Here is a 55,338-nt window from a genome sequence, read left to right as displayed (position 1 = left end):
TGACGCCGAGGCGTGCGGCGAGGGCGCGCAGGGCGGTTTCCTGGCCGCCCGCGCCTACCAGCAGCAGATGGGCGCCGGGGAGGTGGGGGAGGGCGCGGAGCAGGACGTCGAAGCGCTTGCCCGGGACCAGCCGGCCGACTCCGCCGATCACGTACGCCTCGGGGGGCAGGCCGAGCAGGGCGCGGGTGCGGGTGCGGTCGAGGGCGTCGAAGCGGAAGCGGGCCGCGTCGATGCCGTTGGGGACGACGTGGATGCGGCGGGCGGGCACGCCCCATTCGCGCAGGCGGCGGGCGATGGTGGCGGAGACGGCGACCGTGGAGGTGCCCAGCCGCTCGGCGGCCAGGTAGAGCGCGCGCACGCCGGGTCCCAGCGGGCGGCCCTCGATGGAGGCGGCGCCCAGCGAGTGCTCGGTGGCCACGACCGCCCGTACGCCCGCGAGGCGCGCGGCGACCCGTCCGTAGAGGCAGGCGCGGTACAGGTGGGTGTGGACCACGTCGTAACGGCCCCGGTGGATCAGGCGGGTGAGGCGGGGCAGCGCGCTGAGGTCGCGGTTGCCGGTCATGCCGAGGTGGTGGACGCGGACGCCGTCGGCGGTCAGGCCCTCGGCGACCGCGCCGGGGTTGGTGAGCGTCACCACGTCGCAGTCGGCGGGCAACTGGCCCACCAGCAGGCGCAGTTGCTGCTCGGCGCCGCCCACGCCGAGGCCGGTGATGACGTGCAGGACCTTCACGGGGCCTCCGGGTGCGGGGCGGACGGGTTCTGCGGATGCGGTACGGAGGGGGGCTGCGGGCGGGACGCGGAGGGCTCCGCCGGGTGCGGCGCGGCGGTCTTCCCCCGCCGCGCCCCGGGCGGCGGGTGCCCCTCCGGGCGGGGCAGCAGCGGGGAGCGGTCCTCGGCCACGAAACCCGCGCCCGGGCCGTCGCCGGGCGGACGGCGGCGCCAGCGGTGCAGCCGGCGTTTGAGGCGCAGCCGGGGGCCGGTGTCGCTCTCGCCGATGTGGAGGCGGGGGAGGGCGAAGCGGCCGGTCAGCGGGCCGGGGTCGATGGCGCAGGCGTAGCTGTAGCCCGCCGCGCAGACGGCGTCGGCGGCGCGGCGGTCGACCGTTCCGTACGGGTAGCAGAAGCCCAGCACGTCGCGGCCGGTGATCGAGCGCAGCAGCGCGCGGCTCTCCTCGGTCTCGCGGCGCAGGGTGGTGTCGTCGGCGGTGGTGAGGTCGGTGTGGACCAGGCCGTGCGAGCCGATCTCCATGCCCCAGGTGAGGGCGCGCCGGATGCCGCTCTCGTCCAGGAGGGGGCGGCGCGGGCCGAGCGGGTCCCAGTCGTTGGTCCCGCCGAGCAGGCCGGGCAGGGCGAACAGGGTGGCGGTGCAGTCGTAGCGGCGCAGCAGCGGCAGCGCCTCCTCGACGAAGTCGGCGTACCCGTCGTCGAAGGTGAGCCCGACGAGCCGGCTGCCGCCGCCCGCGGCGCGGGCCCGCAGCAGCCGGGCCATGCCGACGCCGAGCAGCCCCCGGGCGCGCAGCCAGCGCAACTGCCGTTCCAGGCGGCGGGGCGTGACGGTGATGTTGTACGGGTCGTCGGTGCGGGCGTCGGCGCGGGGGCCGACCGAGTGGTACATCGCGACCCACAGGGCGGGGGTGTCAGCGGGCATTCCTCAGCCTTCGGGTGAGGGGGCGGGACAGCAGACGGAGCAGGGCCAGCGGGGCGAAGCCGCGCACCCGGGCGGCGCGGGCCAGCAGGAGGAAGCAGAGGAGGGCGGCGAGCGAACCGGCGGTGATGGCGGCGGCCGGGCCGGTGAAGCGGGCCGCGCACCACCAGCAGGCGCCGGTGGCCCCGGCTCCGGCGGCGGCCAGTTTGAGGAGCTCGCCGCCGACGCGGCGCCGGGGCAGGCCCACCGAGCGGCGGCCGGTCCCGGCGAACAGGGCCAGCGCGCCGACCGCGATGCCGAGCGCGTTGGCGGCGGCGATGCCGCGCGCCCCCCACGCGGGCGCGGCCCAGGCACCGGCGGCGGCGGTGACGACCAGGCAGGCCAGCATGGTGGCGGCCGGATACCAGGTGGGGCGGGCGGCGGAGAAGTAGGAGCGGACGAGGACGCCCACCATGGTCTGGGCGAGCAGCCCCAGCGCGTACACCCGCATCACGGCGGCGGTGGCGGCCGTGTCGGCCGGGCCGAACGCGCCGCGCTGGAAGAGCAGTTCGACGATCTGGGGGGCGCAGCCGATGACCACGGCGGTGCCGAGCAGGACGATCGCGCCCGCCACCAGGAGGTCGCCCTCGACGCGGCGCCGGGCCCGCTCGGTCTCGCCCGCCGCGAGCGCCCGGGCGACGACGGGGAAGGTGACGGTGCAGAGCATCAGGGAGAGCACCATCGGCATCTGCGCCACCTTCTGGGCGTAGTTGAGGTGCGAGATGGCGCCGGCGGGCAGGGGGGCGGCGAGGTGGCGTTCGATGAGGGTCTGGAACTGGCGGGCCAGCGCGAACACGATGACGGGGGCGACCATGGCGAGGCGCAGCGCGCCGGTGCGCTCCTTGGGCGCGCGCTCGCCGGTCGCGCTCCTCGCGGCCCGGGGGGTGCGCCACCTGGTGCCCGGCCGGGCGGTGCGGCGCATGCCCCGCCACAGCGGGGGGACCTGCGCGGCGACCATGAGGCAGCCCCCGGCCGCGACCCCGGCCGCCGCCGCCCGTACGCCCCAGCGGGCGCCGAAGGCGAGCAGCACGGCGATGATGCCGGTGTTGTAGGCGACGTAGATGGTGGCGGGGGCGAGGAAGCGGCCGTGGCCGCGCAGGGCCGCGCTGCAGTATCCGGCGAGCCCGAAGGTGAGGGCGCAGGTCGCGGTGAGCCGGGTGCAGTCGACGGCGAGGCCGGGCCGGGGCAGTCCGGGGGCGAGCAGGCCGACCAGGGCGGGCGCGGCGACGACGAGCAGGGCGGCCAGCGCGGTCAGCGCCAGCGCCAGCCGGGGCAGGGTGGCGGCGACCAGGGCGCGGACCGGGTCGGCGGCCGGGGTGCGGCGGTCGGGTCCGCCCTGGTGCACGAGGGCGGCGGGGCCCGAGCGGCGTACGGCGGCCAGGCTGAAGGCGGGGACGAGGACCAGCGCGAGTCCGTCCTCGATGAGCAGGGTCGCGGCGACCTCCGGCACCGTCCACGCCACCAGGAACGCGTCGGTGTCGGTGTCCGCGCCGAAGACGTGCGCGAACGTCTGGTCGCGGACCAGCCCGAGCACCGCGCCCGCCACGGTGAGCGCGGCGGTCACGGCGGCGGCGCGGGCCAGGAACCCGTGGGAGGGGGCGGCGGTCCGCCGGTCGCGGTCGGGGCCGCGGCGCCCGGTGGGCGCGGCGCCGGGGCCCGGCAGGGTGCGGGAGGCGTCGCTCATCGCCGGGCCGCCTCCCGTACGCGGGGGGAGCCGGGCGGGAGTTGGACCCGGGCGGGGCCGTCCGGGTCGCCGGGGCCGTCCGGTCCACCAGGGTCGTCCGGGCCACCGGGCCCGCCCCGGCCGTCGCCCGCGTCCGGCTCGCCCGTGGCCCCGGCGGCGTCCGTCCCGGCCGTGTCCGCGCGGCCCAGGGCCCAGCGGGCGGCCAGGCCCAGGGCGAGGGCGGTCAGGATGGTGGAGGGGCCGCCGATGTCGCCGTAGAAGAAGTCGACCAGGAGCCACAGCAGCAGCCCGGTGGCGGCCAGCCCGCAGTCGGTGTCGCTGACGGCGTTCGCGCCAGCGCCAGCGCCAGCGCCAGCGGCAGTGTCGGCGGCAGTGTCGGCGGCAGCGTCGGCGTCGGGCCGGGCGCGCTCGCGGTGCAGTCGCCGCAGGGCGAGCGCCAGCAGCGCCGCCCAGCCGCCCACCAGGGTGCAGACCCCGACCAGGCCCTGCTCGCTGAGGACCAGCAGGTACATGTTGTGCGGGGAGAGCAGCGGCTGGCGGCGGAAGGCGGCGCCCGCGCCCGCCGTGTCGCTGCCGGAGGAGAGCGCGAGCGGGGCGTGGCTGTCGCGGTGGGCGGGGAAGCCCTTGAGGCCGACGCCGGTGACGGGCGACTCGCGCCACATCCCGGCCGCCGCGCTCCACAGCGTGTACCGGTCGGTGACCGACTGGTCGGGGGCGTCGGTGACCTTGGTGATGCTGGACAGGCGCTCCTGGAGCATCGCGGTCCCCGCTCCGGCGCCGCCCACCAGGACGACGGTGAGCGCGAGCAGGGCGGCCAGGACGCGCAGGGCGCGCCGCACCCCGGCCAGGAACAGCAGCGCCGTACAGGTGAGGGCGGTGGCGATCCAGGCGCCCCGGCTGAAGGAGAGGGCCAGCGGTACGAGGAGCAGGGCCGCGCAGGCGAGCGCCGCCGCGCGCTGTCCGCGCCGGGCGCGCGCACCGGGCGCGAGCGCCAACGCGACGGCGGCCACCAGTCCGTGGGCGACGACGGTCGCCATGCCCATGATGTCGGAGGCGCCGAACGTGCCGACCGCGCGGATGTCCTCGCCCATGTAGGAGGCGCCGGTGGCGGTCAGGTACTGGTGGACGCCGACCCCGCCCTCGACCAGCGCGAGCGCCACCAGCGCGCCGAGCACGGCGGTGAAGTCCCGCCGGTCGCGCACCAGGAGCAGGACGGCCAGGGGCACCAGGACGAAGATCTGGAGGTAGCGGGCGAGCCCCGGCAGCGCCTGGGACGGGTCGCCCGCGCCCGCCGCCGCCACGGCGAGCCCGCCCGCCGCGAGCGCGAACAGCCCGGCCGCCCGGGGCGTGAGGGGGCGGACGCCGGAGCGCAGGGCGGTGGCGAACGCCCACAGCACCAGGACGCCGGAGGCGGCGTCGGCGAGGGTGCCGGTGCCGCCGCCGTCGGCCGCCGCCCCGCCCGGCGGCGGCGCCGCGAGCAGCACCAGGACCGCGAAGAGCGGCAGCAGGTGCGCGTGGCCGCGGACGCGCGGATGCACGGGGTGGGGGAGTAAGGCGGGGGCGGCGGGGGCCCAGGACGCGGTGGGCACGCTCTCACGCATCGTCAGCTCCCCGTCGGACGCACCAGGGACGCCGCCGTGCGCAGCAGTACGCACACGTCCTGCCAGGGCGACCAGTGGTCGATGTAGTAGTTGTCGTAGCGGGCCCGGTCCTCGATGGAGGTGTCCCCGCGCAGCCCCTCCACCTGGGCGAGCCCGGTGATGCCGACGGGCATCCGGTGCCGGGCGCCGTAGCCGGGGTGGCTCTGGCCGAACTGGGCGACGAAGTAGGGGCGTTCGGGGCGCGGCCCGACCAGGCTCATGTCGCCGCGCACCACGTTCCACAGGTTCAGCAGCTCGTCCAGCGAGGTCAGCCGCATGATCCGGCCGGTGCGGCTCATCCGCTCGTCGTCGGCGACGCTCCAGCGGGTGGCGGCCTCGTGGGCGTCGGCGGGGCGCAGCGTACGGAACTTGCAGAGCGTGAAGGGGCGCCCGTCGCGGCCCACGCGCTCCTGGCGGAAGACCACGCCGGGCCCGTCGCTGCGGCGCAGCAGTGCCGCGCACACCAGCAGGACCGGCGCGGCCACCAGCAGCGCGGGCAGGGTCACGCACAGGTCGAGCAGCCGTTTGACGGTGAACCCGGGCCGGGCCAGGCCCGCCGCGTGCGCCCGGCGCACCGGGAACGCGGCGAGCTCCGCGCCCGGCCCGCCCGAGGCGGCGCCCGGGGCGCGGGTGTCCACGTACCAGAGGGCGCAGCCCCAGCCCTCCAGCTGGCCGAGGAGCACGGAGTGGTCGGCGCCCGCGTCGGCGTCGGTGAACAGGACGTCCCGGACGCCGTTCTGGACGAGCGCGCGCTGCACCTCCTCGATGGTGCGCAGCACCGGCACCCCGGCGGAGTCGGGGGCGGCGGTGCCGATGGGGGTCACCACGCCCACCGGCCGCACCCCGCCCTGCGGGCGGCGGCCGAGCGCGGCGGTGAGCTTGAGGGCCGCCGGGGCCGGGCCGACCACCAGCGCGGAGCGCGGCGCGCGCGCCGCCCTGCGCTTTCGTACGCCGTACGCCAGGGCGCGCGCCGCCAGCATCACGCCCGCCGTGGCGGCGCAGCACCCGGCGAGCTCCCCCGGTTCCAGGGCCAGTTCGGGGCCGACGGCCGCGACGGCGGCGGCCATCACGGCCCAGGCGAACACGGCCCGGAACAGCAGCGCGGGCGCCTCGTCCAGGGCGCGGTGCGCCACGGTGATCCCGCCCGGCCGGTACAGGCCCGCGTGCGCGTTGAGCAGCAGGACGCACAGGACGAGCGCGGCCGTGCCCGCCGGGGCGAGCGGGGCGGCGCCCACCACGCCCCCGAGCAGCGTCGCGCCCGCGTCCGCCGCCATCAGCAGGACGTCGGTACGGGCCCGGGGCGGGCGCCGGGCGGGCAGCAGGAGCGGGGCGGGCGCCTCGCGCGGTGTCTCCACCACCGAGACGGCGCCCGGCGCGCCCCCGCCGCCCCGGCGCGGACCGGCCGGGGCGGGAACGCCCCCCGCCGGGGAGGGAACGGTGTTGTCCGCAGTCACTGGTAGCTGGGTTCCCTGCGTTCGGAGCGCCGTGCGCCGGACAGTTCGCGGTACAGGTCCGCGATCGTCTCCGCCGTCCGCCGCACATCGTGGGTGGTGGTCACGTGCTGGTGGCCCTGGTCGCCCAGGGTTTCGCGCAGCGGCTCGTTGAGGAGCAGAGCACCCACGGCCCGGACCAGCGCCTGCGGACTGTCCGGCGGGACGAGACAGAACAGGGCGTGCCCGGGCGGCAGGCTCTCCGCCGAGCCGCCCACATCTGTAACGACGACGGGTTTCTGACAGGCCATCGCCTCAAGGGGTGCCAGGGCCATCCCCTCCCACCGCGAGGGCAGGACGACCACGTCGGCGGCCCGGTACCAGGCGGCGGTGTCGGTCACCGCCCCGGCGAAGACCACCCCCTCGGGCGCCGCCGCCCGCAGGGCCGCCTCCTCGGGCCCGTCGCCCACCAGGACCAGGCGCGCCCCGGGCAGCTCGGCGGTCACCTCGGGCCAGGCCCGCAGCAGGACGTCCTGGCCCTTCTGGCGGCACAGCCGGCCCACGCACACCACCAGCTGGGCCTGGGGCGGCAGTTGGGCGAGCGCGGGCAGGGCCGCGCGCGGGTCCTCGCCGGGCAGCGGCGGGCGGTGGCGCTCCAGGTCGACCCCGTTGGGGACCACCGACCAGCGCGCGGCGATCCCCGCGCGCTCCCCCGTGCGCCGCTCGCCCTCGCTGACGCAGACCACCCGCGCGGTCCAGCGCACCGCCGCCCGCTCCCACAGCCGAGAGGCGACGGCGACCGGGCCGGTCACCGCCTCGAACGACCAGGCGTGCGGCTGGAAGACGGTCGGCACCCGCCCGCGCACCGCCAGCCGCGCGGCCACCCCGGCCTTGGCGCTGTGCGCGTGGACCACGTCGGGCCGCAGCCGGGCGACGATCCGCGCGGCCCGCCGGACCTCGCCGAACAGGGCGGGGCCGGGGGCGCGGGTCGCCTCCCAGCCGTGGACGTCGGCGCCCAGCCCGGCCGCCTCGGCCGCCAGGCGCCCGTCCGCCGGGCACGCCACCGACACCCGCAGCCCGTCCCGCACCTGATCGCGCACCAGATCGGCCACGACCCGCGCCACTCCGCCCTCCACCGGCTGGACCAGATGCAGGACGTGCAGCGCCGGAGCGGGCCCCGAATGCCGTACCGCATCGGATTCCCGTACGGATTCGCATTCCCGTACGGGCCCGTATTCCTGTTCGGGATCGGATTCCTGTTCGGGTCCGGCGTCGGGGAATTGCGGCTGCACGAGGTAACTCCGCCCATGTGAAGGTATTCGTATAAGCGGCCCGCTGAACGGGTGTCATTCCCGCGCCCTGTGTCACGGAATTCCGCATTGCTGGGCCGGATGGCCGAAGCCCCCGGCGTACAGCTGTTTCGGGTGGTCAACGGATGGGAAGCAACTGTAGCCGTATTTGAGAGCCGGTTTCGTCAGGAATGGGTATTCGGAGTGTCCCATCGGGTGATCATCCGTATCCATTCGTAAACCCCGTCGTTGATGAAGTGCCTCATCGTCGCCTTGAAAGGAAAAAGTGATGAAGCGAATTGCACAGTCCCTGGCAGTGGCGGGCACGAGCGTCGCCGTCGCCGTGCTCGGCGCCGGTGTCGCCGCGGCCGGCGGCCACGGCGGAGCGCACGCCGACGGAAAGGCCGTGGGCTCCCCCGGCGTCCTGTCCGGCAACCTGCTCCAGGTGCCGGTCCACGTGCCGGTCAACGTCTGCGGCAACACCGTGAACCTGGTCGGTGTGCTCAACCCCGCCTTCGGCAACCACTGCACGAACAGCTGACTTCACCCAGTCGGGCCACAACTCCGGGCCATGACCTGCGTTGATCGATAGGTCGGGCGACCACGCCCGGCGAACAGCCCCACATCAAGAGGAGCGCTTCTTCATGTCGCGTACCGCTAAGGCCCTCGCTCTCTCCGCTGCCGCCGCCGCGGCCGTCGCCGGCGGCGCCGGCGTCGCCGCCGCCGACAGCCACGCGTCGGGTGCGGCGACCAACTCCCCGGGCGTCCTGTCCGGCAACTTCGCCCAGGTGCCGATCCACGTGCCGGTGAACGTCTGCGGCAACACCGTGAACGTGATCGCCCTGCTGAACCCGGCGTTCGGCAACACCTGCGTCAACAACTGACGTCCGATCACGTCAGCGCACGGCCCAGCCGTACCCGGACCGCCCTTCCCCTCGGGGGAGGGCGGTTCCGCGTTGCCGCGGCCGTGCCCGCGCGGCCCCGCCGCTGGGCCGTACGGGGGACGCGGACCCCGATCGGACGTACGGCCCGTCAGGGCCCCGCCATCTGTTGTCCCAGCTCAGGAAGGTGAGGACGGGTCAGATGATCACGCGGTGTGATCATCCGGTTGCAGGCGTGTCGGTCCCCGCCGAAGGTGAGGGTCATCTGCTCCCTCACCGAAGGAGACCCCGTTCCATGCGTGGTCGTGTCTCTTCCCGCCTCACCGCAACCGCCGTCTCCGCCGCCATGGTCGCCGGCATCGTCGGAGCCGCCGGCTCCGCGACCGCCGCCGAGCAGCCGAACCTGCGGACCGCCGCGATCAGCGCCGAGGCCCCGCTGCCCCCCGTCCCCGGTCTCGATACCGCCATGGCTCCGCTCAGCAAGATCGGCGATCTCGCCGGGGTGATCGGCCCGATCAACGACCTAGTCGCCGCGGTGGGCAAGGGCGGCCTGACCCCCGAGGCGCTGACCAAGCTGGTGGACGCGGTGAAGGCCGCGATCGCCAAGCTCACGGCCGCGGCGGCCCCGGCCACTCCGGCCACTCCCGCCACTCCGGCGACCCCGCCCGCGAGCCTGCCGCTGCCCCTCCCCCTGCCCGTGCCCGCGCTGCCGCTCCCCGCGCTGCCGGTGGCGAAGGCCGCCACGAACGGCGCCCCGGCGGCGAAGGCGGCGGATCCCGTGGCCGACGCACTCGCGACCGTACAGAAGGCCGTCGACCAGCTGGTGAAGGACCTGACGGCCACTCCGCCCAACGTCGGCGCCGTGGTGGGTGACGTCACCTCGATCGCCACCGCGCTGCTGGGTGCGCTGCTCAGCGCGGTGACGGGGGCCCTGGGCCTCCCGGTCCCGGCCCTGCCCAAGCTCCCCCTCCCGGCCCTGCCCGTCCCGCCCCTGCCCGTCCCGCTCCCGCTCCCCGTCTCCTGACCACCTGGCACCACCACGCAGCAGCGCCGGCCCCCGGGTCGGCGCCTCTGCGTTGCCGTCGGCCGGCCGCCCGCGCGGTCCGGGCCGCCCACCTGCCCGTACGAGTAGCCGGATCGTACGAGCACGATTCTCGTACGATCCGGCTACTCGTACGAGTATCGGCGCGGCCCGCTTCATTCGAGTGGCCCGGCAACAATTTCCCGGTTCCGGGTTTCCCTGGGGCGCGGAAGTCGTTAGCCAGGACGAAGCAGCGTGAAACCTGGAATTTCGCAGACAGCGACAGAAGTCGCCCCGGGAAGGAATGATGATGAAGCCGATGAAGGTTGCCGCGGTCGTTGCCGGTTCCCTGGCCGTCGTGGGGGCCGCGGCCCCGGCGTTCGCGGCGAGCGGCTTCGACACCGCGGGCATGGCCCCCACCAGCCTCAACGGCGGTGTGGAGGCCCTCACGACCCGTGCGCTCGCCGACCCGACGCCGACGGTCGTCCAGACGGACGCCCTGAACCCGAACAAGCCGGACTCGCTCTTCCACACGGCCCAGGAGGCCGTCGGTGGAATGAACCACACCAACGGGATTTCCCCGGGGAAGCTTCTCGGCGGTCTTCCGATCGGAAAGTGATGAGGGCGTCGGCCCGGAATTTCCATTCGGTCCGACGGGAATGTTTCCGGATTCCGTGAATTCGAGGCGGGAATTGCGGAAATGCGGGGACACGGCCGGGCGGTGTGCGGGACCGCCCGGCCGCGGTCGTATCCGGACGCGGCTCGGCGGCCGGGTGCGGCGGCGGCCGTAGGGGCCGCGGCCCGGCCGCCGCCCGCGCGCGGCGCGTCCGCAGCCCGGCCCCGTTCGCCCGTCCCCCGATTCGATTCGCCCTAACGAGTGGCCATGGGTCCGGGTCCGTCCGCGATGTCGCTAGAGTCCCGGCATGACCACAGCTTCCAGCGCCGTACACCCGTCCAGGAACGCCCGGTTGGGCACGCTCGCCCTGCTCGCGTGGAGCGGCCCGAACCCCGCGGAGGACCGTGACACGGCCTTCCTCCTGGCGTACTCGCTGGGTGACGGCGAGGGCGGCCCGGAGGCCGCCGAGGGTGCCGCGCACGAGCTGCTCGACGCGATCGGGATGGCCGCCGGGGCCGTCGGCGACATCGAGCACGGCGCCACCCTTCCGGTGACGCTGCTGCTGGAGGGCGGCCAGGCGGTCCTGACCCTGCCCGGCCTCAACGTGCACTGCTCGACGCCGCCGGAGTGGATGGCGGCGGCGCAGGAGTCGGGCGAGGTGAACTTCATCTTCGCCACCCGCGCCTGGCCGGAGGCGGTGCCGGGCAAGCCCCTGACGGAGGAGCAGCTGCGGGCCTTCGTCGGCGACGAGGAGAACCTCATGACCGCGGGCCACTGCATCATCCCGGCCCGCCGTCTGCGCAAGTAGGACCCGGGCCCGGCGGGCGTCCGGGCGCACCAGAACGGCGTGTGACGCAGACGGAGGAGTCTGCGGCACACGCCGTTTCATGCCCGGACCGGCCGAGGAGTGGGACTCAGAGAACGTCCAGCCCCAGCACCAGGCCGAGCAGGCCGTGGTGGTGGAAGTGGTGGTGGTCCCGGTCGTCGCGGTCGTGACGGCCGTATTCCTTGTGGTCCTTGCACTTTTCGCCGTACCCGCACGGGTGGGCCGCCGATGCCGGGGTACGGGCCGTCTGGGGCGCTGCCTGGGCGGCGCCGGCGACCGGGAGGATCGCCACGGCGGACAGGGCGGCGGCGACAGCTATGTGACGAAGTGTCATTTTCGGAATCTCCTGAGATGTGGAACCTGACACTCAGGACGCTAATCCGACAAATCGCCCTTGTCGCGCTGAGCGAGCGCACGGCTACTGCATGTGAGTGTCGTGGACTGGTGACCCGTCAGGTTCTGCCTCGTCAGGGGACGGATCGTCAGCCGACGGGGCGTCAGGCGGCGGGGCCGTCGTCCGCGAAGGAGGGCGGGTCCCCGGAGCGCGGGGCGTCCGGGGCGGGCCGCTGGAGCGGGACCGTGGCCGGGCAGGGCGAGGACCCGGAAGTCTGGTGGCCTCCGGGACCTCGGCAGGCGTTCATTCTCCTCTGCCCTACCCCGACCAACGACAGCCCGCAGCCGACGTCACGGCCGTCCGGTCAACCTGCCCGGAACGGATTACGGGTCCTGTCGTTGTGCCGAATGCCCCTTATGCCCGGCCACTTTCGACGTGCGACCACTCCGGGCACGGCCGGGGCAGAACGGAGACACGCGTGATCACCGAAGACCCGGTGCCGCTGTGGCACCGCCTCGGGCTGCGCCGCCCCGGCGCCGGACCCGGCCACTGGAGCGCGCCCGCCACCCGGCGGGGCGTGCTGCGCGGCCTGTTCACCCTCACCGTCGTCACCTTCACCGGCGGCACCCTCGCCCGGATCACCGCCGCCCCCCGCGCCCAGGCCGGGCCGGCGGACCCCGCGGGCCCCTGGAGCGACCCCACCGGCGAGCTGGCCGTGGCCGCCGCGCCGGGGCTGCCCGCCGCCTTCGACGAGACCTACCGTGGCCGCCGCATCCAGGGCCGCACCGTCCCCGACGGGCCGCACACCCAGGGCGCCACCGCGCAGGGGCTCCCCCCGGCCCTGGGCCTGCCCGGCGCGCCGCCGCACCAGGCGCACCAGGCGCACCCGGCCCCGGCCACCGCGTCCCCGTCGGCCGCCCCCGCCCGCTTCGAGGCCCTCATCGACGGCCGCCAGCTGCATCTGATGCGCCGCGCCGACGGCACGTACGTCAGCTCCGTCGACCACTACACCTCGTACGCGACGCCCCTGGAAGCCGTCCGGGCGGCCGTCGACGAGCTGGGTCCGGCGCGGCTCTCCGCCACCCCGGCGCACGGGCGATGACCGCCCGCCGCACCCCCACGACCGTCCCGTCGGCCCCCACCCACCCCGACCGGCCCCGCACCCCACAGGCCAGGTGAGACAACCCGCATGGTGTACGTCCGCAAGAACCAGAAGAACCTCACGAAGGCCGAGAAGCGGGCCTTCGTCGACGCCGTCCTGGAGCTCAAACGCCGGGGCAAGTACGACCAGTTCGTCCGCACCCACATCGAGTACTTCGTGGGCGACGGGGACGAGGGGCTGCGCGTCGCCCACATGGCGCCCTCGTTCCTGCCCTGGCACCGCCGGTTCCTGCTCGACTTCGAGCGCGAGCTGCGGGCCGTCAACCCCCGGGTGACCGTCCCGTACTGGGACTGGACCCGGGACACCTCGCCCACCTCCTCGCTGTGGGCCGAGGACTTCATGGGCGGCAACGGCCGCCGCGAGGACCTCCAGGTGATGACCGGCCCGTTCGCCCACCGCAACGGCAAGTGGAACATCGCGACCGGCGTCACCGAGGACCCCTTCCTCACCCGTGACCTCGGCAACGACCTGGGCCGCCGCGCCGAGCACCTCGACCTGCCGCCGCGCGACGACCTCAACCGGGCGCTGGCCGACCCGGTGTACGACGTGGCGCCGTGGAACTCCACCAGCGAGACGGGGTTCCGCAACAAGATGGAGGGGTGGGTGGACGGCACGGGCTCCGACAAACTGCGCACCCACAACCGCGTACACCGCTGGATCGGCGGCACGATGGTGGGCGCGGGGGCGGTCAACGACCCGGTGTTCTGGCTGCACCACGCCTTCGTCGACCTCATCTGGTCGCGCTGGCAGACCCGCCACCCCAAGTCCGGCTACCGGCCCGCCGAACAGCCCCCGGCCGGTGACGAGCAGCACGGCCGGGTGGCCGCGCTGCGCGACCGGATGCCGCCGTGGAACATCACACCGGCGGCGATGCTGGATCATCGGAAGATCTATACGTATGCGGACTGACGGGTTGTCAGGAGCGGTGTGAGGAGCGGTGTGAGGGGCGGTGCGAGGGGTGGTGTGCGACGCGGTGCGGGGCCGTCCGCCCCGGCACCCGCACTCACCGGCGCCGGTGTCCGGCCGCCCGCACCATCCGGCCGCTGACATGCGCAGGGCCCCCCGGGAAGACCCGGGAGGCCCTGCGCACGCGACGTGTCGGTGGGTGGGGCTCAGCGCCCGTAGCCGCCCTCGTGGCCGCTGTTGTTGATGCACTCGTTGCCGAAGGTCGGGTTGAGTGCACCGACGAGGTTGGCGGTGACGCCGCACACGTTCACCGGCACGTGGACCGGGATCTGCAGCAGGTTGCCGGAGGCCACACCGGGGGAGTCCTTGGCGACACCATGCGCCCCAGCGTCGGCCGTGGCCATGCCGGCACCGCTCAGGGCCACCGCACCCGTTCCGGCCAGGACGGCGACGGTCTTAGCGATACGAGACATCAAGTTCTCCTTTTGTTCCAACGCTTACTGGGCCCACACCGGCCTTTCCGGCCGCCGCTGAGCCGCGGTTGCCATGGCTAAACGCGCCCGGCGTGAAGAAGTAACGAGGTTTACTGCGTCTGCTGGTGCCGGGCCGCGCGCCGGCTCAGCGCCAGCGCCGCTCCGCCGGTCAGCAGCAGGGTTCCGCTGGCCGCGCCGAGGATGAGCGGCAGGCTGTCGCTGCCGGTGTGCGCCAGCTCCGGGGGCGTGCCCGGGTGGTGCGGCGGCTTGTTGTCGTGCGGCGGGGTGGTGCCGGGGTGCGTCGGCACGGGCGGGGTGTGCGGGTGGTGCGGCTTGTGCGGGGGCTTGTGGGGCGGCTTGTGGTGCGTGGGGGTGGGCTTGGGCTTCGGGTGGTGCGGGTGGGGGTGGTGGCCCGGGTGGTGGTGGGAGGGGTGCGGGTGCGGGGTCTCGCCGCCGTAGGTGCCGCCGTGGTGCTGCCCGTAACCGCCGCCCCCGCCGGGGTGTTCGTGGCGGCCGTACCCGTCGTCGTCGTGGTCGCCGTGCGGACCCGCCTGGGCGCCGTTGTCCGCGCCCGTGCGGGCGCCGCCGGGCCGGGTGGTGGTCTGCGGCTGCGTACGGGCGTCCTGGCCGTCCGTGGCCCGTTTCCCGGCGTCCTGGCCGGCGCCGGGGGCGAAGGGCGCGGCGGCGGCGCCCGGTGGCGTGGCGGAGCGCTCGGCGCCGGGACCGGTGTCGGCCGCGGCGGCGGCGCCGTAGGCCGTACCGAGGGTGGTGACGAGCCCGGCCACCAGGGCGGCCCGGGCGACGGAGCCGGAGATGTTGTGCATGCCGAACAGACCCTTCGACGGAATGGCAGGAGGGGATGACCAGATGCTGATAGGAATACTCCGGGAATCCCGCGAAGGTCCGTATCCGTGTGCGTGTCCGTGCGGCGCGGCGGGCACGGCAACCCGTACAGCGCAAGTCGGATGATCTGTACGGGCGCGCGAATGCGCCCGTCCGGCGCAATGGCCGGACGGGTCCGCCGGAAATCCCGTCAGGAACCCCGGTCGGGAATCCCGGTCAGGAATCCCGTCCGGAATAGGGAATTCGGATGTACGGGGCGGATGTACGGGTCGGATCCACCGGTCAGACGGCCGACCGGCGGGGTGTGTCGTAGGCGACGCGCTGTGCCCGTACGCGATTGTCGAAGTTGGAGTGGCCCAGCTCGGGCATCCCCACCGCGCGCAGGGCCAGCGGGCGGCTCAGCAGCTCGCGCAGCAGGGCCTTGATCTCCACGCGGGCGAGATGGGCGCCCAGGCAGTAGTGCGGCCCGCCGCCCCCGTACCCCAGGTGCGGATTGGGCCGCCGGGTGATGTCGAAGGAGTCCGGGTCCGTGAAGACGCTCTCGTCGCGGTTGGCGGACGCGTACAGCAGCATGACGCGGTCACCGCCCACCAGCGCCTGCCCGCCCAGCACATGGGGACGGGTCACGTTCCGGCGGAACTGGATGATCGGGGTGGAGAACCGCACGATCTCGTCCACGGCCCCGTCCGCGTACCGCTCGAAGTCCGAGACCAGCAGTTCGCGCTGGTCGGGGTGGTCGGTGAGGAGCGCGAGGGCGTGCGCGATGGCGTTCCGGGTGGTCTCGACCCCGGCGACCATGAGGAGCGAGAAGAACGAGCCGAGTTCGCGGGTGGTCAGGCCCTGCCCGTCCACGTCCGCGCCGACCAGCGCCGAGATGAGGTCCCCGGTGGGGTGCCTGCGCCGCTCGCGGCCGAGCGCGGCCACCGTCAGCTGCATCCGGCCGAGCGCGCGCAGCCCGCGCCCCGGTACGCGTACGCGTGAGCGGAGCGTGCGGCTGACCCCGGCGTTCTCCGAGGCCCGGTCGACCTGGCGGGCGATGTGGAGCCGCCCCTGCTCGGGCACGCCCAGCATGTCGCAGATGACCTCGAAGGCCATGCGCGAGGCGACGGCCGAGACGAACTCGTCGGCGCGGGAGGCGATCAGGTCGTCGACGATACGGCCCGCCAGCTCGCGGATCCCGGCCTCCGCGTCGGCCAGCACGCGCGGGGTGAACGCGCGCGAGACGATCCGGCGCAGCTGGGCGTGGCGCGGCCCGTCGAGGTTGACCATCGAGTCCCCGAACACCGCGCGCACCCACCTCGGCGGCTCGGGCGAGGTCACTCCCGGCGCGCTGGCGAACACCTCCGGCAGCCGGCTGGCCTCGACGACGTCGGCGTGCCGCACCAGCGCGTAGAACCCGCGCTCGCGGCGGTGCCGCCCCGCCTCCCGCTCGACGAAGTAGGCGGGCCCCTCGGCCTGCCGCAACTGCGCGAAGGCGGCGAGGCGCTGGTCGCGGGGGAGCGTCCAGAAGGCGGGATCGGCGAGATGGGGGCGCATGGCGACCGCCTTTGCGGGACGTGCGGGCGTACGGGACGCGACGGTGTCGGGGGAAAGGGCCCGGCCCCGGGGAGGGATCCCCGGGGCCGGACGGAAGGGCGGAGCGGGCGGACGCGACCGGAGGCGGATCCGGCTCAGCCCCGTTGGTCCGGCCGCGTCAACTGACGAGCTCGCGCCCGGCCTTGGCGGCGTCGTTGCCGGCCTGGACGGCGTCGCCGACGGCCTTCACCCGCTTGTTCAGATGGTTCCCGACGATTCCCTCGGCCACGGGCTTGGCCTGCTCGCCCGCCGCGCTGGCCGTCTGCGCGGCGCTGCTGAGGGTCCGTCCGATGTCAAGCGCCTGGGCCGCCGGAGCCATGGCGGCCACCAGCGCCGACCCCACCACCGCGGTACTGAGAACACGACATACATTCATGCCCGTATCAACGCGGGATGGGAGCAGAAGGCACGCGCGGGGGAACGACCGCAGCGGAGACAGCGAGGGACGCCGCCGCGGCGGGCGCAGCGACCGTAGCGACTGAAGCGACCGGCCTTCCGATATACGTATCGCCGCACCCGCACCCGCACCCGCACGCACACCCCACCCTCACCCGCGGCGGCCCCGGCGGCACCCCTCCCGCAACTTCCCGAACTTTTTTTCGCACGCGTGTCACGTTCGCGGGCGCCCGCGTTTCAAGGGAGCAGAGTCGCAGGGCGCGGCCGAAGGAAACGAGCTCGGGAGTGGTAGTCATGACCGCACGCATTCTGGTCACCGGTGGTACGGGCACGCTCGGCAAGCACGTCGTTCCGCTGCTGCGCGGGGCGGGTCACCCGGTGCGCGTGCTCAGCCGGCACGCCGCGCCCGCCGCCGAGGGTGTGGAGTACGTGGCCTGCGACCTGCTCGACGGCGCCGGCCTGGACGACGCGATGGACGGCGTCGAGACCGTGCTGCACCTGGCCGGTGGCCCCAAGGGCGACGACATCGGCACCCGCAAGCTCGCGGCCGCCGCCGCCCGCGCCGGGGTCAAGCACCTCGTCTACATCTCGGTGATCGGCGCCGACACCGTCCCGCTCGGCTACTTCCGGGCCAAGCTCGGCGCCGAGCAGGCGATCGCGGAGTCGGGGGTGCCGTGGACGACGCTGCGGGCCGCCCAGTTCCACGACCTGGTCCTGACGATGGCGGAGAAGATGGCCAAGCTGCCGGTGGTCCCCGCGCCGGGGATGCGGATGCAGCCGGTGGACTCGCGCGAAGTGGCCGCCCGGCTCGTCGAGTTGGTGCACGGCGACCCCTCGGGCCTGGTCGCGGACCTCACCGGGCCCGAGGTGTACGAGATGCGGGAGCTGCTGCGCACGTACCTCGCCGCGCGCGGCAAGCGCCGTCCGATGCTGCCGGTGCGCATCCCCGGCAAGGCCGGGCGGGCCTACCGCGACGACGTCAACCTCACCCTGCACGGGGCGCTGGTCGGCCGGCGCACCTGGGAGGGCTTCCTCGCCGAGCGGGTCGCGTAGTGCCCGCCCGGGTCCGCCGCCCGCCGGGCCCCTACTGCGCCGAGAGCCGTCCGCTCAGCCACTGCAGGGCGGGCGGGATCTCGCGCCGCCAGGTGTTGAAGTTGTGCCCGCCGGTCTCCAGCGTGATCGACGAGACGCGGGCGGGCGCCTTCACCTTCGAGATGAACTCCCGGGTCGCCCGGTAGTTGGTCTCGCCGTGCCGGGAGGTGGTGACCAGGAAGGACGAGTCGCCCTGCGGCAGGTGGTCCAGGGCCCACAGCAGGTCGGCCCGCCTGGCCTCGCGCTTGTTCCCGTGGAAGAGGTCGCCGGAGTCCCGGTCCACCTCGGGCCGGTAGTCGGCCGACAGCCCGACCCCGGCGGCGTAGACCCCGGGGTGCTCCAGGGGGATCTTCAGGGCGCAGTAGCCGCCGGTGGAGTCACCCATGAAGCCCCAGTTGCGGGCCTTGGTGCCGACGCGGAACGTGCCTGCGATCGCCTTCGGCAGATCGGCGGCGAAGAACGTCTCGGTCTGCGGGCCCTTGGGGATGTCGACGCACTGGGTGTTGCGCGGCGGGGCGACGGTGGGACGCATCATCACCAGCACCATCGGCTGCGACTTGTTCTGCTTGACCTGCGTCCAGGCGGTGCGGGGGTAGCGCAGCCCCTTGATGAGGTTCTCGGCGGTGCCGGGGAAACCGGTGAGCACCACGGCGACGGGGAACTTCTTCCTCTCGTACGCCTTCTGGAAGTACTCCGGCGGCAGGTACACGTACGCCGGGCTGACGATGTGCGAGCGCTCGCCCTGCACCATGACCTTCTGGATCTGGCCGCCCACGTGCGGGGTTCCGGCGCCGGGCACGTCGACCTGGAGGGTGTCGACGAGCTTGATGCCCGGACTGCCCGCCGAGCTGCCGACCACCCCGACGCCCTTCTGGGTGCCGAAGAGGTCGGCCCAGGAACCGTAGAAGAGGAACGTCTTGTTGGCGGCGAGCCCCACCGCGGAGAACAGCAGCACCTGCACGGCGCAGAGCATCCCCGCCCGCCCGACGACCGGCGCCCAGCCGCGCCGGGCCAGGCGCGGCCAGATCCACACCGTCACGGCGAACAGCGCGACCGTGCAGAACACGGCCAGCACCAGGACCGTCGTACTCGTCAACCCCATGGAACCCGCAAACCCTCTGCCCGATGTCGTCCCGCACCCGGCGTTCCGCGCCCGGCCCGGTGGCACCGCGGTGGGGTGCGCACGGAGGTAGAGCGGGATCGGGTGCGATGCGTTCCCTCCGGGAGGTGGAGGGTTGGCAAAGGTCCCGCGCGAGTCCGGTCGGGCCGCCGCCCGGCCGCCGCCGGATTCCCGCGGGTTCGCTCGGTGGCGGGCGTCCCATTCGGGGCGGACGCGCCACGCGGTCACTCGGCGGAAGGGCCTTTCGCGACGGTCCGGGTGTACGAGGAAAGTGCCTCGCGCAACACCGACGCGAACTCGTCCGCCCACTTCGCGTAACCGACGTGCCCGCCGGGGAACTCCACAAGGGGCAGGCCCAGTCGGCCGGCCAGGGCGACGGCCGGGCGGTGGACCGCGTGGGTGCGCGAGTCGCGCCCGCCGCCGATCGTCAGGCGGTCCACGACGGGGGCCAGGGCGGGCAGGTCGGGGCGGAACCGGGTGGAGGGGCGGAGCATGTGGGCGAGGAAGAACGCGGTGTTGTCGTGCGCCTCGGGCAGCAGCGGCGTCGCCCGCCCGCCGAACAGCGCGCTGAACCGCCCCATGGCCGCGGCCACCCCGTCCCGTACGTACGCGGTGTGCACGGTGTCCACGAACGCGCGGTGCTCGGCCGCGTCCGCCAGCAGCGTGAACGCGGGCGGCTCGTGCACCACCAGCGCGCCGATCCGCTCCGGGTGGCGCGCGGCGAGTTCGAGGGCCGCGAGCCCGCCCGAGCAGCTGCCGAAGACCCGCACCGGCCCGCCGTCGGGCGCCAGGTGCCCGAGCAGCCGGTACGCGTCGTCGGCGTGCACCTCGACGCGCTGGTCGACCGGGGGGCCGGTGAGCGTGCTGCGGGAGTTGCCGCGCGGGTCGCAGGTGACCACGCGGTGGTCGGCGGCGAGCGCGTCCGCGAGGCCGGTGAAGACGGCGGCGTCGGAGTTGCCCCCCGCGAGCATGAGCAACAACGGCCCCGCGCCCCGCACTTCGTAGTACAGCGTGGCCCCGGGGACGGCGAGCGAGCCGGTTTCGGGGCGCGGCCCGGGCGCCTCGCCCCCGGCCACCCCGTCTGCGGATTCGGTCTCCCGTGGATCCCTCACAGCCCCCGACGGTACCGGCAGGTGCCGTCGGCGTCATCCGTTGCCGGAACTGCCGCCTCCTCTTCTTCGGAGTGACCGTCATGCCCCAGGCCAGCGCCCGCCCCGCCCCCCGGCTCCTCCTCAACGCCCAGCCCTTCGGGTTCGGGCCGCCCGCCGCCACCGCCATCCTCGCCGCCGAGCTCGCCCGGCTGGGCTGCGCGCTCGGATACATCGGCGGCGGCCACACCCTCGACCTCCAGGGCTCGCCCCCGTACGGCGCCGTCCACGACACCACCGGTCTGACGGACGATCAGTTCCTCGCGCGGCTGCGCCGCCTCGCGCCCCGCTACGACCTGTTCGTCACCGCGATGGACTTCCCGGCGGCGGCCCTCGCCCGGCGCGCGGGGCTGGACGTCGCCGTCTACGACGCGCTCACCTGGTTCTGGCCCGCCGTCCCCGACGTGGTGCGCGAGAGCGTCCTCTACATCGCGCAGGACTTCTTCGGCGTACGGGAGCGCATCGCGGCCGACCCCGTGCTGCGCGGCCGGGCGCTGGTGGTGCCGCCCATCGTCCCGCCGCGCCGCACCTGGCGCCCCGGCGGCCACGTCCTGGTGAACCTGGGCGGGCTGCACAACCCGTACTGGGACACGGCGGACGCGGTGGCGTACGCGCGGCTGATGATCGACGCCGTACGCGCCGCGCAGCCCACCGCCCCCGCCCGCCCGGTGGTCGTCGCCGCCAGCGCGCGGGTGGCGGCGGCGCTCGACGACCCGGCGGTCACCACGTACGGGCACGCGGACGTGCTCGACCTGCTGGGCGGCGCCGCGTACGCCTGCATGACGCCCGGCCTCGGCAACATCTACGACGCCGCCGCCACCGGCGTACCCACCCTGTGGCTGCCCGCCGTCAACGAGACCCACCCCCTCCAGCTGCGCCGGCTCGCCGCGCACGGCCACTGCGACGCCCGGCTGGACTGGCCCGACCTCGGGCTGCCCGTCGACTACACCCGGCCCAGCCCCGCCGTGCTGGCGGCGGTCGCGGGCGCGGTGCGCCGCACGGCAGCCACCCCCCGGCTGCGCGCGGCGCTGGTGGCCGGGCTCGCCGCGGCGGCCGGGGCGCTGGGACCCGCACCCGGTCGCGCCCGCACCCTCACCGACCGCTTCGGCGACGGCGGTACGGGCCGGGCGGCGGCGGCCCTGCTGCGCTGCGGGGAACTTGTGGCAGGGCTGTGACGCGGGGTGTGACGCCCGCCACGGCCCCGGCGCGGCGTCCTTGATGGGGTGGCGGCCATGCGCACCCGTACCGCTCCCGCCCTCCTCCTGTCCGCCCTCCTCACCGGCGGCCCGCTGCTCACGGCGTGCGGGACGCAGAGCGCGGACGGCGCCGGGGCGGGGGCGGGCGGGCGTACCGGCTCCGTCCCCGGCGACCCGGCCGACCTCGCCAAGGACGGGGTGCGCGTCACCGCCCTGTCCGGCTGGTCCAAGGGCACCCCGCCCGAGATCTCCGCCGCGTACGAACTCACCAGCCGTGAAAGGGAACCCTTCACCTACACCTTCACTCTGGACGTGCTCTCCGCCGCCGGAGAGGGCGTCGCGCACGCCGAGCACACGGTCGCCGCGGTGGCTCCGGGCCGCACGGTGACCGGGACCGTACGCATGAGCGCGCAGCGGGCGGGCGTGGCCGACGCCGCCCCCGGCCGCGTCCGGATCACCAAGGTCCGGCGCGTGCCCACCGCCGAGGCCCCCGCCGCGCAGGGCCCCTGCCCGTCCTCCGGGGTACGGGTCACCTCCGACGACGGCGACGCGGCGATGGGCCTGCGGGTGCTCGGCCTGCGCCTGGAGAACTGCGGCACCCGGCCGTACGAGGTGAACGGCTACCCCGCACTCGAACTCCTCGACGCGGACGGCCGCCGCGCCAAGGGCGTCGAGGTCCGGCACGGCGGCGCCGGGATCGCCCTGGTCACCGGCTTCGACGCGGCGCCGCGCCCGTTCACGCTCCAGCCAGGCGAGACGGCGTCGGCCGGACTGATGTGGCGCAACACGACGACGTCCGGGGACGCGGTGAACCTCCCGTACGTCCGCGTCACCGCCCGCCCCGGCGCGGCCCCCGTACGGCTGACGCCGGAACTGGACCTGGGCACGACGGGCCGGGCGGGCGTGAGCGCGTGGCAGAAGGACACGAAGGGCTCGAAGGGTTCGACGGGGGCGAAGGGTTCGAACGACGCGAAGGACCGGCGGGGCCCGGGGGACGGGCCCGGCGCCGGCACCGGGCGTCCGGGAGGTGCGTGAGCGCGGGGCAACCCGCTCACGCCGACGCCGACTTCGCACCCCGGGTGAGCGAGACCCCGGCCGGAACGCGGGGCAGCGCACGGGCCGTGGGCGCGCCCCGCGCCGGTCCCTGCGCCGGGTCCCGCGCCTCCTCGGCCCCGCCGCCGGCCGGGCGAGGGGGCGGGCGCCGTCCGCTGTCGGCCTGCTCCGTCAGCAGCAGGACCAGCAGCAGCCCCGCCGACCGCTCGCTCAGCGCGCCGGCCGCGTCCAGCAGCCGGTGGCGCTGCCCGGCCGGCAGCGACAGGGCCACGCTCGCCGCGCGCCCCGGGATGCCGAGCGAGAAGGCGGCGCACACCTCGTGGTGGGAGTATTCGAGCAGGTCGAACTGGGCGGCCAGCGGCCCGTGCCCGTCCAGGGCCTGGAACAGAGCCCGCGGGTTGGTGATGGTGCGTGAGGTCAGCCGGATCGGCCGGTGGCGGGCGAGGTGGTCCATGCGCCCGGCGAAGTCGAGCTGCGCCAGCAGGCTCTTGCCGACCGCGCTGGCGTGCGCCGCGTCGCGGAAGTCCACCCACTCCCGTACGGCCGGGGCCTGCGGCCCGTGCGCCGACTGGAAGACGGTGACGTCGCCGTCGGTGTACCCGCTGACGTAGACGGCGGCCCCCAGGTCGTCGCGGAGCCCGGCCAGGGTCTGCTGGAGCAGCCGGGCGCGCTGCTGCGGGTCGCCGGTCAGGCCCATCAGCGGCCCGGGGAAGTGCGCCCCGGCGACGGTGGAGACGAAGTGCTGGCCGCGCAGCCAGTGCAGCAGCCAGGTCACGGCGGGCAGCGGCAGCCCGCTGCGCCGGGCGAGGGCGCGGGTGCTGGTGCCGCCCGCCTCGTCCACCAGATACAGGATGTCCAGGGCCTTCACGGCGGCCTTCCACTGCTCGGGGGTGTCGGTGCGGGCGAGGGTGCCGCGCGCCATGTCGGTGAGGACCGCGGGCCGCAGCGCGTTGGCCGACCAGGTGTCGCGTTCGCCGGTGGGGGAGGGCCGGGCGGCGGCGGTGAGGAGCGGGAGCCCGGGGGGGAGCAGCAGGCGGTCGGAGCGGCTGCCGGTTCCGGGGGCGGGGGGGTGACCGCTGTCCTGGCCGGGGGGTGGGACGGGGCCAACGCGGGGGGCGGGGGCTGCGTTTTGGACGGGGACCGGGTCCGGGCTCGGGACCGGGCCGACGCGGGGGCCGGGGGCTGAGCCGGGGCTCGGGACTGGGCCGGGGCCGGTGCCTGAGTCGGGGCCGGGGCCGGGGCCTGGGGTCGGGAGTGCGCCGGAGCCGCTCCCGTGGCCGGGGCTCTGGCCGACGCCCCGGCCAGGAGGTCGCTCAACACCCTTGTCGGTCAACGGAGTTCGGCCCGCACCCTCCGGGCGGGGGCGAGGGGCCGGTACCGGTACGAGCCCCGGCGCCAGACCCGGCAGCCGAGGGGTCCGGGCGGCGGGCCGCCCGAGCGACATCCCCGCCCGCACCTCGTCGATGAACTGCGGGTCCTCGATGCGGCGCGCATCCGGGGCACCGCCCGCCGGGGTACGCCCCGCCGAGGCCGCGAGCAGCGCCCGCGCGTCACCGTGCCCGTGCCGGGCGGCCTCGGCGACGAGGAACCGCACGTCCTCGACGACCCGTACCCGTACGTCCGCGACGAGATGAAGCCGTACGTCGTCGGGGACGAGGGCGGAGGGGGGGACGGGGGCGGGGGCGTACGGGCGCCACCGTACGGCGTCGTCGGTGAAGGGGAGGCGCAATCGCACCTCGTCGTCATCGGTGGCGGCGGCGGCCGTGGCGCGGGGCGGGCGGAGCCGTGTGCACCCGTCCCCGTCACCGCCCCCCACCCGCGCGGTCAGCGCCGCAAGCCGGAACAGGGCGCCGGGGTGACCGGCCGCGGCGGCCGAGCCCAGCCAGTCGGCCGCCTGCCGCAACTCCCCCCGTACCAGGGCCTTCGAGCCCAGCCGGTAGCGGGAGTTGGCGTGTGCGCGCTGCGCGCGGGTCAGCTCGTACGCCTCGCTCAGGGGACCGAAGTCCCCCCCGGGCCGGTCCCAGAAGTCGGGCGGTCCGGCGAGGTGGGCCAGCAGGTCCGCGAGCCCGGCCGGGACCACGGGCTCCGGGCGCCCCGCCCCGCCGCCGCGGTGCTCGTCGTACCTGCTCACATCGCTCACCTTTCCTTCTTCCCGTGCTGCTGCTTCTTTCGGTGCGCGTCCCGTATGTGCCCGGCGAGGCTGCGCCTGAGATCCGCGACCGCCTTGTTCCGCAGGTTGTGCAGGCGGTCCGGGGCTATTCCGAGCCGGTCCGCGATCTGGGCGTCGCTCAGCCCCTGGCTCTGCAGGTCCACGACCTGCCGCCGCTGGCTCTCCGGCAGTTCGCCGATCGCCGGGATCACCAGGTCCCGCAGGACCCGCAGGTCCTCGTACGCCGCAGTCCGCTGCTCCGGCACGCCCGCCGGAACGTCGCCCAGCGCGGACAGCTGCAGCCCGCGGCGCCGTTCGCGGAACCGGTCGAGGGCGAGATGGACGGCCGTACGCCGCAGATACGCCATCACATTGGTCTCCGGCACCAGTTCCCCGGCCTCGGCCTTGCGGCCCACCCGCAGGAACGCCTCCTGGGCGATGTCCTGGCAGGCGGCGAGGGAGAGGTGGCGGAACCGGCGGCGCAGGGCGGCGGGTTCGGCGTCGATGTAGCCGGGGTAGCAGCGCAGCAGCCGCTGCCCCAGATCCCCGCCGAACTCTCCGGCGTCCGCACCGAACTCTCCGGCCTCGGTGCCGAACTCTCCGGCGTCCGCGCCGAAGGCGGCGGTGTCCCGGTCGAAGGCGGCGGACTCCCGGTCGAACCCGGCGGATTTCCCGCCGTATTCCGCGCCCTCGCCGCCGAACTCCGGGGCTTCGGAGTCCAGCCCCACCGCGTCTTCGGACAGCTCATCGCCTACCACGGCCCCGGCCCCACCGGATCGACGCGGTCGACGGCGTCCACGGCGTCGAGCGTGTGCACGGCGTCGAGGGTGGTGTGCAGGGCGTCCACGGCACTCAAGGCACCCGGGGCGTCCGCCCGGAGGAAGAGTGCTCCGCTGCCGAACAGGTACCCGATCCCGTGCCCGCTTTCGTACCCCCTGCGGTTCCCGTACGGGCAGCACCTCCCGGGGCAGCCCCAGGGGCCGGGAGGTTTGCCCCGGGCAGGGCCGCGCTCCCGGCACAGGCGCGCCAGAGCCCCCAGCGCGTGCACCGCGCTCACGGCGGCCGGGAGGTACCCGGTCCACTCCAAGGACGGCGTCATGTAAGCGTCTCTCCATCTGTAGGACGGCCGCGATACGCGCTGTCGTCCCCCTGACGTCCCGCGAGCCCCACTTCTCCCTCTGTGAGCCCCACGTTCACTCGGGAGAGTGAATGGTGGGGCGTCGACGTACTCAGCGGCCCCTGAGTAGGCGCGCGCTGCCGGTGGCCGGGGCGGTGGGGTTGGCTCGACGGCATGAGCACCGACACCGTCACGCCGCCCGGGACCACCGGGCAGCCGCCCGCCCGCAACCTCCGCCGCGCCCTCCTCGTGGGACTCCCCACGCTCGGGCTCATCCTGGTGACGGTGTTCCTGGCGCGGGCGTGCGAAGCGATGACGGGCGGCCGGGTGTACTCCGAGGCGGAGTACCGCGCACACGCCGACCGGACGAAGCGGACAGGCGCGGACACGGTGGAACGGCTGCGGCCCGCCGCGTACCTGCGGGGCACGCTGCCGGGCACGAGGACGGCGAGCGCGGCGAACGAGGAGACGAGCACCTCCTGCGTCGACGACTTCGGCTTCGACAAGGACGGAGTCACCCGCGACGAGCCCGGCTACAGCTGGCGCCTGCGGTTCGCGTCCCGCGCCGACTACCTCGCGGCCCTCGACCGGCTGCGCGCCGACTGGAAGGAGGAGGGCCTGACGGTGAAGGAGATCCCCGCCGAGAACCGCCCCGGCCACGCCCCGGGCCTGCCCGGCATCAGCACGACCGACCACGACGTCGAACTCGCCCTGCGGCAGGCGTGGTACGGCGACGAACCGAGGGTGTACGCGAGTGGGAAGTGCATGCGGTACCGGTAGGGGTGAGCCCGCCGGCCGGCCGGTCGCGCCGGGGGACGGTGTCGCTCTCCGGGCTCGTTCCGCAGGCCGTTCCGCAGGCCGTTCCGCGGGTCGCGCGCCGGGTCGCACTCCGGTCAAAGTCCTTACGCGTCAACGCCGTTGGCCTCCATACGACTGACAGCGCCACGGGCCGTCCGTACGATGTTCAGTCCTGCTGGAGGACCGATTCCGGAGACGACTGATGGCCAGAACCGCCCTCGGCGCCACCGGCCCCGGCCGCGTGTTACCGGGCCCCCCGCCTTGTGCCGAGCCGGTACCGGTACCGGCGCCGTTGCCCGCGGCCCTTCCCGCGCCCCGGCCGGGGCGGCCGCCGACCGGGGAGTCGACCCGCGAGCCGACCCGGGGGTTAGCCCGGGAGCCTGCCCAGAAGTCGGCCCAGAAGTCGGCCCGGGAGCGGGAGCGGGGCCGGGCGTCGGCCCCGGATTCGGCTCCGGAGTGGTCCGCGCTGGTGCGGCACCTGCGGGACGCCCGTATCGACGGCCTCTCCCGCGACTGCCGGGACCTCGTCGCCGCCGACGCCGCGCTGTGCGGGCTGAGCGCCCGTGACTTCGACATCCAGCTGCGTCTGCACGCCCCCCTGGTGTTCCACACGGCCCGGACCGGGGACGGCGAGCCGCCGCCGTCGGCATCGCTGTACGAGGAGATGCGCCCGCGGCTCATCGCCCGCTGCAGCCGCATCGCCGGGTACACCCAGGACGCGGACCTCCACGCCAACAGCTCCCTGCTCATCGGCGGCGGCCGGGCCCGGCGGGACTTCACCGTACGGCGCCCGGACGACTCCTCCGTCGGAGTGAACTTCGGCCCGGTCCCTCCCAGCCTCGGCCACCTCTACCAGGCGACGCTCCACTACATGCTCTGCGCACGGGCGGACACGGCGGTCGAGGTCGGCTGCTACCTCCAGGGAGCCACCCACCCCGTCACCTATCTGGCCTTCTCGGTGTGCGACCGCCCCGGAATCGTCCAGGCGCTGCAACGGCAGGGAATTCCGGCCGAGCGCGGCAACTTGCTCATCCTCACCCGTGCCCTAGGATTGTCGGGAGCGGTTCGGAACCTCATGAGCTTCACCATCGGCCAGGCCGTGAAGCAGATCCGGTCGATGGGATGCAGGTTCATCGTGACGGCCTTCAACCCCTTACTTGGGTTCACGGGTTCGGCGCTCCACGCCACCAATTTCGTTCCTTTCGCGACAGCCCCTGTGGCCTACTGCTATGACCAGTTCGGGAGTTATCTGACGCGTCGCCAGTCCCTGTCGGAGTCGGACAGGTGTGCAGACCGCCGGGTCACCGAAAGCTATCGCAACATGTTGGTGGTACTCGGCACGGACAGTACGGCAAGAAAAGAAATCCGAAAAGTGGAAACCCTTCAGCACGTGGCCGAGCCGACCCGTGACCGTGTCGCCGCCCCGCCGCCCGAGCTCGACCCCGACGAACTGCGCGGCTACCGCGACCGGCTGGAGGCGGCCTGGTCCCTGAAGACCGTGCACCCGAGCTATGCCCTTGAGCCCCTCTCGTCGAAAGGCCAGTGCGGAGTGAGCTCGGTGTGGCTGGCACGCAAACTGCGGCTGCGCGAAATCGAAGCCACCTACTGCTACGGGAAACTGAGTTTCGACAACCCGTCGATCTCTTCCGTGGACCACCACTGCTGGATCGAGATCGGCCCGCCCACCGAGGCCAGGCGCGTGGTCATCGACCTGACCTGCGACCAGGCCGACGGATTCGAGGAGAAGGTCATCTACCGGCGGCACGACGAACTCACCCGCGACGGCATCCACTACGAGCCCGCGACCCGCCTGGCGGTCGACGATCTCCCCGCCGATCGGGTCTGGTCGCGATACACCCGCCTGGAGGAATCCATGACGGCCCATTAGGGTATGCGCACGCTGTACTCCGCAGTTGGAGGAAACGGGTTTCCCGGGGATCCAGAGGACCCGGGGACCTGGAGATCCAAGGGAATCAGCGACTCAGGGGATTCCTAAGAATTCAGGGGATTCAGGGATTCAGGGGTGACGTGAGCGAACACGAAGAGCGCCCGCAGGTCCTGCTGCTGTCGTCGAACGTGCGGCGCCGGTACGCCGAGGACATCCTCACCGCCCTGGCCCTGCCCCGGGGCGCCCTGATCCAATTCCGCTACGAGGCCCGGTACGTGGCGTCTTCGCTGCAGCAGAAGGTGGCCAGCGGATCAGTGCTCGGCCAGCGCGCGCTGATCGGATTCGTCGCGGACGCCGCGGTGCCGGCCGACTGCTTTCTCCTGCCGGTCCGCGTCGCGGAGGTGGTGGCGGCGGAATGCGTCGCCGACGTGATCCTCTTCAAACTCCGGGTCACGGACCACGTGGACCTGGACGAGTACGCGCTCTCCCGTGCCGACATCAACACGGAGAGCCGCAGGGCGATCGACAAGATAGTCGAGGCCAACGACGGCACTTACTATCCCGCCGTCCTCAAATTCCCGGCCTTCCCCATCCGTACCAACGGGGACCAGGCGCAACTGTGGATCAGTGTCGCCCGCCGTCTCGCGCTCCACCCCACCTTCGAGAACGCGTACTTCATGCGGGTCGACCAGCCGGCCCATCTGACCGGCGCGCACGCGTTCGCCTTCGAGCCGCAGGGGCGGCTCAGCCTCGGCGACCTGAAGCCCGCACGGCTCCCGGTCAGTTTCTACTCCAGCTGTTACACCGAAACACCCAAGATCACGCTCAGCTGCGCCACCGACGGGCGCTTCCTGCGGGTCTCCTCGGACCACACCCACGACGTGGCCCTGCGCTACGACTCCACCGAGTTCTGGCTCCAGCCCGACGCCGCGTCCTTCGACGCCCTCACCCATGTGACGATCCGGCTCGGACCCGTCGACCCGGGCCCCACCCCGGTGGCCGCCGTCCGCTTCCCGGTCCTCATCAAGCACTCCCGCATCCGGCTGGTCTCCCGGGTGGCGATCAGTGCGCTCGGGGCGTTCCTGGTGGCCGTCCCCGCGATCCTGGGCAGCGGCTCACCGGTCTCCCTGCGGGTCCTCCTCGCGGTGCTGGGGTCGGGCTTCCTCAGCACAGCGACGATCGTCATGGGGCGGGGCCGGGGCTGAGCGGGCGATGCGGGAGGGGGAGGCCCCGTCGGGCCTCCCCCCTCATCCCTCATCCCGCCTCTCCCTTCCTCACCCCGCCTCCCCGTTGAACTTCGCCGTCGACCAGAAGTAGCCGAGGACCGCGAGGCCCACGCACCAGGTGACGGCCAGCCAGCCGTTGTTGCCTATCTCCGTGCCGAGCAGGAGGCCGCGGAGGGTTTCGATCGCGGGGGTGAACGGCTGGTACTCCGCGATCGGGCGGAACCAGCCCGGCATCGCGTCCAGCGGGACGAACGCGCTGGACAGCAGCGGCAGCAGGATCATCGGCAGCGCGTTGTTGCTGGCCGCCTCCACGTTCGGGCTGATCAGGCCCATGCCGACGGCGATCCAGGTGAGCGCCAGGGCGAACAGCACCAGGAGTCCGAACGCGGCCAGCCACTCCAGGGCGGTGGCGTCCGTCGAGCGGAAGCCGATCGCCACACCCACCGCGCCGACCAGCACCACACTCGCCACCGCCTGCAGCACACTGCCGATGACGTGCCCGATGAGGACCGAGCCGCGGTGGATCGCCATCGTACGGAAGCGGGCGATGATGCCCTCGGTCATGTCGTTGGAGACGGAGACCGCCGTGCCCACGACGGTGCTGCCGATGGTCATCAGGAGCAGGCCCGGTACGACGTACGCGATGTACGCGGAGCGGTCCGGGGCGCCGCCGCCGATGCCCGCGCTCATGGTGTCGCCGAAGACGTACACGAAGAGCAGGAGCAGCATGATCGGGGTGAGGAGGAGGTTCAGGGTGAGGGAGGGGTAGCGCCGGGCGTGCAGGAGGTTGCGGCGCAGCATGGTGGCGGAGTCGCGTACGGCGAGGGAGAGGGAGCTCATCGGGCAGCCTCCGTCGGCTGGTTGGGGGAGGCGGTACGGGGAGCGGTGCGGGTGTCACCCGCGCCGCCGGTCAGGGCGAAGAAGACGTCGTCGAGGTCGGGGGTGTGCACGGTGAGTTCGTCGGCCTCGACACCGGCCGCGTCCAGCCGGTCGAGGACGCCGCGCAGGTCCCGCTGGCTGCCGTCGCTGGGGAGGCGGAGGGTGAGCGACTCGTCGTCGCGGGAGGCGGGGGAGGAGGCGATGGAGGGGTGGGCGGGGTCCGGGGAGGGCGACGAAGTCTCGCGGGCCGCCGTCCCGGCCAGAGCCGCCGCCGCGTTCCAGTACGCCTCCGGGTCCGCGAACCGCAGCCGTACGTGCCCGCCCGGCACCAGCCGCTTCAGCTCGTCCGCCGTGCCCTCGGCCGCGATCCTCCCGTCGTTCAACACCGCGATGCGGTCGGCGAGTTCGTCGGCCTCTTCGAGGTACTGGGTGGTGAGGAAGACGGTGACGCCGTCCCTGACCAGCTCGCGGATGATCTGCCACATCTGGTGGCGTGAGCGCGGGTCGAGGCCGGTGGTCGGCTCGTCCAGGAAGATGATCCGGGGGCCGCCCACCAGGGTCATCGCGATGTCGAGGCGGCGCTTCATGCCGCCGGAGTAGGTGGAGGCGGGCTTCTTGGCGGCTTCGGTGAGGTCGAAGCGCTCCAGGAGTTCGGCGGCGACCCGCCGCCCCTCGCGGCGCGAGAGGTGGTGCAGGTCGGCCATCAGCAGCATGTTCTCCGTGCCGGTGATCAGCCCGTCGACGGCCGAGAACTGGCCGGTGACCCCGATCGCGGCCCGTACGGCCTGCGGCCCGGTGGCGAGGTCGTGGCCGCCGACGCGGACGGAACCGCTGGTGGGGTCGGGTGCGATGAGGGTGGAGAGGATCTTCACCGCGGTGGTCTTGCCCGCGCCGTTCGGCCCGAGCAGGGAGAAGATGGTGCCCGGCGGTACGGCGATGTCGACGCCGTCCAGGACGGTGTTGTCGCCGTAGGACTTGCGCAGGCCGTGCGCCGCGATGGCGAGGTCGGTGGTGCCGGTGGCCGTCGGGCGGCTGTTGGCGGCCCGGTGGTCGGCCGGGCCGTTGTCGGTGGCCCGGTGGTGGGTGGCGGCGCGGTGGTCGTCGGCGGATCGGTTGTCGTTGACGGCTCGGTCGGTCATGAGAGGTGCCCCCTGTTTCTGCTGTGGTCGGCCGGCCGTGCGCTCACAGGCTGCGGGCGGCGATGTTGCCGTACGAGGTGGTGGCGCGGATGGCGAGGTCGGCGGTGCCGGAGTTGTGGAGCGCGTTGGTGATCCGGCCGTAGCTGGTGCCCGCGTCCAGGGAGGCGGAGACGCCGCGGGCGGCGCCGACGGTGATGTCCCCGTACTCGGTGCGCAGTTCGACCGCGCCACCGGTGGCCTCGGTGATGCTCAGGTCGCCCTTGCGGGTGCTGATCAGGGCGTCGCCGCCGAGCCGGCCGACGGTGATGTCACCGGCGGCGAGGGTGAGGCGGGCGCTCGCGGTCTCGTCGAGCTTGACGGTGGCCTGCGCGCCCTCGAAGACGACGTCGCCGAGGCGTCCGACGCCCCGCAGTTCGGCGAGGGCCGCCTTGGCCTGGACGCGGGAGCCGGTGGGCAGTTGGACGGTGACCTCGACGGAACCGGAGTTGCCGAGCACGAGGTTCTGCGTGGGCGCGGCCTCGATGCGCAGCACCCCGTCCTCGTACGCGACGGTGATCCGCTCGGCCGCCTTCACGTCGCGGCTGCGGTCCGCGTCCGCCGGGCGGACCTCGACGGTGGTGTCGGCCCGGTCGGCGGCGATGAACTGGACGCGCCCGGCGGGGATGTCGAGGACGGTCGAGACGGGGCCGGTGGTGGCGGTGGCGAACTTCTGCATGGTCGGTCTCCTTCGTACGAGCCGCCGTCCGCTCCTTGCGTCCGGCGGTTTCTGATGAAGGAAACGCTACGTTGCGTTCGAGGATCCGGCAACGAATCTGTTGCGCTGAATCGGCATCATTGCAGGTCAGTTACGTATAATCATTGCAATGGTCTTGTGTGGAATGCAATGCAGGATGGGCGTTGCGTTGCAATGGGTTGAGCGCAAACGCTATGCTGACGCACCATCGGCCGACCCGGCGGACGGGCGTACCCGACAGACGCGCCAGACTCGACGGGCGCAACAGATCCGCCGGATACGACGGATACGACACGCTCGACGGACACGAAGGAGGCCACCGATGCCCGGAGGCAGGCTCACCCAGCAGGAACGGCAGCAGATCGCGCTGGGGCTGGCCGACGACCTCGCCTACGCGGAGATCGCGCGACGCCTGGACCGCCCGACGTCGACCGTCACCCGCGAGGTCATGCGCAACGGCGGCCCCACGGCCTACCGTGCCGAGGCGGCCCAGCGCGCCACCGGCCGGCGCGCCCACCGCAGCCGCCGGGCCGCGCCCCCCGAGAAGGACACCGCACCGCTGCCGCACGGCCGCGACCCCGAGCAGGTGCGCGCGTACGAGGAGCGGCTGACCGATGTCCTGATGCAGACCGGTCTCTCCAACAAGATGATCTCCCGGGTGCTGACCTGCCTCTACACCACCGACGAGGGCAGCCTGACCGCCGCCGAACTCGTCGAGCGCCTCCAGGTGAGTCCGGCGTCCGTCTCCAAGTCGATCGCGTTCCTCGAAAGCCAGGGCCTGGTGCGCCGCGAACGCGACGAGGGCCGCCGCGAGCGCTACAGCGTCGACGACGACGTCTGGTACCAGTCGATGCTGGCCAGCGCCCGCGCCACCGCCCAACTGGTCGACACGGCCCGCCAGGGCGTGGGCGTCCTGGGCCCCGGCACCCCCGCCGCCACCCGCCTGGAGAACATCGCCCGCTTCCTCGACTTCATCACCGAGAGCATCACGCGAGCGGCGGAGCAGGCGCGGGAGGTGCTGTACACGAAGCCGGAGGGGGCTGCGGGGGGTGGGGGTTCCGACGCTCCGGGCGCGGTGGGCTGAGGAACCCACGTGAAGTTGGTGGGGGAGTAGTGGTCCCGGCCGTTCACACGGTCGTGCCGGGGCGGGGGCCGGGCGGCCGGGCTCGGCGGACTTCGGACTGCGTGCGCGTGTTCACGAGGTAACGGCCCTACCGCTTTGCGTGGCAACGGCCTTCACGCGGCAACGGCCCTACCGCTCCGCCCCCGTACCCTGAAGCCCGGGGAACGCGCCAGGTGTTGCCCACCCGCGCAACACCGCGTAGACCGTCGACCGGAACGCCGTCTCGGCCGCCGGGCCGTCGAGGGCGCCCGCGAGTTCCAGGGTGACGAGTCCGTGCAGGGCCACCCACAGTGAGACGGCGATCAGCGTGGTGTCGCCCGCCAGGACGTCGTCCGCCACGGCGCGGTCGATCGCCGCGACGAGCGGGCGCACCGGGTCGCGGTCGCCGATCCGGGACGACGGGACGAAGGGCTGCGCGCCGCCGAACAACACCGTGTAGAGGTGCGGGTGTTCGCGCCCCCAGCGGCGGTACGCCACGGCCAGCGCGTACAGATCGTCCAGGGCGGCAGCCGAGCCGGGAACGGCCGTCAGGTCCTGGAACAGACCGGCGACCGCCTGGTCGCGCACCTCGCGGATCAGGCCGTCCTTGCCCTCGAACAGCGTGTACACCGCCGCCGTCGACGTTCCGGCCGCGGTGGCCAGCGCGCGGACGGTGACCGACTCCCGGGGGCGGGTCGCGAACATCTCGGTCGCGCATGCCACGAGCCGTTCTCTGACGGCGGCGTCGTTCGTTCTCGGCCTTCCCATGGGAGCAGTCTACCGACGCTGATAACATCGTTTCAAAACGTCGTTTCAAAACGGCGTACCAACGAACTGGGGGGATCGCCATGCCACCGTCCGTCTTGCCGCCGCCCGTGATGCCACCGTCCGCCAAGGGTTCCCTCACGCGTTCCCCCGTACGTTTCCTCATACGTTCCGTGCGCCCCGTCGGCCGTCTGCTGGCGGCAGCCGCCGTGGTGGTGGGGCTGGCCGCCCTCTTCCTGGCGCTGATCGTCGCCACCGACGGCGCGGGCTCGGGGTTCGCCGCATGGTCCGCGACCGTCGGGGCCGCCCTCGCCGCGGCGGCGTGGCGGGGCCGCCGCCGCCCCTGGCGGGGACGGCTGGTGCCGTTCGTGCCGGTGCTCGTCGCGGCGGCCCTGACGCTGACGGTGTGCGTCCCCACCGTCCCCACGACGCGCCGCTCCCCGTCCGCCCTGGCGTTCGTGACGACCGAGCACTGGCGCCTGTCCACCGGCAGCCGCGTCGCCGTCTACCACTACCCGCCCACCGGCGGCGGCCCCCGCCGGCACGTACCGCTTCTCTACCTCAACGGCGGCCCGGTGCGCGGCATCTCGGTGCTCGACCACCACTTCCTGCGGCGGCTCGCGGGACAGGGCTACGACGTGTACGCGTACGAGCAGGCCGGCGGCGGACGCAGCGACCTGCTGCCCATGGACCAGTACACGATCACCCGGTCCGTCCGCGACCTCCGCGCCTTCGTCGACAGGCTCGGCACGGAACGCGTCGACGTACTCGGGTTCTCCTCCGGCGCGGCCCTGCTCGCGCGCGCTGGCCGACCCGGCCACCGCCGCCCACCTGCACCGTGCGGTCATCGCCGAGCCGGGCCCGATGGACGGCCCCACCGCCCGGCTCACGGGGCAGAAGGGCCGACCGTCGGCCCGCGGCACCGCACCGGCGAAGACGGGACCGCGCTCCACCCATGTCCCGCGGTACGCGGTCGCGTTCGGCCTGATGCGGCTCGGCCTGCTCAGCCCGGAGAACGGGCTGGTGGGACAGGCGGAGGGCGACAACGCCTTCACCGCCGCGGACCTCGGCAGCGACACCGCGTCCGCGTACTGCGCGAAGGACGCGCACCGCATCCCGGTCGAGGACACGGCGGACAACTTCTCCTTCAGCGCCGCCGCCAGCCTCCGCATCCAGCAAACGATCAAGGACTCCCCCTCCCTCGCCCCGCAGCTGAGGCGCTCCCGGGTCCCCGCGATGCTGATGATCGCCGAGTGCTCGTCCCAGGTCCGCCAGTGGGAGACAACCGTCCTCGCCAACGACCCCGCCATCCGGCGCACCCAGTACATGCCCGGCGTCGGCCACCACATGTGGAACGGCCTGGACGACAACGACCAGCGAGCGGCGGCAGCCATCACGGCATTCCTCCAGGACAAGCCGGCACCACTGCCCGACTATCCGACCCGGGCGGACATTCCGGCTTTTCTGGGGGGGCCACAGGTAGGCGTTGGTGACGAGCGGTTCGTGGACGGCCACCGGATGCCGGCGCGGTCCCGGGAGGCCGCCCTCCATCGGGAGATCCACGAGGAGATCGCGGGGAAGGCCGAGACCGTCCGCCTCCTCCACACCATGGAGGAACGTGGTCGCCCCCACGGATGGGCGCCGCCCGCACGAGGCCGCGGCGCGCGCCCCTCACCCCCCAACCGCCCCCGACGCCGCAACCGTGCCGTCCAACCTTTCGTAGCAGTCGTAGTTGCGCTGCGCGAGGATCCTGTCGCCGCGGAAGGTCAGGAACACCGCGATGTGGGCGCGCAGCACGTGGCCGGCGGGCAGGGTACCCAGGGGGACGGCCAGGGTGCCCGTCCAGGTGACTTCCAGGGCCACCTCGTCGCCGGACGCCACGGCGTTGTGTACGTCGAAGCGCTGTTCGAGGAGGAGCCCGCTGCCCCGTTCCGCGCTGTGCAGCACGGCGGGGAGGTCGCGGCGGACGCCGTCGGGGAAGAGCGCGTTGGGGAGCTCGTGCTGGACCGCGTCCTCGTGGAAGAAGCGGGCCAGCTCCTCCCCGACGGCTCCCCGGGCCACCGCCTCGTGGTAGCGGAGGGCGGTTTCCACGTGGGGGTTCTGGCGTTCAACCGGCATGGGGAGGAGCATAGTTGGGCCGAAGGGATCCACCCCGGTCCGCTACCGGCGGGTCGCCTCCGCGACGGTCAGCTGCCGAGGTCGACGCGGGGTCCGCCTCCCCCTCACACCCAGCGGGTCGCGCCCCCACTCGCCGACCGCCCCCGCGACCACGTCCTCGCCGTTGATCCAGAACCGCACCTGAGCCGGGAACCGGGGCCCTGGCGGCACCACCCTGATCTCCAACCGATCGAACATGGGGCCACCTTAGAGCCGGGCTCCGCCAGCGGGCTTCCGCCCGTTCCGCATCCGGTGCGGGGCCGGTGCGTCGACGCTGACGGGGAGGGCGGCCGAGGGCATGGACCGCGAGGCTGCCACCTCACCGGCCCGCGTCGAGCCCCTCGCCATCGGACCCACCGGACCCACCGGACCCACCGGACCCACCAGGTCCACCGGCGCCGCCAGGCCCCCTCGGGAACGCGCGGTGCTGCCGTATCGGGCTCTCGATGAACATCTGCAGACCCGACGGCACACCCGGCACCGGGCTCTCCTCGTGTGAAGGGCCGTGCGTTTCCTGGTGGTTGGGGAAGGCGCCGCTCATCCGCTGTCCCTCTGTCCCTTCCGCTCGCCCCTCGACGAGACGATAGGGCCCGGCGTCCGCCCCTGTCACCGCCACCGCCGCGCGGGGGCGACGCGATGCGGGAGGGGTCAGCTGTAGTTCGGGCCGTCGACGTACGGAAGGGCGGACGGCGGGAAAGCGGGATGGTTCCGGTAGGCGCGTACGAGCTGGAGCAGGGCCCACATGCGGGGCTTGTCCCAGCGGGTCTGGTCGGAGATCCCTTCGAGGAGGGTGTCCGCGCAGTGCGTGCCGAAATCCCCGTAGAGGGTCTGCAGCGCGTGCGTGACCGTGCTGTACGCGGGCGATCCTTCGCCGTCCGGCGCCAGCCGGGCCAGCGCGGCCTCGGCCTCGGACCTCAACGTGCCGACGAACGAGTGGAGTTCGACGAGGGTCGCGATGACGTCCGGCTCGCCCCCACCCCTCGGCGAGGGGCTGTTCCCGGCCATCTTCGGATCCATGGGCGTGAGGCTACAACAGCGCGAATGGGGACGGCTGGAGGTCGCTCGCCGGATACGGGGAGCGGGCCACGCGGGCGCGCGTCGCCGGATGGACTTCGGCCCCTGCGCCGCCGCCCGGATCGACGTCGAACTCGATCTGCGCGCCGTGCGCGACCGCCATGGGCCCGAATCCGCCACCCGTCTGCGTGCGGACCTGCGTCGGCTGGCGCCGGATCTGCTGCGCTGGCACATGCCCCGGATCGCCTCCGAGGGTCTGCTGCGGCCCGGCCCCACCGTCCGCCTGGTGCGTTACGGGGGTGGTGACACCACCCCCGCGCCGCCGCAGCCGGTGGTGCGCACACCACCGACCCGGGGATCGTGGGCCTGTCCCCCTCCCGCCCATTACCCAACGCCCCACCTCCGCCCCCCCGGTCGCTTCAGTCGCTCCCGAGGGACTTCGCACGGTGTCCGTGTCCGTGTCCGTGGCCTCGTGCCCGTACGGGAGTGGGGTGGCGGTACGCGGCCGTCGCGGTGTCGACGAAGGGGCGGATCAGGGGGTTGGTGTCGCCCGTGTTCCACACCGCGACCACGCGGCTCGGTGGCATGTCGGTGAGGGGGACCACGGCCAGTTCCGGGGGCAGGTCGTGGCCGAGCGGGGCCAGGCCGACCGTGCCGTTCCACAGGACGGCCTGGAGGCATTCCTGGACGGCGCGCACGACCGGGCCCTCGCGCGGCTCGCCGCTGTTCCAGTACGCCTGCCAGAGGGGGTCCGTGCCCGGCGGGAACTGGAACCAGCGCCGGTCGCCCAGCTCGGCCAGCCGCAGCCCGTCCCGCCCCGCCAGCGGATCGTCGGCGCGCAGGACCACGCCGACCGGGTCGGTGCGCAACGTACGTACGGTCAGGGCGGTTTCGTCGAACGGCGCCCGGGTGAGGGCGATGTCGACCAGCCCGGCGCGCAGCCCGCACGTCGGGTCGGTCAGGTCGGTGTCGCGGATGCGGATGTCGACGCCGGGCCGGCTCTGCCGGTGGGCGGCGGCCAGCCGGGCCACGCCCGGGTCGGTGCCGTCGCCCAGGATGCCGACGGTGAGGGTGGCGGCACCGGATGCCGCACCGCTGACCCTCGTACGCACGCGGTCGGCATGGTCGAGCAGGTCCCGCGCCTCCTCCAGCAGCACCGCGCCGACCGGCGTGAGCGTGACGCCGACGGGCGAGCGGACGAACAGCAGGGCCCCGACTTCACCCTCCAGCCGCTGGATCGCCCGGCTCAGCGGCGGCTGGCTCATGTGCAGGCGGGTGGCGGCCCGGCCGAAGTGGAGTTCCTCGGCGACCGCGACGAAGTAGCGCAGGGTTCGTAGCTCCACGCTGCAACGATACCGAGGGAGTATGGCCGGGCGCGGCGCAGACGGTCCCGTCCCGCGGTGCCGGTGGTGGGTCGCGGTGAGGGTGGCCCGACACCCCCGGTCGTAGCAGGCCGAGCACCCCTCACCGCCCCGTAGCCCCATCGATGAGCTCCCGCACGATGTCCGCGTGCCCCGCATGACGGGCGGTTTCCTCGATCAGGTGGGTCAGGGCCCAACGGACGCTGGGGGAGCGGCGGTTGGAGTGGTTGCGGGGGACCGGGGCGCTGAGGTCCGGGCACGCGTCCAGTACCTCGTTCGCCTGCTCTACGGCCGCCCGGTAGCGGGCGACGACATCGGACACGCTCTCCCCGGGCGCCGCCCGGAACGTCGTCTGCCAGTCGACGTCCTCCTCCCCGAGGAACACCGCGCGCTCCACGAACGTCAGATGGTTGAGCAGGCCGAGCAGATTGGTCCCCGAGGGCACGGCAGCCGTACGTACCTCCGGTTCGGGCGCGTCCTCGACCTTCGCGGCGACCGACTCCCGCACGTAGTCGAGGAACCCGCGCAGAACCTCGGCCTCGCCGCCCCCGGTACGCGGTGGCGGGGTGTCACGGCGGCGGCGGTTGGCGCGGGCCGGGCCGGTCGGGGCGGACTCGCGGGGGCGAGTGGACATCGGGATCGCCCCCTCACACCTGGACGCCAAGGCGGCGGCGGATGACGAGTACGTGGTCGATGACCTCGGCCGTACGCCCGTCCGGCCCGGCCGCGATCCGCCGGGGCGAGTCCGCCCGCTCGACCGCCCACGTCCGCGGCGCCAGACCGATGCCCTCGGCGGTCTCCCGCGGGCCCGGGTAGCGGGTGCCGGGGTCCTGGTTCCATGACCAGGGCGCGGTCGACCCGTGGTCGACGACCAGCAGCAGCCCGCCGGGCCGCAGGGCGTGCGCGGCCGAGCGCAGGACGGCGGCCCGGTCCAGGTCGTGGGGTGTCTGCAGGTAATGGGCGCTGACCAGGTCGTACGTGCCCGTCGGGAACGAGGTGTTCAGGTCGTGCCGTACGGGTGTGATCCGCTCGGCCAGACCGTGCGAGCGGGCGAGGTCCGCGAGCCGTTCGACGGCGACGGCCGAGATGTCGGTGGCGGTGACCCGCCAGCCCGCCCCGGCGAGCCAGAGCGCGTCGCCGCCGTTGCCGCATCCGAGGTCCAGCGCGGTGCCGGACGGCAGACCGGTCACCACTTCGGTGAGGCGGACGTTCGGCCGCGGGTCGTCGGGCGCCGGACGGGCGGCGTGGACGCCGTCCCAGAACGCCAGCGCGGTGTCGGCGGCATGGGCGTGGGCGTTGGCATGGGCGTTGGCACGGGCATGGTCGGACGTGTTCATACAAGTCCCCTTGTGGCGCTGGTGCGGTGAGACGCCGGCGCGACGACGTGTCGCCGCCTCGACATGCGCCCAGTCTTGGCAGACGCACCGCGAACGGGCACGCAATCTTGCGGTTACGGCAAGAAAGACCCGGCGGCAGGCACCCCCGACGGCGGGATGGGCCCAGACCCACGAGGGCGTCGAGTGGCCTCGTACTGTTCGGCCCGCAGGGGCCGCGGGCGCGTCTGAGGAGCGCGCACACGTGACGAGCACGCACACCTGACGTACGGCGGGGCGCGATGAACAGGGGCGGCGGGCGACCGTGCGGCCGGGCCTACCGAACAGGTCGCTCGGATCCACAGGCGCACCCCGCGAAACTTCTCTGAGGAATTCTCGCGACGCTGTCACACATCGGGGCCGCCGCGGTTCAGCCAAGTGTGAGGGTGCGCGGCGCGGCCGACGCCCCCACACCGGACCGGCCCACCGGCCGTCCGCCGAAGCCGCGTCAGCACCCGGCCACCACACAGAGGAGTCCCCATGTCCACGGCCTACGTCATCGTCGCCGTCTTCACCGCCGCCTGGATCGGTTTCTCCGGGTTCTCGCTGCTGCGCAAGGCGGAGTTCGTCACCCAGCCGCTGATCGAGTACGGCGTGCCGCGTTCGTCGTGGACGCTGCTGGGGCTGGCCAAGGCGGCCGGGGCGGTGGGTCTGCTGGTCGGCCTGGCGGTCCCCGCGATGGGCGTCGCGGCCGGGGTGGCCCTGGTGCTGTACTTCCTGGGCGCGGTCATCACGGTGCTGCGGGCCCGTTCGTACAAGACCGTCGTGTTCCCCGTCCTGTACCTCGCGCCCGCCGTGGCCACGCTGATCCTCGGCCAGGCGGCCTGAGGGGGAGCGGGCGCGTGCCCGGCACCCGGACCCGGCCGCCGGCAGACGAGAAACCTCGCCGCCGACGGCCGGGACCACGGGGTACGGGCTCAATGGGGTCCACCGCGTACGCAAGGAGCCCGTACGCAAGGAGCCCGTACGCAACGAGCCCGTACGCAGGTGTCACCCCGCCGCACCCCACCTCGGATCAGAACATCTCGCGGTACTGGTTGAACCCGTAGCCGATCTTGACCTTGGCCTTGAAGGGTGCGGCGGCCCTGCCGGTGCCCTTGTAGAGGTAGAGGTCGCCCTTGGCGTCACGGGCGAGCAGGTCGCTGTGGCCGTCCCCGTCGACGTCGCCGGTGGCCACCAGCTTGTTGAACTGGTTCCAGCCGCCGCCGATCTGCACCCGCTGCGCGAACGGCTTGGCCAGGTCGCCGGTGCCCTTGTACAGCCACAGGACGCCCTGCTTGTCGCGGGCGACGATGTCCGGCCGGGAGTCACCGGTCAGATCGCCGAGGCCGGCGATCTGGGTGTACTGGTTCCAGCCGCCGCCGATCCGCGTACGCGGGGCCAGCGAGCCGTCCGTCCGGCTCTGCCAGCGCCAGAGGTAACCCTCCTTGTCGCGCGCGAGCAGATCGGGGTGCTTGGCGCTGCCGAGGGCGCCGGGCATGATGACGTTGTCGTACGGGCTCCAGCCGCCGCCGATGCGCTTGAGCTTCCCGTCGAGCCACAGGTTCAGCGTGCCGTCGGTCATGACGTGGTACGCGCCGTTCTGGCTGCCGGTCATCTCCAGGTCGATGGAGACGCCGTACTTGAAGTTCTTCCAGGCGTACGCGCCGGAGCGGGCGCCGAAGCCGCCCTTGCCGTCGGGCATGTATACGTACATCTGGCCCGACGGGAGGATCCCGGACAGGAAGTAGAACGGCGCGGCGGGCGTCGGCTTGCCGGCCGCGGCGGCCCTGGAGGTGGCCAGGGAGGCGTTCTTGGCCGAAGGCGAGGCGGTGGCGGAGCCGTCGGCGACGGCCGTACCCGCGGCCGTGGCGGCCAGGACGACGGTCGTCGCCATCGCGGCGGTACGCGCCAGGGCGCGCCGTCCGCGGAAGAGCTTCTTCACAAGGAACTCCGGACAGTGGTCGGGTGTGGCGGAACCAGTCCGGGCGCGCGGCAGCGGAACGTGCCGCGCCGACGAAGCTGAGCGCGCACGGTCGCGCCGGCCCTGCGGATCCCCCCACGAGGTCTGGACCACAGAATATCGCCCGCCCGGTGGGTGTGGTCCGGTGGCAGGGCACTCCCGCAAACGTAGACACCGGGTACTCAGGACCGGACAGCCCTGGGAGCCACCCGGGGTGGACCAGCGTATGGATCCCGGTGGATCCCGGTGGACCCCGGCCTGGTCCGCACGCACACCGAGGCCAACCCCCTGTGACCCCGATGACTCGATACTCACTTCAACCCCACCCACCCCCGGGGGTACGCTTCAGACACATCCCGGGGGGGATTTCGGCATTTCTGTGTGAACCACCGCGCTGTGGACCACCGCGCACAGCCGCGCGTTCATCGCGGACACCCTGGCGCGCCGGACGGCGCGGCCATCGTGGCCCGCCAGACGCACCGTGTGCACCAGGCGCACCCTGCGCGGTTCCACGAGAGGTGCCTCCGTGTGCACCGCCCGCCGCTCGCGGCGGTGGGTTCGGCCATGGCCTCACCCCGGTCATACCGCGTATTCCCAGGGGGGAATCTTGTCTTCTCCGCGCACCTCGCGCACCGGCCGTCTCGCGGCCTGCACCGCTCTCGCGCTCTCGGCCGGGATGCTCCTGGCCGGCACCGCCTCGGCCGACGGGGCGCCGGCGGCGCCGCACGGGGCGATCAACCCCGTGAAGCCCGAGGCGGCCACGCCGACCGGGACGCTGCCGAAGGGCACCGCCCACCGCAAGGCCGCCGCCGCCCCCGCGGCCCGGGTCAAGCCCCGCGCCGACATGGACGCCGACGGCTACAGCGACTTCTTCTACCGCACGCCGAACGGCAAGCTCTGGCTGCGGACCTTCGTCACGGGCAAGGCCGACGTCGAGTACACCTTCGCCGACCAGTCGGGATGGCAGAAGGACGTCCTCACCCCCGGCGACCTCAACGGCGACGGCTACCCCGAGGTGCTGACGCTGTCGTCGACCGGCACCCTCTCGCTGTACACCAACCCGGGCCCGCAGTACGCCGGTTACCGCGCCTGGTCGAGCGGCGGCTGGAACGCGTACAACAAGCTCGTCACCCCCGGCGACGTCACCGGTGACGGCAAGCCGGACGTCCTGGCCCGCACGCCCGGCGGTGACCTGTACCTCTACCCCGGCAACGGGAACGCCTCCGGTGACCCGTTCGCCGCGAAGGTGAAGGTCGGCGGCGGCTGGCAGTCGTACGACCAGATCCTCGGTGCCAACGACGTCAACGGCGACGGCATCGCCGACGTCCTGGCCCGCACCCCCGGCGGTGACCTGTACTTCTACGCCGGGACGGGCAACACCGCGGCCCCGCTCAAGGGCCGCGTCAAGCTCGGCGGTGGCTGGGACACGTACAACCAGCTCTTCAGCATGGACGACGCCAACGGCGACGGGTACGCGGACATCTTCGCCCGCACCCCCGGCGGCACGGTGTACCTCTACCTCGCCGACGGCAAGGGCAACTTCCAGCCCCGCAAGCAGTGGGGGACGCGCTGGGAGTCGGCCTCCTGGCTCGGTTCGCAGGGCGGCAACCCCTTCCTCGGCAAGAGCGAGATCCTCGCGCGCGACGGCCGGGGCACGCTGTTCTACTACACGACCCGCAACAACGGCCAGCTCGCCGACCGCCAGCAGGTCGGCGACGCCGGCGGCTGGGCGGGCGCGAACCTGCGCTACGCCTCGTCCCTCGACGGCGACGGCCAGCCGGAGCTCCTGGAGATCTACGAGAACTGGCTGTACAACGGCCAGAACCAGGTCAGCGGCGGCTGGGGCACCTACAACCTCGTCGTCGGCCCCGGTGACCTGAACAACGACGGCCAGGGCGACCTGCTGGCCCGCGACGGCTCGGGCACCCTGTGGCTCCAGCGCGGCAACGGCGCGGGCACCGGTTTCGCCTCCCGTCTGAAGGTGGGCGGCGGCTGGAACGCGTACGACAGGATCGTGGGCGCGGGCGACCTGACCGGCGACGGGCTGGCCGACATCGTGGCCCGCACCGGCGACGGCAAGCTCTACCTGTACCCGGGCACGGGCGTCTCCACCTCCCCGTTCAAGTCGCGTGTGTACATCGGCCCGGGCTGGCAGCAGTTCAAGCACCTCGCCGCCCCCGGCGACGTGAACGGCGACGGCCGGGGCGATCTCCTCGCGAGCAACTCCCGCGGCGAACTGTTCCGTTACGAGTCGAACGGCTACGGCGGCTTCAAGTCCCGCGTCAAGCTCGGCGACGGCTGGAACACCTACCGCGACCTGTACTGAGCCGCACCCCGAACGACGAAGTGCCCCGCCACCGCGCAAACGGTGGCGGGGCACTGCCGTGTCCGGGGCACCTTCGGCAGCGGTGGTCCGCGGTCCGAGCCCGGGCTATGCCCGTTTCACCTGCTGAAGCGGGAGTTGCCGAGTGCCACCTGGTGGCCGGTCAGGGTGATGTCGACGCCGTCCTCGGTGGAATGTGCCGCCGTGAACCCGATGTTCTCGGGGAGGCTGATCCGCCACGTGGCGGTGACCCGTTCGGCGCCGGGGACGGTCAGGGTGATCTCGGTGCCCTGCGCCAGCAGCGTTCCGGTGGTCGCCCGCGTCCGGCCGCCCGCCGCGCCCGTCACCTTGATGCGCGCGGCCTGCTGGTTCGCGTAGTGCAGGGCCATGCGGTCGGCGGCCGTGAACAGTACGGCGAGCACCGCCAGCGTGATCGCCAGAACCTTCACCTATCGGCGTCTCGTGCCGACCTCCCCGTGTGTGCCGTGATGTGTGGTGCCCGATGCGCGAAGCGGCCATACATGACGCGGCCATCTGCGACGCGGCCATGCCACGACTTCTCGGCGCGGACATCTTGCATCCTGTCATAGGTTTGAACGCGTTCAAATCGCGGCTGTGGCGCTCCCGACCGCCCGCCAGGCGATGGGTGCACATCCGGCCACCCGGCGATTTCCGGCCGATCGGAGATCCGAACCTCTGATCTGGCTCAACTCCATAGGTCCGCGCCGCATCGGCGCAGCATCATGCGATCAACGCGGCACAAGGAGAGGTCATGCTGTTCGAGAAGAAGACGTCCCCCATCGTCGTGCGTGACGCGCCCGACATCCTTGAGGCCGTACGCGCCGCCCTGACCCAGGCGGCGCCCGAGGAACGGGCCGGGCTCGAACGGGCCGCCGAAATCGTCGAGGCGTACGGCCGGCTCACCGACGACGACCTCCTGGCGCAGTGGGTACGGGGCATCCTGGCCGACGCCGGAGTCGAATCGCGGACCCGGAGCGACCACGTCCAGCGCGTGATCGCCCTCCGCAAGGCCGTACCCGAACTCACCTTGACCGCCGCCCACCGGCTGGTCGTGAACGCGGTGGGGGAGTAGGGCTGCCGCCGCCCCCGTCTGCTGGGCCACCGGCTGGGGGAAGGCGCAACGCGGAGCCGGGCGCGCGCAGGACGGAGCCGCGCCGCCCACGCCAGGGGTGTAGGCGGTCTCACCACGCATGCGCTCCAGGTTGAATGCGGCCGTCTCCGCCTTTGCGGTGTACGGGCAGTAGTACCCGTGCCGGCCTGGGAAGGCGGCGAACCCCTGAGCCGCCGTCGCAGCCTCTGACCTCGTCGGATTCAGTCGGCAATGCCCCGCGTCCCGCCGATCACCCGCTTGATGCCGATCACCACCCGGTAGCGCTCGCGGGCCGAGAACTCCCTCATCTCCCAAACGGCCGGACGCCCCACCTCCGCACACAAGTGCAGCACCCGGCCCTCGTCCACACAGACTCCGACGTGGGCGCCGTAGGCATCGTCGGTGGCGTTGAACAGTACGAGGTCGAGGGGCCGGGCGACGGGTACCCGGCTTGTGGCCCGCGTATCGGCCCACAGGTCACTCGACCGCAGAGCGGGCGGAGTCAGACCGAAGTGGCGAAGGACTTCATAGGCGTACAGCTGGCAGTTCGCGCCCTTCTCCAGACCGGGGAAGTCGGCCACCGCGGAGGACCCCGGAAAGCGGGAGCCGACGTAGGGGACGGCCCAGAGGGCGGGCGGTAGTTGGTGGTGCGGGGCTGGATCCATGTGTTCATCCTCCCGGGGCCGGGGCGGCCCCGAGGCCGGGGGCGGGACCTGAACCCCGAGGGGCGGGACCGAAGCCCGAGGGCGAGCGCGGCGCGGCGCGAGGGTATGGCGCGCGGCCCGAGTACAGGGCGGGGCCGGTGCGGGCGCGGTGCGAGCGCGGTGCGGGCGCGAGGGTAGGGGCAGGGCGGGTCCGGCGCGAGCACGGCGCAGGCGCGACACCCACCCGCCCCCCGCCCCCGCCCCTATCCCAGCGCGAGCATCGCCGCAGCAACCTCACCGCTCACCGCCCCCGGAAGCGCGGTGCCCACCCCCTCCAGGACCAGCAGCCGCGCCCCCGGAATCTCCCGGGCGATCGCCTCCCCGTTCCCGACGGGGAAGAAGCGGTCGCGGCGGCCGTGGACGACGAGCGTGGGAACCCCGATTCCGGGCAGGCGTTCGCGCCAGCGGGGCCGGCAGTCGAGCCGGGAGAACACCATGCCCATCTGGTTGGCCATCTGGACCGGCGGCGCGGTGCCGGGCGTACGGTCCCAGACGCGGGCGGCGAGGGCGCGTGCGGCAACAGGGTCGTCGCCCAGGATCTCCGCACCGGCGGCACTGAACTCCGCGACCGACTCGCGATCCCCCCAGTCGGGCGCCGCCCGCGCGAACAGCCTGCTCATCGCCGCCTGGTCGTGGTCGGGGAGGTCGTCGTCGGGCGGCCCGGGGGCGACCGGGCGGGTGCCGACGAGGGTGAGCGCCGAGAACGCGTCCGGATGCTCCAGCACCGCCACCTGCGCGACCATCCCACCGACACCGATCCCCGCGAGGTGCGCGGGCGCGCCGCCGCCGAGCACGTCGACCAGGGCCGCGGCGTCGGCAGCGAGATCGCGCAGGGTGTAGGCGGGCGCCAACGGATCCACCGCCGTCGACTCGCCGCTGTCACGCAGGTCATAACGCACGACACGACGCCCTCCGGCGGCGAGACGCTCACACAGCGCGTCGGGCCACGACAGCATGGTCGTACTCCCCGCAAGCAGAACGAGCGGCGCACCGTTGTCCCCGAACACCTCGATGCCCAGGGCGATTCCATTGACGTCGATGGTGGTCATCGGATCACCGTGAGGTGCCGTAGATCGGATACGGGCACGTGGCCGAGGACGGGCAGGGGTACGGGTACGGGTTGGCGTACGTCGAGGCCGATGCCGAGAGCCCGGCGAGGAGGGCGCCGAGCGGGACCGAGAGTCCAGCACTGTTTCGTCTGCATACAAGACCAGACCGGCCCCGCCCCCGGAACTCATCGCGCCCATACGAAACGGCCTCGGCCCGACGGCCACGAGGTTGGCGCGGATGCCCAGCAGCCCGCCCTCGACGGCGAGCACTTCGGTCAGTTGGGCCGGAGCGCCCTTGGACGCGCTGTAGGCGATGCCTCGGGCAGGGCGACGGTGGAGGCGTACGAGTCGGTGCTGACGATGGCACCACCGCCGAGGCTCTTCATGAACTCGACCGCGGCGGCGCTTTTGCTCTACAGATGTAAGGCTCCCTTGTCTCGGGCGCATTTCGTCTGCCGAGGGCGGATCCGCCTCCCGGTGCCAGGGCGGCGGCCGTGGCCCGGCCTTCTCTACGACCGGTTTCGCTCCCGGTAGAGCACGAGGTGCTCGTGATGGAGGACTCCGTCCCGGATGTCGCCCGTGGCGGTGAAGCCGGTGTCGTCGACGTAGTCCAGGTGGCTGCCAGTCACCGTGTACCGGCCGGTGTACGCGTCACTGCGCCGCGAGGACAGCTGGATGATGCACGACGGAGTGCTCCTGATTGCAAGAGGGGAAAGGGGTCACCTGTGTTCGTCGGTGGTTCGGGACGTGAGGGCTCACGCCGCCGCGCCCCATAACGGTTTGTCTGGCTCTGCCACGGAGAGTTGGAGCGGGAGTTCAGCATTCGCACTGAGAGCGGTAGCGACGGCATGAGCGGTGGCCGGCGCGAACCTGTTCATTGATCGTTTACGGGCTATGGAACCGGCCGGGGTCAGCTGGGGGTGTTCGGACCGCTGGCCGCCGGCACAGCCCGGTGGCCTCTCTCTGGAGGATGGCCTTCTTCATGACCGTTCTGGGATTGTTCGCGCGGCACAGACGACCGCGCCCCGCTCTGGGCTGGGTGGTTCCCGTCGTGGCGCTGGGAGCGTTGGGGCCGATCGCGGCCCCGGCCGCGGCGGCATCGCCGCCCGAACCACAAGCACGGACCGTCAGTGACCCGGTGCCTGCGGGCTTCGCCTCCTGGGACCAGCTGTTCAGCCTGCAGACGAGCATGAACGCCACGGTGCGACAGGTGAGACGTCTGGCCGGGCTGGAGAAGGTCTCCGGGTACGCGGGGGCGGTGGCGTCACCGACCGCACGCAGAGTGGAGATTTTCTGGAACGGGAAAGTCCCCGAGCCGGTCAGGGACTTCGCCGCCCGTAGCAAGATTCCCGTTGACATCAAGGCCGCCCCCTACAGCAAGGTGGAGCTGGAGGCCGCGGCCAAGGTGGTGACGGACCAGATGGGACGGTCCACGGGCACCGGCCGCATCACCGAGGTGTCCGCCGCCCCCAACGGCACGGGACTGCAGGTACAGGTCGCCGGAGCGCCGCGGGTGGCCGGGATGAAGCTCGCCGCGGGCCCGGTCGCGCGGCCCGCAATCCTGTCGAAGGTGAAGGTACCCGTCGACGTGGAAGTCGTCGCCGATGCCCCGCAGTCGCTGTCCGGGCGGTGGGACACCCAGTCGCATGCGGGCGCCTACATGCGCAACATGGCAGGACCCTTCGGGGCGGGATCCTGCTCCACGGCGTTCAGCATCGGTGACGGGAAAGCGTTCACGGCCCGCCACTGTTTTCCCGCCCCCGACACCAGGAAGACCGTCTACAGCGGGACCGGCGGCCGCTTCGCGGACCTGGCTTCCGGACCGGTCACGTCCGGCAGCACGACGATGGACGCAGCCGTGATCGAATCCGGCAACCCCAACTTCTTCGAACCGACCATGTGGCGCGGCGCCTCCGCGTCCTTCAGGGACGGCAGCGGGCAGACCGTCTGGCAGGTGACCGACTGGGCCATGGCGGAGACCGGGAACATCGTCTCGACTTCTGGTGCCGCGTCGGGAGAGCTCCGCAACATCGAGGTTGGCAGGAAGGTCCTGCAGTACGAGGCGAAGGACGCCGCCGGCAACGATGTCCGCTTCGGGCCGGCCTGGAAAGCGAAGCAGGTCAACGGCACGGCAGCGGCCGGCAGGGGCGACAGCGGCGGCCCGGTGTTCACTCCCGACCTGCGTCGCGGCGGAGTGACCGCGCTCGGGATCATCTCTGCGGGTGATGTCCCTGTTGCCTGCCCCGAAGCCAATCCCAACGGCCGCTTCTGCGGTTCCACCCTGAGATTCGTCGACATCCAGGACGCATCGGCCGCCCTCCGTCAGCCCATCATGCTGCGTGCCGAAGACGGCAGAGTCCGCTTCGAAATGCGCTCACCCATCGACAGCCCCGCCAGCCAGCTGCCGACCAGCGGCGAACACAACGATCTGATGTCGGCCAACAACGGTTACGAGGCCGACCTCGAGGGCGGTAACACCACCGCGGGTACCGAAGTCCAAGCCGCCCGCGGCGAGGCGGAGAACCCCAACAACGACTGGATCTTCCGGGACAAGGGCAACGGCATGTGGGAGATCGAAACAGCCCACGGCGGCGGCATGGTCATCGACCACAACCCGGACACCCACCGCACCCACCTCGTACATTCCCAGGCAAACAACACCAACCAGCTGTGGTCGTTCCAGGGAGTGGGCGACGGCTGGAACCAGCTCCAGAACGGTTCCGGTGGGTGCCTCACCGCCGACAAGGAAGGCGACGGCCTGGGCGTATGGGCCTGCGACGCCAACAACGACGGCCAGAAATGGCGCGTCGGATGATCTGAACGACGCCAGCACCTCGCTGCCGGTCAGCCCTGCGGCGCCTGTTCGTCCGCAGGGCGGTGGGCGTGGGCGGCAGCATGGTGACTGCGAGGTTTTGGCCGTGATCGTGTTGATGGTGTAGGTGTTCTCCGGCTGTGGTCTGCTGGTGCTGCTCCCGAGCGGGTTCGACTATCGCAACTATGATAGTTGGGGATAGGGTCGGGTCCATGGAGACGAGGACGTACACGACGATCGACCTGCGTAAGCAGATGGGTGAGATCCTCGACCGCACCCGGATCGCGGGCGAGCCCGCAGCGATCACCCGCAAAGGCAAGACTCTCGCCTACCTGGTGCCGGCCGAGTGGTTCGAGCAGCTCACGGCAGCCCAGAAGCCGCCGGCCCCCGCCGCTGCCCAGAACCCGCCCGCCCGCACCGCAGGCCGTGACGCGGCCTGACCACCCGGCCACGCGAACCAGAGAGCCTGCGTCATGACTGCCCAGCCCATCCACTTCGACGGTCCCGGCGGCGACAAGCCCCGCCGGGTCCCGCCGATGCCCGAACGCACCCCCCAGGCGCTGCGCCTGGCCATCCAGGAACATGCTCCCCACCTGCTGCCGGACTTCGAGGCCCACTGGCGCCGCGCGATCGGTGACGCCTTCAACCTCACCCCGGTCCCGGCGTTCATGCGTCTGTGGTGGACCCAGTACGCCATTGCCCGCGACCCTGGCCTGGAAGCTCACCTGCGCGATCTTGAGGCTCGCGCGGCGACCTCGGAGGATCCGACAGAGTCCGGGCGCCTGCTGGCCGAGTACAGCCGCCTGCGCCGACAGGCGGGGGCCGCGGAGCCCGGCCAGTGACCGATGAGCTCCCCGGGCCGCCGTGGATGATGGACTGGACGGCTGAAGCCCTCGAGGAGTTCGAAAGCATGCCGCAGGACGCCAAGCAGCTGGTCCTGTCGGCCCGCGCGGAACTGATCACCGCCGCAGACCCCTATTTCCGGGGCATTGACGCCGACCTCGGCCTGCCGCACTGGATCACCGTGCGTCCATTGGCCTCTACCAGCCCGGGCGGCCCGCACATTGCTGACCTGGCCGGTGGTCGGGGCTGGCTCATCTTCACTTTCGTCCGGCGCCATGCCGACCCTCAGATCACCGTCACCGATGCCTTCTGGGCCTGACCCGGCAGGGCGTAAGCGGGTCAGGGTAGATCTTGCTTTTCCCCTGAACTACCTCCTGACCTTCCCTCCTGGCCGTCCGGCGATTGTTGCTGGTCACCGTGGGGTTTTGGCGTGGTGTGAGGCGGGCATCCCCTCCAGAGCCCCTCGCTCGCCCCGACAAGAAAAATAGGGAAGACAGGGAGGCAGGGGCGAGGGGGTACGGGAGGGGATCGGGGTGCTGTCCTTCGGGTTGAGCGTCGGCGGGGGTCTCCGCGCTGCAACGGGCGCACAGGGGCTGACCAGAAGCCCGGCAAGAGGAAACGGGCCCCCGGGACTGCCTACCGCCACCTCCGGACAGCCTCACAAAGATCGTTGGTCGCCTGGTCCGGGAACGCGGCCACCGGGCACCTTCACGTCTGCCGCGTCGGGGCGCTCGCCGTGGGCGGCACACTGGCCGCTCCGGCTGCGCGCTGATCACCAGCGAGCAGGCGATGGCCGCCCCGAGCTGTGCCATATCGTCCGCTCTGACTTCCCCAACGGCCGTGCGATCAGCTGGACATGAGCCGAGGTCAGCTCACCTCGGGTCTCGGGTTCGAGCAGCCGCTGTACCGAGGCCACCCGGGCTGCTCCGGTCGGCATCGCCGGTTCCCGCCGTATCTGAGCCTGCGCCGGACACGTCCTTGTCCGCTCACTCCTTGCCCTGCCGAAGGAGGAGGCTCGACACAGTCGAGGCAGCCCCGTCCCTCTCTGTTGCAGCGCCCTCACCTGGCCATGGGTTGCCGTGCAGGGAGGGGGATGGTCATGGGCTCAGATGAACTAACTGAACACAGAAGGGAATTGATTAGAAATCAGATTTGGAGACCGGAAGTCTCTGAAGGGAAAAGCAACCCCGGAATCGAAGCGAAAAGGGAAAGCAGGAAACACACCCGGCCCTGACCCCTAGCGAGACTAAGGAATTCGCGGAGCGGATTCCGTCAGGCCGGATCGCGTAGCGATTCGCGCCGCAGCCAACGGAGTTGGCTGCACCCGGCGGCGGAGCCGCCGGCCAGCCGCGCGGAGCGCGGCATCTCTTCCGCCGCGTAGCGGCGGGAATCAGTGATTCTGATCAGTGAGTGGGCCTGTGGCCTGCAGGTTGTCCAGTTGTATTGGGCGGGATTGACCTTCGCTCGTTCGGTGGAAGTGAGCAGTAGTCGGCAGGGCTGGCGGAGTGCGCGCTTGTGACCTGGGGTGTTGTGCTGTGCTCGGTGAATGTGCAGATCGACTGAGCGGGTATGCATCTTCACTGGTTCTGGACAGCTTTCCGAAGGGGGCTTTCCTGTTGCTCACTCCGTTGGACTGCACCGCTCGCGCAGGCCGGTGTGGGACTGTGCAATGAGGTGCTGGAGCCCAAGGACTGCTGACGCTTCGCCAGGGATATGCCCCTCCCTCACAGCGTCGGAGGCTCCTCGCCTCGTGCTCTCCAGGGACACCGTGGGGTGCGCGCGATCATCACTGCCGGGGCAGACGCGAGGTGGCGATGGTGATGAGAAGGTCGGCTGGGATCGTGGTGCTGCTGATCGGGCTGTTGCTGGGCAACAGTGGTCTGGCAGCCCCGGCGAGTGCCAGCCTGCGGAACTCAGCCCTGGCCCCTGAGCCAAAGTGCAGGCAAACGGGATCAGAGACCGTGAACGGCTGGACTACCGGGGCGGCTGCTTGTGCCTACGCCCAGGCAGCCGGTAAACCGCTGGGCAAATCCCTGGGTCGTGTCCTGGGAAATACAGCGTTCGGAAAGGCGTGGGGCAAGGCGGCGGGAGTCGCGGGCGCTGGGGCGCAGGCCTTCATCAAGAAGCCGCCGTTCTTCGAAGCCGGGGCCCGTGCCCAGGCCAATGCGGAAGGTCAAGCGCACGGAGAGACCGCCGGCAAGGCGTTCGCCCCGCAGCTGCTGGGTACCTTCGGCGAACAGTTCGCCGCCGCCTTCGGCAAGGCCTTCGGTGACGCCGCCGGCGCAGCGAACGCCAATGCCTCGGCGTACATCAAGTTGCGGAACCTCCACGTTCAGGCCGGTGCCAGTGCGGAAGCCGTTGGTTCCGCCTTCGGCGACACCTTCGGCACCGCGGCCGTCCGCCCCGCCGAAAAGGAGCTCGCCAAGGCACTCGGCCAGGCACTCGGATACGCCTCCGGTGAAGCCAAGGCCAACGCCTTCGTCGACGTCGACGGAAAAACGCTCCTCCTCGGAATTCCGTTCAAAATTCGCGCGGAAGCCGAGGCGAAAGCTTCCGGCACGGCTATGGGCGCCTCCACGGGGAGTGCAACATTCACCGTCCTGTGCGCCCTCTACGGCAGCGACTACTGCGAAGCCTTCGGCAAGGCATTTGGTAAGGCCGTCGGAAACGCCAAGGCGAGCACCAAGGTAACCATCAAAATTCCGTTCCTCAGGGAAATCACTCTCCCGAAGGATTCCGAAGTTGTTGGCCCGCCGTTCAATCAGGCCGTCGCCGACGGACTGAAAGACACCCTTTTGGCGAGGGCTGACCGGCATATGAGGCAGGCTTTCGCTCCCCAAAAGGTAGCGACCGAGGACGCGGCCGCAGCAGTTGTCAGGGCACAAACGGCAGCAAAGAAGGCAGACGGCTCAGCCAAAGCAGCCAGGGCGGGCGTCGAAGGAGTACGCGACTGGAGGATCGTATCGAAACTCCGAGCCAAACTCGCAGCCTACCGCGCCGAAAGTTCAGCTAAGGAAGCCGGAGAGTCAGCCGAAGAAGCTGTCACGGCAGCCGCCAACGTAGCCAAAGCAAACACTCAAGAAGCCAGGGAAGAGGCTGTAGAAGAAGCCGTAGACGCAGCCGACGACGCCGAAAGCGCAGCCGAGGACGCCGCAGAGGAAGCCGAAAAAGTAGCAAGAATTGCGGGAAATCGTTTCAGGCGAGGGGATGAAAATAGTTCCCGCGAGAGGGCCCGGACCGAGTTCCAGCACGCCTACGAGAAGGTAGCGGGATGGGATTACGTCGTCACGGCTGACCCGAGCATGCAAGGCGGCACAGTCGAGGTACGGGAATCCCCCTTCCAGGGGCGGGATGCGGACGGGGGAACGTCGGTGACGTTCATTCCGCATGCTCCCGCCGACTACCAGCTCAGCTACTGGATTCTCAACGGCAAGAACACCGCTCCGACCAACACAGAAACGGGCGAACTGACAAAATACGTGGACACCGACACGTACTTGACAGCCGTGTTCGTGCGCTCAGACACCTGCGAAGTTACCGTCACCTCGTCACCAGTGGAGGGCGGTACGGCCTATGTGGTTCCCAAGTCGGACGACGGCAGGTACAAAATTGGCACGGTGATTCGTGGCGAGGCTGTCCCTGCGCCTGGCTACCGTCTTGACCACTGGGAAGTGAACGGTCGGACAGATCCAACTTTCGGCCTCGGACGGAAAATCATCCAAGACCAGAAAGTCATCGCGGTGTTCAGAAAGCTGACTTAGGGCTTGCCGGGAAACAAGTTGTAGCAGCGGGCCCGGGGCGGCGAGGACATCGAGCACGCGCGGGCCGCACCCTAGCCCGCCCCCTGGATTCCCGCCCTCCTGGCCCGGCCGTCCCCGGCCGCCGTCGACGACCTGGCCGCGCTCGGCACGGACCGCACCGCCGACCTCGTCCAGCAGATCGAGGCCGCCCTGAGCACCGAGCCGTACGGCGGCACGTCAATGGAGCGCCCGCTGGGCGGGGGACCGTGGGACCGGGTGGCACTGCTGGGCATGGTGCCCGTGCGCTACGCCGTCTCCGACGCCCCCGGCATCGAGCCCCCCACCGTGACCGTGGTCCGCGTCCTGATCTGACCAGGCCGTCAGTCGCCTTCGGTGCTGCCCAGCCGGAACCACCCACACGGGGGTTGCGCCGCGCGGGCCGGACATGCCGTGGTGAGTCGGCACCACAAAAGAAAATGCAGAAAGGCTCAAAAGCCGAAAATCCCAACCGGCCGAATAGGCCGGATTCCTGACCCACAGTCAAGAATCCGAGGGAAAGCCAGAAAACAAGGCGACCCCAGCCCGTAGCCGACTGAGGCATTCGCGGAGCGAATTCCTCCCGGCCGGATCGCGGAGCGATTCCGGCCAAGCCCAACGAAGTTGGGCTTGTATTCCGGCGAAGCCGGAATACAGAATTGCGGAGCAATTCCTGTTCCCGCCGCGTAGCGGCGGCGCGGCGTCCTCG

Annotated in this window: 54 protein-coding genes and 2 pseudogenes (1 of these 56 only partly in view); 25 read left to right on the top strand and 31 right to left on the bottom strand. The window is 72.5% G+C overall.

What is annotated here, in order from left to right; all coding sequences use genetic code 11:
* The 6 genes in view from AB5J87_RS38180 to AB5J87_RS38155 are tightly spaced (at most 2 nt apart) and all read right to left on the bottom strand, a layout consistent with a single transcriptional unit that may run on beyond the window.
* On the bottom strand, nt 1-730 hold the 5' portion of the coding sequence (locus tag AB5J87_RS38180; RefSeq protein WP_369383918.1) for a glycosyltransferase. It extends 500 nt beyond the left edge of the window; 730 of the gene's 1,230 nt are visible here — the first part of the coding sequence; the start codon lies at nt 728-730; its stop codon lies beyond the left edge, outside the window.
* Nucleotides 727-1,647: a polysaccharide deacetylase family protein gene (locus AB5J87_RS38175; protein WP_369383917.1), complete on the bottom strand. Its 921-nt coding sequence runs from the start codon at nt 1,645-1,647 to the stop codon at nt 727-729. The genes AB5J87_RS38180 and AB5J87_RS38175 overlap by 4 nt, the downstream gene beginning before the upstream one ends.
* Nucleotides 1,637-3,367: a murein biosynthesis integral membrane protein MurJ gene (gene murJ, locus AB5J87_RS38170; RefSeq protein ID WP_369383916.1), complete on the bottom strand. Its 1,731-nt coding sequence runs from the start codon at nt 3,365-3,367 to the stop codon at nt 1,637-1,639. Before murJ ends, AB5J87_RS38175 begins: the two co-directional genes overlap by 11 nt.
* Nucleotides 3,364-4,968 carry an O-antigen ligase family protein gene (locus AB5J87_RS38165; protein WP_369383915.1) on the bottom strand — a complete coding sequence of 535 codons (1,605 nt, stop codon included), beginning with the start codon at nt 4,966-4,968 and terminating at the stop codon, nt 3,364-3,366. The genes murJ and AB5J87_RS38165 overlap by 4 nt, the downstream gene beginning before the upstream one ends.
* A gap of 2 nt (nt 4,969-4,970) precedes the next feature.
* A complete protein-coding gene (locus AB5J87_RS38160) occupies nt 4,971-6,461 on the bottom strand; it encodes an exopolysaccharide biosynthesis polyprenyl glycosylphosphotransferase (RefSeq protein ID WP_369383914.1) in 1,491 nt (496 codons plus the stop codon).
* Nucleotides 6,458-7,600: a glycosyltransferase family 4 protein gene (locus AB5J87_RS38155; protein WP_369384188.1), complete on the bottom strand. Its 1,143-nt coding sequence runs from the start codon at nt 7,598-7,600 to the stop codon at nt 6,458-6,460. Before AB5J87_RS38155 ends, AB5J87_RS38160 begins: the two co-directional genes overlap by 4 nt.
* A 415-nt stretch (nt 7,601-8,015) precedes the next feature.
* Here AB5J87_RS38155 and AB5J87_RS38150 point away from each other — a divergent pair, with 415 nt between their 5' ends.
* The 5 genes from AB5J87_RS38150 (at nt 8,016) to AB5J87_RS38130 (ending at nt 11,052) form a co-directional block, all read left to right on the top strand.
* Nucleotides 8,016-8,267 (top strand): chaplin, encoded by a 252-nt coding sequence (locus tag AB5J87_RS38150; protein ID WP_369383913.1) that lies wholly within the window; start codon nt 8,016-8,018, stop codon nt 8,265-8,267.
* A 103-nt stretch (nt 8,268-8,370) separates the two neighbouring features.
* Nucleotides 8,371-8,610 carry a chaplin gene (locus AB5J87_RS38145; RefSeq protein WP_369383912.1) on the top strand — a complete coding sequence of 80 codons (240 nt, stop codon included), beginning with the start codon at nt 8,371-8,373 and terminating at the stop codon, nt 8,608-8,610.
* A 292-nt stretch (nt 8,611-8,902) separates the two neighbouring features.
* Nucleotides 8,903-9,631, top strand: a complete 729-nt coding sequence (locus AB5J87_RS38140) for a hypothetical protein (RefSeq protein ID WP_369383911.1) — start codon at nt 8,903-8,905, stop codon at nt 9,629-9,631.
* A gap of 307 nt (nt 9,632-9,938) precedes the next feature.
* A complete protein-coding gene (locus tag AB5J87_RS38135) occupies nt 9,939-10,247 on the top strand; it encodes a hypothetical protein (RefSeq protein WP_369383910.1) in 309 nt (102 codons plus the stop codon).
* A gap of 304 nt (nt 10,248-10,551) precedes the next feature.
* Nucleotides 10,552-11,052, top strand: coding sequence for a DUF5949 family protein (locus AB5J87_RS38130; RefSeq protein ID WP_369383909.1), 501 nt, complete (start codon nt 10,552-10,554; stop codon nt 11,050-11,052).
* Between the two features lie 106 nt (nt 11,053-11,158).
* Here the strand turns inward: AB5J87_RS38130 and AB5J87_RS38125 are convergent, their stop codons facing one another.
* A complete protein-coding gene (locus AB5J87_RS38125; protein WP_369383908.1) occupies nt 11,159-11,404 on the bottom strand; it encodes a hypothetical protein in 246 nt (81 codons plus the stop codon).
* Between the two features lie 478 nt (nt 11,405-11,882).
* Here AB5J87_RS38125 and AB5J87_RS38120 point away from each other — a divergent pair, with 478 nt between their 5' ends.
* Entirely contained in the window at nt 11,883-12,506 is a 624-nt protein-coding gene (locus tag AB5J87_RS38120; protein WP_369383907.1) for a tyrosinase family oxidase copper chaperone, read from the top strand.
* A gap of 87 nt (nt 12,507-12,593) precedes the next feature.
* Nucleotides 12,594-13,475, top strand: a complete 882-nt coding sequence (locus tag AB5J87_RS38115; protein ID WP_369383906.1) for a tyrosinase family protein — start codon at nt 12,594-12,596, stop codon at nt 13,473-13,475.
* Between the two features lie 203 nt (nt 13,476-13,678).
* Here AB5J87_RS38115 and AB5J87_RS38110 read toward each other — a convergent pair whose 3' ends face one another.
* From AB5J87_RS38110 to AB5J87_RS38095, 4 genes are all read right to left on the bottom strand, one after another.
* A complete protein-coding gene (locus AB5J87_RS38110) occupies nt 13,679-13,945 on the bottom strand; it encodes a chaplin (RefSeq protein ID WP_369383905.1) in 267 nt (88 codons plus the stop codon).
* A 110-nt stretch (nt 13,946-14,055) separates the two neighbouring features.
* The gene (locus AB5J87_RS38105) at nt 14,056-14,769 is read right to left on the bottom strand and encodes a hypothetical protein (protein ID WP_369383904.1); all 714 of its coding nucleotides are present in this window, start codon (nt 14,767-14,769) and stop codon (nt 14,056-14,058) included.
* Between the two features lie 301 nt (nt 14,770-15,070).
* Nucleotides 15,071-16,324, bottom strand: a complete 1,254-nt coding sequence (locus tag AB5J87_RS38100) for a cytochrome P450 (protein ID WP_369383903.1) — start codon at nt 16,322-16,324, stop codon at nt 15,071-15,073.
* Nucleotides 16,325-16,481: 157 nt separating this feature from the next.
* Entirely contained in the window at nt 16,482-16,739 is a 258-nt protein-coding gene (locus tag AB5J87_RS38095) for a hypothetical protein (protein WP_369383902.1), read from the bottom strand.
* Nucleotides 16,740-17,053: 314 nt separating this feature from the next.
* Between AB5J87_RS38095 and AB5J87_RS38090 the strand changes: the two genes are divergently transcribed.
* The gene (locus AB5J87_RS38090) at nt 17,054-17,812 is read left to right on the top strand and encodes an SDR family oxidoreductase (RefSeq protein ID WP_369383901.1); all 759 of its coding nucleotides are present in this window, start codon (nt 17,054-17,056) and stop codon (nt 17,810-17,812) included.
* Nucleotides 17,813-17,843: 31 nt separating this feature from the next.
* On the opposite strand, the gene AB5J87_RS38085 is transcribed toward AB5J87_RS38090, so the two are convergent.
* Together AB5J87_RS38085 and AB5J87_RS38080 are read right to left on the bottom strand one after the other, a co-directional pair.
* Nucleotides 17,844-18,953 (bottom strand): alpha/beta hydrolase, encoded by a 1,110-nt coding sequence (locus tag AB5J87_RS38085; RefSeq protein WP_369383900.1) that lies wholly within the window; start codon nt 18,951-18,953, stop codon nt 17,844-17,846.
* Nucleotides 18,954-19,195: 242 nt separating this feature from the next.
* The gene (locus AB5J87_RS38080; protein WP_369383899.1) at nt 19,196-20,083 is read right to left on the bottom strand and encodes an alpha/beta fold hydrolase; all 888 of its coding nucleotides are present in this window, start codon (nt 20,081-20,083) and stop codon (nt 19,196-19,198) included.
* 80 nt (nt 20,084-20,163) lie between these two features.
* Between AB5J87_RS38080 and AB5J87_RS38075 the strand changes: the two genes are divergently transcribed.
* Nucleotides 20,164-21,294: a hypothetical protein gene (locus AB5J87_RS38075; RefSeq protein ID WP_369383898.1), complete on the top strand. Its 1,131-nt coding sequence runs from the start codon at nt 20,164-20,166 to the stop codon at nt 21,292-21,294.
* A 57-nt stretch (nt 21,295-21,351) separates the two neighbouring features.
* A complete protein-coding gene (locus tag AB5J87_RS38070) occupies nt 21,352-22,350 on the top strand; it encodes a DUF4232 domain-containing protein (protein WP_369383897.1) in 999 nt (332 codons plus the stop codon).
* A 16-nt stretch (nt 22,351-22,366) separates the two neighbouring features.
* Here the strand turns inward: AB5J87_RS38070 and AB5J87_RS38065 are convergent, their stop codons facing one another.
* The 3 genes from AB5J87_RS38065 to AB5J87_RS38055 are packed head-to-tail and all read right to left on the bottom strand — an operon-like array spanning nt 22,367 to nt 25,616.
* On the bottom strand, nt 22,367-24,499 hold the full coding sequence (locus AB5J87_RS38065) for an IclR family transcriptional regulator C-terminal domain-containing protein (protein WP_369383896.1): 2,133 nt from the start codon (nt 24,497-24,499) through the stop codon (nt 22,367-22,369).
* Between the two features lie 5 nt (nt 24,500-24,504).
* On the bottom strand, nt 24,505-25,275 hold the full coding sequence (locus AB5J87_RS38060) for an RNA polymerase sigma factor (protein ID WP_369383895.1): 771 nt from the start codon (nt 25,273-25,275) through the stop codon (nt 24,505-24,507).
* A complete protein-coding gene (locus tag AB5J87_RS38055) occupies nt 25,269-25,616 on the bottom strand; it encodes a hypothetical protein (protein ID WP_369383894.1) in 348 nt (115 codons plus the stop codon). The genes AB5J87_RS38060 and AB5J87_RS38055 overlap by 7 nt, the downstream gene beginning before the upstream one ends.
* Before the next feature lie 192 nt (nt 25,617-25,808).
* Between AB5J87_RS38055 and AB5J87_RS38050 the strand changes: the two genes are divergently transcribed.
* The 3 genes from AB5J87_RS38050 to AB5J87_RS38040 all read left to right on the top strand — a co-directional run bounded on the left by AB5J87_RS38050 (nt 25,809) and on the right by AB5J87_RS38040 (nt 29,525).
* A complete protein-coding gene (locus tag AB5J87_RS38050; protein WP_369383893.1) occupies nt 25,809-26,414 on the top strand; it encodes a hypothetical protein in 606 nt (201 codons plus the stop codon).
* 487 nt (nt 26,415-26,901) lie between these two features.
* Nucleotides 26,902-28,320 carry a hypothetical protein gene (locus AB5J87_RS38045; RefSeq protein ID WP_369383892.1) on the top strand — a complete coding sequence of 473 codons (1,419 nt, stop codon included), beginning with the start codon at nt 26,902-26,904 and terminating at the stop codon, nt 28,318-28,320.
* A 140-nt stretch (nt 28,321-28,460) separates the two neighbouring features.
* Complete coding sequence (locus AB5J87_RS38040; RefSeq protein WP_369383891.1) at nt 28,461-29,525, top strand: hypothetical protein; 1,065 nt, start codon at nt 28,461-28,463, stop codon at nt 29,523-29,525.
* 69 nt (nt 29,526-29,594) lie between these two features.
* On the opposite strand, the gene AB5J87_RS38035 is transcribed toward AB5J87_RS38040, so the two are convergent.
* The 3 genes from AB5J87_RS38035 to AB5J87_RS38025 are packed head-to-tail and all read right to left on the bottom strand — an operon-like array spanning nt 29,595 to nt 32,279.
* Entirely contained in the window at nt 29,595-30,386 is a 792-nt protein-coding gene (locus AB5J87_RS38035) for an ABC transporter permease (RefSeq protein WP_369383890.1), read from the bottom strand.
* Nucleotides 30,383-31,564 carry an ATP-binding cassette domain-containing protein gene (locus tag AB5J87_RS38030; protein ID WP_369383889.1) on the bottom strand — a complete coding sequence of 394 codons (1,182 nt, stop codon included), beginning with the start codon at nt 31,562-31,564 and terminating at the stop codon, nt 30,383-30,385. Before AB5J87_RS38030 ends, AB5J87_RS38035 begins: the two co-directional genes overlap by 4 nt.
* A 43-nt stretch (nt 31,565-31,607) precedes the next feature.
* Nucleotides 31,608-32,279 (bottom strand): DUF4097 family beta strand repeat-containing protein, encoded by a 672-nt coding sequence (locus AB5J87_RS38025; protein ID WP_369383888.1) that lies wholly within the window; start codon nt 32,277-32,279, stop codon nt 31,608-31,610.
* 340 nt (nt 32,280-32,619) lie between these two features.
* Here AB5J87_RS38025 and AB5J87_RS38020 point away from each other — a divergent pair, with 340 nt between their 5' ends.
* Nucleotides 32,620-33,381: a helix-turn-helix domain-containing protein gene (locus tag AB5J87_RS38020; RefSeq protein ID WP_369383887.1), complete on the top strand. Its 762-nt coding sequence runs from the start codon at nt 32,620-32,622 to the stop codon at nt 33,379-33,381.
* A 168-nt stretch (nt 33,382-33,549) separates the two neighbouring features.
* Here the strand turns inward: AB5J87_RS38020 and AB5J87_RS38015 are convergent, their stop codons facing one another.
* The gene (locus AB5J87_RS38015) at nt 33,550-34,167 is read right to left on the bottom strand and encodes a TetR/AcrR family transcriptional regulator (RefSeq protein ID WP_369383886.1); all 618 of its coding nucleotides are present in this window, start codon (nt 34,165-34,167) and stop codon (nt 33,550-33,552) included.
* A gap of 80 nt (nt 34,168-34,247) precedes the next feature.
* On the opposite strand from AB5J87_RS38015, the gene AB5J87_RS38010 reads away from it, so the two are divergent.
* The gene (locus AB5J87_RS38010) at nt 34,248-35,657 is read left to right on the top strand and encodes an alpha/beta fold hydrolase (protein ID WP_369383885.1); all 1,410 of its coding nucleotides are present in this window, start codon (nt 34,248-34,250) and stop codon (nt 35,655-35,657) included.
* Between the two features lie 178 nt (nt 35,658-35,835).
* Here the strand turns inward: AB5J87_RS38010 and AB5J87_RS38005 are convergent, their stop codons facing one another.
* The 3 genes from AB5J87_RS38005 to AB5J87_RS37995 all read right to left on the bottom strand — a co-directional run bounded on the left by AB5J87_RS38005 (nt 35,836) and on the right by AB5J87_RS37995 (nt 37,498).
* Complete coding sequence (locus AB5J87_RS38005; RefSeq protein ID WP_369383884.1) at nt 35,836-36,282, bottom strand: nuclear transport factor 2 family protein; 447 nt, start codon at nt 36,280-36,282, stop codon at nt 35,836-35,838.
* Between the two features lie 687 nt (nt 36,283-36,969).
* Complete coding sequence (locus AB5J87_RS38000) at nt 36,970-37,338, bottom strand: hypothetical protein (protein WP_369383883.1); 369 nt, start codon at nt 37,336-37,338, stop codon at nt 36,970-36,972.
* A 10-nt stretch (nt 37,339-37,348) separates the two neighbouring features.
* Nucleotides 37,349-37,498: a hypothetical protein gene (locus AB5J87_RS37995; RefSeq protein ID WP_369384201.1), complete on the bottom strand. Its 150-nt coding sequence runs from the start codon at nt 37,496-37,498 to the stop codon at nt 37,349-37,351.
* On the opposite strand from AB5J87_RS37995, the pseudogene AB5J87_RS37990 reads away from it, so the two are divergent.
* Nucleotides 37,427-37,633: pseudogene (locus AB5J87_RS37990) on the top strand (hypothetical protein); the annotation flags it as partial. The gene AB5J87_RS37995 and the pseudogene AB5J87_RS37990 sit on opposite strands and share 72 nt — an antisense overlap.
* Nucleotides 37,634-37,754: 121 nt before the next feature.
* Here the strand turns inward: AB5J87_RS37990 and AB5J87_RS37985 are convergent.
* The 3 genes from AB5J87_RS37985 to AB5J87_RS37975 all read right to left on the bottom strand — a co-directional run bounded on the left by AB5J87_RS37985 (nt 37,755) and on the right by AB5J87_RS37975 (nt 40,033).
* A complete protein-coding gene (locus AB5J87_RS37985; protein ID WP_369383882.1) occupies nt 37,755-38,678 on the bottom strand; it encodes a LysR family transcriptional regulator in 924 nt (307 codons plus the stop codon).
* A gap of 121 nt (nt 38,679-38,799) precedes the next feature.
* The gene (locus AB5J87_RS37980; RefSeq protein WP_369383881.1) at nt 38,800-39,330 is read right to left on the bottom strand and encodes a DinB family protein; all 531 of its coding nucleotides are present in this window, start codon (nt 39,328-39,330) and stop codon (nt 38,800-38,802) included.
* Between the two features lie 13 nt (nt 39,331-39,343).
* A complete protein-coding gene (locus AB5J87_RS37975; protein ID WP_369383880.1) occupies nt 39,344-40,033 on the bottom strand; it encodes a class I SAM-dependent methyltransferase in 690 nt (229 codons plus the stop codon).
* A 516-nt stretch (nt 40,034-40,549) separates the two neighbouring features.
* Between AB5J87_RS37975 and AB5J87_RS37970 the strand changes: the two genes are divergently transcribed.
* Nucleotides 40,550-40,897 (top strand): DoxX family protein, encoded by a 348-nt coding sequence (locus tag AB5J87_RS37970; protein WP_369383879.1) that lies wholly within the window; start codon nt 40,550-40,552, stop codon nt 40,895-40,897.
* A gap of 187 nt (nt 40,898-41,084) precedes the next feature.
* Here AB5J87_RS37970 and AB5J87_RS37965 read toward each other — a convergent pair whose 3' ends face one another.
* Complete coding sequence (locus tag AB5J87_RS37965; protein ID WP_369383878.1) at nt 41,085-41,993, bottom strand: FG-GAP repeat domain-containing protein; 909 nt, start codon at nt 41,991-41,993, stop codon at nt 41,085-41,087.
* 625 nt (nt 41,994-42,618) lie between these two features.
* Here AB5J87_RS37965 and AB5J87_RS37960 point away from each other — a divergent pair.
* Nucleotides 42,619-44,337, top strand: coding sequence for an FG-GAP repeat domain-containing protein (locus AB5J87_RS37960; RefSeq protein ID WP_369383877.1), 1,719 nt, complete (start codon nt 42,619-42,621; stop codon nt 44,335-44,337).
* A gap of 116 nt (nt 44,338-44,453) precedes the next feature.
* On the opposite strand, the gene AB5J87_RS37955 is transcribed toward AB5J87_RS37960, so the two are convergent.
* Nucleotides 44,454-44,783 carry a hypothetical protein gene (locus AB5J87_RS37955; RefSeq protein ID WP_369383876.1) on the bottom strand — a complete coding sequence of 110 codons (330 nt, stop codon included), beginning with the start codon at nt 44,781-44,783 and terminating at the stop codon, nt 44,454-44,456.
* Nucleotides 44,784-45,106: 323 nt separating this feature from the next.
* Between AB5J87_RS37955 and AB5J87_RS37950 the strand changes: the two genes are divergently transcribed.
* A complete protein-coding gene (locus AB5J87_RS37950) occupies nt 45,107-45,427 on the top strand; it encodes a hypothetical protein (RefSeq protein ID WP_369383875.1) in 321 nt (106 codons plus the stop codon).
* Between the two features lie 239 nt (nt 45,428-45,666).
* On the opposite strand, the gene AB5J87_RS37945 is transcribed toward AB5J87_RS37950, so the two are convergent.
* From AB5J87_RS37945 to AB5J87_RS37935, 3 genes and pseudogenes are all read right to left on the bottom strand, one after another.
* Nucleotides 45,667-46,110: a hydrolase gene (locus tag AB5J87_RS37945; RefSeq protein WP_369383874.1), complete on the bottom strand. Its 444-nt coding sequence runs from the start codon at nt 46,108-46,110 to the stop codon at nt 45,667-45,669.
* A 242-nt stretch (nt 46,111-46,352) separates the two neighbouring features.
* On the bottom strand, nt 46,353-47,198 hold the full coding sequence (locus AB5J87_RS37940; protein WP_369383873.1) for an alpha/beta fold hydrolase: 846 nt from the start codon (nt 47,196-47,198) through the stop codon (nt 46,353-46,355).
* A 509-nt stretch (nt 47,199-47,707) separates the two neighbouring features.
* Nucleotides 47,708-47,857 (bottom strand): annotated as a pseudogene (locus AB5J87_RS37935) (Atu4866 domain-containing protein); the annotation flags it as partial.
* 323 nt (nt 47,858-48,180) lie between these two features.
* Between AB5J87_RS37935 and AB5J87_RS37930 the strand changes: the two are divergent.
* From AB5J87_RS37930 to AB5J87_RS37905, 6 genes are all read left to right on the top strand, one after another.
* The gene (locus AB5J87_RS37930; protein ID WP_369383872.1) at nt 48,181-50,013 is read left to right on the top strand and encodes a trypsin-like serine protease; all 1,833 of its coding nucleotides are present in this window, start codon (nt 48,181-48,183) and stop codon (nt 50,011-50,013) included.
* 209 nt (nt 50,014-50,222) lie between these two features.
* On the top strand, nt 50,223-50,450 hold the full coding sequence (locus AB5J87_RS37925) for a type II toxin-antitoxin system prevent-host-death family antitoxin (RefSeq protein WP_369383871.1): 228 nt from the start codon (nt 50,223-50,225) through the stop codon (nt 50,448-50,450).
* A gap of 33 nt (nt 50,451-50,483) precedes the next feature.
* Nucleotides 50,484-50,852: a DUF6247 family protein gene (locus AB5J87_RS37920; protein WP_369383870.1), complete on the top strand. Its 369-nt coding sequence runs from the start codon at nt 50,484-50,486 to the stop codon at nt 50,850-50,852.
* Nucleotides 50,849-51,172 carry a hypothetical protein gene (locus tag AB5J87_RS37915; RefSeq protein ID WP_369383869.1) on the top strand — a complete coding sequence of 108 codons (324 nt, stop codon included), beginning with the start codon at nt 50,849-50,851 and terminating at the stop codon, nt 51,170-51,172. Before AB5J87_RS37920 ends, AB5J87_RS37915 begins: the two co-directional genes overlap by 4 nt.
* Nucleotides 51,173-52,694: 1,522 nt before the next feature.
* Nucleotides 52,695-54,614, top strand: coding sequence for a hypothetical protein (locus AB5J87_RS37910; protein ID WP_369383868.1), 1,920 nt, complete (start codon nt 52,695-52,697; stop codon nt 54,612-54,614).
* A 219-nt stretch (nt 54,615-54,833) separates the two neighbouring features.
* The gene (locus AB5J87_RS37905; RefSeq protein ID WP_369383867.1) at nt 54,834-54,965 is read left to right on the top strand and encodes a hypothetical protein; all 132 of its coding nucleotides are present in this window, start codon (nt 54,834-54,836) and stop codon (nt 54,963-54,965) included.
* Nucleotides 54,966-55,338 lie beyond the last annotated feature (373 nt).

This window comes from Streptomyces sp. cg36 (assembly GCF_041080675.1).
Lineage (GTDB): Bacteria > Actinomycetota > Actinomycetes > Streptomycetales > Streptomycetaceae > Streptomyces.
Note: the sequence above shows the minus strand (reverse complement) of the source record. Positions and strands in the feature narration are given on the sequence as shown.

Coding starts and splice junctions, on each gene's coding strand:
- AB5J87_RS38175 (WP_369383917.1), bottom strand. CDS start 1,647: ATGCCCGCTGACACCCCCGCCCTGTGGGTCGCGATGTACCACTCGGTC.
- murJ (WP_369383916.1), bottom strand. CDS start 3,367: ATGAGCGACGCCTCCCGCACCCTGCCGGGCCCCGGCGCCGCGCCCACC.
- AB5J87_RS38165 (WP_369383915.1), bottom strand. CDS start 4,968: ATGCGTGAGAGCGTGCCCACCGCGTCCTGGGCCCCCGCCGCCCCCGCC.
- AB5J87_RS38150 (WP_369383913.1), top strand. CDS start 8,016: ATGAAGCGAATTGCACAGTCCCTGGCAGTGGCGGGCACGAGCGTCGCC.
- AB5J87_RS38145 (WP_369383912.1), top strand. CDS start 8,371: ATGTCGCGTACCGCTAAGGCCCTCGCTCTCTCCGCTGCCGCCGCCGCG.
- AB5J87_RS38140 (WP_369383911.1), top strand. CDS start 8,903: ATGCGTGGTCGTGTCTCTTCCCGCCTCACCGCAACCGCCGTCTCCGCC.
- AB5J87_RS38135 (WP_369383910.1), top strand. CDS start 9,939: ATGAAGCCGATGAAGGTTGCCGCGGTCGTTGCCGGTTCCCTGGCCGTC.
- AB5J87_RS38130 (WP_369383909.1), top strand. CDS start 10,552: ATGACCACAGCTTCCAGCGCCGTACACCCGTCCAGGAACGCCCGGTTG.
- AB5J87_RS38125 (WP_369383908.1), bottom strand. CDS start 11,404: ATGACACTTCGTCACATAGCTGTCGCCGCCGCCCTGTCCGCCGTGGCG.
- AB5J87_RS38115 (WP_369383906.1), top strand. CDS start 12,594: ATGGTGTACGTCCGCAAGAACCAGAAGAACCTCACGAAGGCCGAGAAG.
- AB5J87_RS38110 (WP_369383905.1), bottom strand. CDS start 13,945: ATGTCTCGTATCGCTAAGACCGTCGCCGTCCTGGCCGGAACGGGTGCG.
- AB5J87_RS38105 (WP_369383904.1), bottom strand. CDS start 14,769: ATGCACAACATCTCCGGCTCCGTCGCCCGGGCCGCCCTGGTGGCCGGG.
- AB5J87_RS38100 (WP_369383903.1), bottom strand. CDS start 16,324: ATGCGCCCCCATCTCGCCGATCCCGCCTTCTGGACGCTCCCCCGCGAC.
- AB5J87_RS38095 (WP_369383902.1), bottom strand. CDS start 16,739: ATGAATGTATGTCGTGTTCTCAGTACCGCGGTGGTGGGGTCGGCGCTG.
- AB5J87_RS38090 (WP_369383901.1), top strand. CDS start 17,054: ATGACCGCACGCATTCTGGTCACCGGTGGTACGGGCACGCTCGGCAAG.
- AB5J87_RS38085 (WP_369383900.1), bottom strand. CDS start 18,953: ATGGGGTTGACGAGTACGACGGTCCTGGTGCTGGCCGTGTTCTGCACG.
- AB5J87_RS38075 (WP_369383898.1), top strand. CDS start 20,164: ATGCCCCAGGCCAGCGCCCGCCCCGCCCCCCGGCTCCTCCTCAACGCC.
- AB5J87_RS38070 (WP_369383897.1), top strand. CDS start 21,352: ATGCGCACCCGTACCGCTCCCGCCCTCCTCCTGTCCGCCCTCCTCACC.
- AB5J87_RS38055 (WP_369383894.1), bottom strand. CDS start 25,616: ATGACGCCGTCCTTGGAGTGGACCGGGTACCTCCCGGCCGCCGTGAGC.
- AB5J87_RS38050 (WP_369383893.1), top strand. CDS start 25,809: ATGAGCACCGACACCGTCACGCCGCCCGGGACCACCGGGCAGCCGCCC.
- AB5J87_RS38035 (WP_369383890.1), bottom strand. CDS start 30,386: ATGAGCTCCCTCTCCCTCGCCGTACGCGACTCCGCCACCATGCTGCGC.
- AB5J87_RS38030 (WP_369383889.1), bottom strand. CDS start 31,564: ATGACCGACCGAGCCGTCAACGACAACCGATCCGCCGACGACCACCGC.
- AB5J87_RS38025 (WP_369383888.1), bottom strand. CDS start 32,279: ATGCAGAAGTTCGCCACCGCCACCACCGGCCCCGTCTCGACCGTCCTC.
- AB5J87_RS38020 (WP_369383887.1), top strand. CDS start 32,620: ATGCCCGGAGGCAGGCTCACCCAGCAGGAACGGCAGCAGATCGCGCTG.
- AB5J87_RS38015 (WP_369383886.1), bottom strand. CDS start 34,167: ATGGGAAGGCCGAGAACGAACGACGCCGCCGTCAGAGAACGGCTCGTG.
- AB5J87_RS38010 (WP_369383885.1), top strand. CDS start 34,248: ATGCCACCGTCCGTCTTGCCGCCGCCCGTGATGCCACCGTCCGCCAAG.
- AB5J87_RS38005 (WP_369383884.1), bottom strand. CDS start 36,282: ATGCCGGTTGAACGCCAGAACCCCCACGTGGAAACCGCCCTCCGCTAC.
- AB5J87_RS38000 (WP_369383883.1), bottom strand. CDS start 37,338: ATGGATCCGAAGATGGCCGGGAACAGCCCCTCGCCGAGGGGTGGGGGC.
- AB5J87_RS37995 (WP_369384201.1), bottom strand. CDS start 37,498: ATGGCGGTCGCGCACGGCGCGCAGATCGAGTTCGACGTCGATCCGGGC.
- AB5J87_RS37980 (WP_369383881.1), bottom strand. CDS start 39,330: ATGTCCACTCGCCCCCGCGAGTCCGCCCCGACCGGCCCGGCCCGCGCC.
- AB5J87_RS37975 (WP_369383880.1), bottom strand. CDS start 40,033: ATGAACACGTCCGACCATGCCCGTGCCAACGCCCATGCCAACGCCCAC.
- AB5J87_RS37970 (WP_369383879.1), top strand. CDS start 40,550: ATGTCCACGGCCTACGTCATCGTCGCCGTCTTCACCGCCGCCTGGATC.
- AB5J87_RS37950 (WP_369383875.1), top strand. CDS start 45,107: ATGCTGTTCGAGAAGAAGACGTCCCCCATCGTCGTGCGTGACGCGCCC.
- AB5J87_RS37945 (WP_369383874.1), bottom strand. CDS start 46,110: ATGGATCCAGCCCCGCACCACCAACTACCGCCCGCCCTCTGGGCCGTC.
- AB5J87_RS37940 (WP_369383873.1), bottom strand. CDS start 47,198: ATGACCACCATCGACGTCAATGGAATCGCCCTGGGCATCGAGGTGTTC.
- AB5J87_RS37930 (WP_369383872.1), top strand. CDS start 48,181: ATGACCGTTCTGGGATTGTTCGCGCGGCACAGACGACCGCGCCCCGCT.
- AB5J87_RS37925 (WP_369383871.1), top strand. CDS start 50,223: ATGGAGACGAGGACGTACACGACGATCGACCTGCGTAAGCAGATGGGT.
- AB5J87_RS37920 (WP_369383870.1), top strand. CDS start 50,484: ATGACTGCCCAGCCCATCCACTTCGACGGTCCCGGCGGCGACAAGCCC.
- AB5J87_RS37905 (WP_369383867.1), top strand. CDS start 54,834: ATGGAGCGCCCGCTGGGCGGGGGACCGTGGGACCGGGTGGCACTGCTG.